46 protein-coding genes and 1 riboswitch (1 of these 47 running past the window's edge) are annotated in these 57,671 nt (G+C 60.9%); of the genes, 25 read left to right on the plus strand and 21 right to left on the minus strand.

The genetic code is table 11. The annotated features are described in order from the left end of the window. The first annotated feature begins 84 nt into the window (after nt 1-84). From EA187_RS17345 to EA187_RS17370, 6 genes are all read left to right on the plus strand, one after another. Nucleotides 85-4,344, plus strand: coding sequence for an RHS repeat domain-containing protein (locus EA187_RS17345; protein WP_127781064.1), 4,260 nt, complete (start codon nt 85-87; stop codon nt 4,342-4,344). 6 nt (nt 4,345-4,350) lie between these two features. Next, nucleotides 4,351-4,761 carry a hypothetical protein gene (locus EA187_RS17350; protein ID WP_127781065.1) on the plus strand — a complete coding sequence of 137 codons (411 nt, stop codon included), beginning with the start codon at nt 4,351-4,353 and terminating at the stop codon, nt 4,759-4,761. A gap of 68 nt (nt 4,762-4,829) precedes the next feature. Next, nucleotides 4,830-5,192, plus strand: coding sequence for a hypothetical protein (locus tag EA187_RS17355; RefSeq protein WP_127781066.1), 363 nt, complete (start codon nt 4,830-4,832; stop codon nt 5,190-5,192). A gap of 653 nt (nt 5,193-5,845) precedes the next feature. Continuing rightward, nucleotides 5,846-6,118, plus strand: a complete 273-nt coding sequence (locus EA187_RS17360) for a hypothetical protein (RefSeq protein WP_127781067.1) — start codon at nt 5,846-5,848, stop codon at nt 6,116-6,118. 56 nt (nt 6,119-6,174) lie between these two features. Beyond that, a complete protein-coding gene (locus EA187_RS17365) occupies nt 6,175-6,663 on the plus strand; it encodes a DUF5063 domain-containing protein (protein WP_164856366.1) in 489 nt (162 codons plus the stop codon). 272 nt (nt 6,664-6,935) lie between these two features. Beyond that, nucleotides 6,936-7,655, plus strand: coding sequence for a hypothetical protein (locus EA187_RS17370; RefSeq protein WP_127781069.1), 720 nt, complete (start codon nt 6,936-6,938; stop codon nt 7,653-7,655). A gap of 1,017 nt (nt 7,656-8,672) precedes the next feature. Here the strand turns inward: EA187_RS17370 and EA187_RS17375 are convergent. From EA187_RS17375 to EA187_RS21175, 3 genes are all read right to left on the minus strand, one after another. Beyond that, nucleotides 8,673-10,085: a hypothetical protein gene (locus tag EA187_RS17375; protein WP_127781070.1), complete on the minus strand. Its 1,413-nt coding sequence runs from the start codon at nt 10,083-10,085 to the stop codon at nt 8,673-8,675. 117 nt (nt 10,086-10,202) lie between these two features. Further along, nucleotides 10,203-11,345 carry an IS66 family transposase gene (gene tnpC / locus EA187_RS17380; RefSeq protein WP_127781071.1) on the minus strand — a complete coding sequence of 381 codons (1,143 nt, stop codon included), beginning with the start codon at nt 11,343-11,345 and terminating at the stop codon, nt 10,203-10,205. Nucleotides 11,346-11,354: 9 nt separating this feature from the next. Further along, nucleotides 11,355-11,627, minus strand: coding sequence for a DUF6444 domain-containing protein (locus EA187_RS21175; RefSeq protein ID WP_430687901.1), 273 nt, complete (start codon nt 11,625-11,627; stop codon nt 11,355-11,357). A gap of 167 nt (nt 11,628-11,794) precedes the next feature. Between EA187_RS21175 and EA187_RS17385 the strand changes: the two genes are divergently transcribed. From EA187_RS17385 to EA187_RS17400, 4 genes are all read left to right on the plus strand, one after another. Next, nucleotides 11,795-12,286 carry a barstar family protein gene (locus EA187_RS17385; RefSeq protein WP_127781072.1) on the plus strand — a complete coding sequence of 164 codons (492 nt, stop codon included), beginning with the start codon at nt 11,795-11,797 and terminating at the stop codon, nt 12,284-12,286. Nucleotides 12,287-12,327: 41 nt separating this feature from the next. Then, a complete protein-coding gene (locus EA187_RS17390) occupies nt 12,328-12,690 on the plus strand; it encodes a hypothetical protein (RefSeq protein WP_127781073.1) in 363 nt (120 codons plus the stop codon). 115 nt (nt 12,691-12,805) lie between these two features. Further along, the gene (locus tag EA187_RS17395) at nt 12,806-13,177 is read left to right on the plus strand and encodes an Imm8 family immunity protein (RefSeq protein WP_127781074.1); all 372 of its coding nucleotides are present in this window, start codon (nt 12,806-12,808) and stop codon (nt 13,175-13,177) included. An 11-nt stretch (nt 13,178-13,188) separates the two neighbouring features. After that, nucleotides 13,189-13,596, plus strand: coding sequence for a hypothetical protein (locus tag EA187_RS17400; RefSeq protein WP_127781075.1), 408 nt, complete (start codon nt 13,189-13,191; stop codon nt 13,594-13,596). Between the two features lie 1,104 nt (nt 13,597-14,700). Here the strand turns inward: EA187_RS17400 and EA187_RS17405 are convergent. The 4 genes from EA187_RS17405 to EA187_RS17420 form a co-directional block, all read right to left on the minus strand. Then, nucleotides 14,701-16,005 (minus strand): hypothetical protein, encoded by a 1,305-nt coding sequence (locus EA187_RS17405; RefSeq protein ID WP_127781076.1) that lies wholly within the window; start codon nt 16,003-16,005, stop codon nt 14,701-14,703. 56 nt (nt 16,006-16,061) lie between these two features. Further along, complete coding sequence (locus tag EA187_RS17410) at nt 16,062-16,367, minus strand: hypothetical protein (protein ID WP_115606370.1); 306 nt, start codon at nt 16,365-16,367, stop codon at nt 16,062-16,064. 581 nt (nt 16,368-16,948) lie between these two features. Continuing rightward, nucleotides 16,949-17,923 (minus strand): hypothetical protein, encoded by a 975-nt coding sequence (locus tag EA187_RS17415; protein ID WP_127781077.1) that lies wholly within the window; start codon nt 17,921-17,923, stop codon nt 16,949-16,951. Next, on the minus strand, nt 17,920-18,972 hold the full coding sequence (locus EA187_RS17420; RefSeq protein ID WP_127781078.1) for a hypothetical protein: 1,053 nt from the start codon (nt 18,970-18,972) through the stop codon (nt 17,920-17,922). Before EA187_RS17420 ends, EA187_RS17415 begins: the two co-directional genes overlap by 4 nt. Nucleotides 18,973-19,371: 399 nt before the next feature. Between EA187_RS17420 and EA187_RS21180 the strand changes: the two genes are divergently transcribed. From EA187_RS21180 to EA187_RS17435, 3 genes are all read left to right on the plus strand, one after another. Beyond that, complete coding sequence (locus EA187_RS21180) at nt 19,372-19,635, plus strand: RHS repeat domain-containing protein (protein ID WP_430687902.1); 264 nt, start codon at nt 19,372-19,374, stop codon at nt 19,633-19,635. After that, nucleotides 19,542-20,111, plus strand: coding sequence for a hypothetical protein (locus EA187_RS17430; protein ID WP_127781079.1), 570 nt, complete (start codon nt 19,542-19,544; stop codon nt 20,109-20,111). The genes EA187_RS21180 and EA187_RS17430 overlap by 94 nt, the downstream gene beginning before the upstream one ends. Nucleotides 20,112-20,334: 223 nt before the next feature. Continuing rightward, complete coding sequence (locus EA187_RS17435) at nt 20,335-20,583, plus strand: hypothetical protein (protein WP_127781080.1); 249 nt, start codon at nt 20,335-20,337, stop codon at nt 20,581-20,583. Between the two features lie 35 nt (nt 20,584-20,618). Here the strand turns inward: EA187_RS17435 and EA187_RS17440 are convergent, their stop codons facing one another. The 3 genes from EA187_RS17440 to EA187_RS17450 form a co-directional block, all read right to left on the minus strand. Further along, nucleotides 20,619-21,692 carry an IS3 family transposase gene (locus EA187_RS17440; RefSeq protein ID WP_164856368.1) on the minus strand — a complete coding sequence of 358 codons (1,074 nt, stop codon included), beginning with the start codon at nt 21,690-21,692 and terminating at the stop codon, nt 20,619-20,621. Then, on the minus strand, nt 21,628-21,897 hold the full coding sequence (locus EA187_RS21185) for an integrase core domain-containing protein (RefSeq protein ID WP_127781138.1): 270 nt from the start codon (nt 21,895-21,897) through the stop codon (nt 21,628-21,630). Before EA187_RS21185 ends, EA187_RS17440 begins: the two co-directional genes overlap by 65 nt. 146 nt (nt 21,898-22,043) lie before the next feature. Continuing rightward, nucleotides 22,044-23,237: an MYXO-CTERM sorting domain-containing protein gene (locus EA187_RS17450; protein WP_127781082.1), complete on the minus strand. Its 1,194-nt coding sequence runs from the start codon at nt 23,235-23,237 to the stop codon at nt 22,044-22,046. A gap of 833 nt (nt 23,238-24,070) precedes the next feature. Between EA187_RS17450 and EA187_RS17455 the strand changes: the two genes are divergently transcribed. The 3 genes from EA187_RS17455 to EA187_RS17465 all read left to right on the plus strand — a co-directional run bounded on the left by EA187_RS17455 (nt 24,071) and on the right by EA187_RS17465 (nt 25,017). Further along, the gene (locus EA187_RS17455) at nt 24,071-24,409 is read left to right on the plus strand and encodes a DUF1153 domain-containing protein (RefSeq protein ID WP_127781083.1); all 339 of its coding nucleotides are present in this window, start codon (nt 24,071-24,073) and stop codon (nt 24,407-24,409) included. Nucleotides 24,410-24,521: 112 nt separating this feature from the next. Beyond that, nucleotides 24,522-24,731, plus strand: a complete 210-nt coding sequence (locus tag EA187_RS17460) for a hypothetical protein (RefSeq protein WP_127781084.1) — start codon at nt 24,522-24,524, stop codon at nt 24,729-24,731. Beyond that, a complete protein-coding gene (locus EA187_RS17465; RefSeq protein WP_115607510.1) occupies nt 24,679-25,017 on the plus strand; it encodes an integrase core domain-containing protein in 339 nt (112 codons plus the stop codon). The genes EA187_RS17460 and EA187_RS17465 overlap by 53 nt, the downstream gene beginning before the upstream one ends. A 126-nt stretch (nt 25,018-25,143) precedes the next feature. Here EA187_RS17465 and EA187_RS17470 read toward each other — a convergent pair whose 3' ends face one another. The 6 genes from EA187_RS17470 to EA187_RS17495 all read right to left on the minus strand — a co-directional run bounded on the left by EA187_RS17470 (nt 25,144) and on the right by EA187_RS17495 (nt 34,346). After that, nucleotides 25,144-25,494, minus strand: coding sequence for a hypothetical protein (locus tag EA187_RS17470; protein WP_127781085.1), 351 nt, complete (start codon nt 25,492-25,494; stop codon nt 25,144-25,146). Nucleotides 25,495-26,121: 627 nt separating this feature from the next. Continuing rightward, nucleotides 26,122-28,422 carry a proprotein convertase P-domain-containing protein gene (locus tag EA187_RS17475; protein WP_127781086.1) on the minus strand — a complete coding sequence of 767 codons (2,301 nt, stop codon included), beginning with the start codon at nt 28,420-28,422 and terminating at the stop codon, nt 26,122-26,124. An 88-nt stretch (nt 28,423-28,510) separates the two neighbouring features. After that, nucleotides 28,511-31,441 carry a proprotein convertase P-domain-containing protein gene (locus tag EA187_RS17480; protein ID WP_127781087.1) on the minus strand — a complete coding sequence of 977 codons (2,931 nt, stop codon included), beginning with the start codon at nt 31,439-31,441 and terminating at the stop codon, nt 28,511-28,513. 191 nt (nt 31,442-31,632) lie between these two features. Beyond that, nucleotides 31,633-32,529, minus strand: coding sequence for a metal ABC transporter permease (locus EA187_RS17485; protein WP_115607495.1), 897 nt, complete (start codon nt 32,527-32,529; stop codon nt 31,633-31,635). 27 nt (nt 32,530-32,556) lie between these two features. Beyond that, nucleotides 32,557-33,345 (minus strand): metal ABC transporter ATP-binding protein, encoded by a 789-nt coding sequence (locus EA187_RS17490; RefSeq protein ID WP_164856369.1) that lies wholly within the window; start codon nt 33,343-33,345, stop codon nt 32,557-32,559. Nucleotides 33,346-33,392: 47 nt separating this feature from the next. Next, complete coding sequence (locus tag EA187_RS17495; RefSeq protein WP_164856370.1) at nt 33,393-34,346, minus strand: metal ABC transporter substrate-binding protein; 954 nt, start codon at nt 34,344-34,346, stop codon at nt 33,393-33,395. A gap of 183 nt (nt 34,347-34,529) precedes the next feature. Next, a riboswitch (cobalamin riboswitch) is annotated at nt 34,530-34,751 on the plus strand. A gap of 13 nt (nt 34,752-34,764) precedes the next feature. Between EA187_RS17495 and EA187_RS17500 the strand changes: the two genes are divergently transcribed. From EA187_RS17500 to EA187_RS17510, 3 genes are all read left to right on the plus strand, one after another. Beyond that, nucleotides 34,765-36,921 (plus strand): TonB-dependent receptor plug domain-containing protein, encoded by a 2,157-nt coding sequence (locus EA187_RS17500; protein WP_164856371.1) that lies wholly within the window; start codon nt 34,765-34,767, stop codon nt 36,919-36,921. Continuing rightward, a complete protein-coding gene (locus EA187_RS17505; protein WP_127781090.1) occupies nt 36,918-38,129 on the plus strand; it encodes an NHL repeat-containing protein in 1,212 nt (403 codons plus the stop codon). Before EA187_RS17500 ends, EA187_RS17505 begins: the two co-directional genes overlap by 4 nt. Before the next feature lie 371 nt (nt 38,130-38,500). Further along, nucleotides 38,501-39,130 (plus strand): cob(I)yrinic acid a,c-diamide adenosyltransferase, encoded by a 630-nt coding sequence (locus tag EA187_RS17510; protein ID WP_115607488.1) that lies wholly within the window; start codon nt 38,501-38,503, stop codon nt 39,128-39,130. Between the two features lie 52 nt (nt 39,131-39,182). On the opposite strand, the gene EA187_RS17515 is transcribed toward EA187_RS17510, so the two are convergent. The 3 genes from EA187_RS17515 to EA187_RS17525 all read right to left on the minus strand — a co-directional run bounded on the left by EA187_RS17515 (nt 39,183) and on the right by EA187_RS17525 (nt 43,310). After that, entirely contained in the window at nt 39,183-39,938 is a 756-nt protein-coding gene (locus tag EA187_RS17515) for a hypothetical protein (protein WP_127781091.1), read from the minus strand. A 210-nt stretch (nt 39,939-40,148) separates the two neighbouring features. After that, nucleotides 40,149-42,296, minus strand: coding sequence for an alpha-glucan family phosphorylase (gene glgP / locus EA187_RS17520; RefSeq protein ID WP_127781092.1), 2,148 nt, complete (start codon nt 42,294-42,296; stop codon nt 40,149-40,151). Between the two features lie 69 nt (nt 42,297-42,365). Further along, complete coding sequence (locus EA187_RS17525; protein WP_164856372.1) at nt 42,366-43,310, minus strand: diacylglycerol/lipid kinase family protein; 945 nt, start codon at nt 43,308-43,310, stop codon at nt 42,366-42,368. A 372-nt stretch (nt 43,311-43,682) separates the two neighbouring features. On the opposite strand from EA187_RS17525, the gene EA187_RS17530 reads away from it, so the two are divergent. The 4 genes from EA187_RS17530 to EA187_RS17545 all read left to right on the plus strand — a co-directional run bounded on the left by EA187_RS17530 (nt 43,683) and on the right by EA187_RS17545 (nt 50,671). Beyond that, entirely contained in the window at nt 43,683-43,931 is a 249-nt protein-coding gene (locus EA187_RS17530; RefSeq protein WP_127781093.1) for a hypothetical protein, read from the plus strand. Between the two features lie 568 nt (nt 43,932-44,499). Then, nucleotides 44,500-46,032 (plus strand): hypothetical protein, encoded by a 1,533-nt coding sequence (locus tag EA187_RS17535; protein ID WP_127781094.1) that lies wholly within the window; start codon nt 44,500-44,502, stop codon nt 46,030-46,032. A 202-nt stretch (nt 46,033-46,234) separates the two neighbouring features. Beyond that, nucleotides 46,235-47,869 carry a hydroxysqualene dehydroxylase gene (locus EA187_RS17540; RefSeq protein WP_127781095.1) on the plus strand — a complete coding sequence of 545 codons (1,635 nt, stop codon included), beginning with the start codon at nt 46,235-46,237 and terminating at the stop codon, nt 47,867-47,869. 246 nt (nt 47,870-48,115) lie between these two features. Next, nucleotides 48,116-50,671, plus strand: a complete 2,556-nt coding sequence (locus tag EA187_RS17545) for a response regulator (protein ID WP_164856373.1) — start codon at nt 48,116-48,118, stop codon at nt 50,669-50,671. 14 nt (nt 50,672-50,685) lie between these two features. Here EA187_RS17545 and EA187_RS17550 read toward each other — a convergent pair whose 3' ends face one another. Both EA187_RS17550 and EA187_RS17555 read right to left on the minus strand, forming a co-directional pair. Further along, nucleotides 50,686-52,119 carry a surface carbohydrate biosynthesis protein gene (locus EA187_RS17550; RefSeq protein ID WP_127781097.1) on the minus strand — a complete coding sequence of 478 codons (1,434 nt, stop codon included), beginning with the start codon at nt 52,117-52,119 and terminating at the stop codon, nt 50,686-50,688. Continuing rightward, complete coding sequence (locus EA187_RS17555) at nt 52,116-54,098, minus strand: ABC transporter ATP-binding protein (protein WP_127781098.1); 1,983 nt, start codon at nt 54,096-54,098, stop codon at nt 52,116-52,118. Before EA187_RS17555 ends, EA187_RS17550 begins: the two co-directional genes overlap by 4 nt. 297 nt (nt 54,099-54,395) lie before the next feature. On the opposite strand from EA187_RS17555, the gene EA187_RS17560 reads away from it, so the two are divergent. Further along, complete coding sequence (locus EA187_RS17560; RefSeq protein WP_127781099.1) at nt 54,396-56,729, plus strand: glycosyltransferase; 2,334 nt, start codon at nt 54,396-54,398, stop codon at nt 56,727-56,729. Between the two features lie 226 nt (nt 56,730-56,955). Beyond that, on the plus strand, nt 56,956-57,671 hold the 5' portion of the coding sequence (gene rfbB / locus EA187_RS17565) for a dTDP-glucose 4,6-dehydratase (RefSeq protein WP_127781100.1). 325 nt of this gene lie beyond the right edge of the window; 716 of the gene's 1,041 nt are visible here — the first part of the coding sequence; its start codon is at nt 56,956-56,958; its stop codon lies off the right edge, out of view.

Consider the following 57,671-nt stretch of genomic DNA (forward strand, 5'->3'; position numbering starts at 1 on the left):
GATGCTTCTTTACGAGGCCATCGATCCAAACCTGATACGGGGGCGTTCGAGCGACATTCTTTGGGATTTGTGAGGTGTTAGAGAATGAGTGTTTATGCGGGTTTGAGGCTTAAGCGAACACGGATGGATAACCGTGCGGCATTCGGAATGGCCGGATGGGCACTGGATGTCCAGACTTTTTATCATGGAAACGACCGCTCATTGATTCTGCCAGACAGACCGGCCCAAGTTGGGGCCGCAAACGTCTCGAATCTCATACGAACTTTCGCAACATGGAGCGGCGAGGAAGGGCAAGTCTTGGACATGTTCGCGCTCTCTGACGGGCGCGTTGCGCTAATCACTGGGTTGGCATTCTCGCTGCGCAAAGTCTACATCATGGACACATCGGGCAATGTGGAGGAGGTCGGTGGAGACGTGGTGGGCGAGGGCGAATTCTTGGACGAGTGTTTTCTCGGGCTAAACGATTGCGGAGTTGGAGACGATTCCAGCCGGTGGAAATTTGTGGGTTCTGCGGATCTGGGGTCGGATGACGCCCTCTACTTTTTCAACAGCGGATGCATTCGAAGGCTCGATATCGATGCAGGGGTGTATGAGAAATTCGCAGGCTGTGTTGAAGATTATGAAAGCTATTTGGACGGCCTCACTATTGCTGCGTGCGACCATGGAATCTATCTGGGGGGTGGAGAGGAGATTTCTCGGGTTAATCTGGACGGCTCAACAACTGTGGTGGCTGGCCGGCCCGAACGCGGAAACGAAGACTACGACCCAGCTAGTGTCCCTGGTGCCGTGGCGACCGAGGTCTACATCAAAGATATCGGACAGATGGCCTGCGGTAGCGAAGGCAATCTCTTCTGGCTCGATGGTGTGGGCTCAATAATTGAGTTGACTCCGCAAGGAAGACTAGAAGTGGAATGGGCCAACGACGGCAATACCATTGGACTACTCCAACTCACGGCCTCCATCGAAGGGGGCCCGCTGGCCGTGGGCAGAGAGCAGGACACAGTTCGGCTCTGGAAGGCGGATGATGGCGCGCTAAACCTCATTGCTGGCAGCAAACTTCTTGATCTGGTTACACTCTCAGAAGAGGAACAAGAGCGTCGCCAACATGGCGATAATGTTCCTGCTGCCGATGCGTTTTTCAACACCCTCTATGCTTCAACACAATTCCAAGACGGCCGGATTCTGATTCAAGATACGTCCAAGAATGCGATACAAGAAGGAGATAGATATCGTGAAATCCTAAGCTCTATGCCGGGCTTGAGCACCTCGGGAATCAGGGTTATTGACCCCGATGGGAGCGTGCTGACGACCTATGACGGATCGGGGCGTCCAGAAAAAATGATTAACGTTAGAACCGGCGAGGAAGTGCTCACATTCGAGTATGACGGTTCGGGTTTTCTTAGCTCTCTGGCCAATTCTCTGGGAGAGAAAGTCACCATCTACCGTGATGATAAGGGCTGGCCAATTGCCATTGAGGGATACTTTGGCCTTAGGACTGAGATCGAGGTGAATCAAGACGGGTTCTTGACCGGTGTGACGTATGCAGATGGTTCAACACGACATTTTGAAACGAACGAAAATGGCTTAGTCACGGCTTACGAAGACGGCCGCGGACAGCGGACCGAATATCAGTTTGCTGCGGATGGGGGACTTGCTCGGGTGGATCACCCGGACGGTTCATGGAAAACACTTGAGGCCGATAGAACTTCAGTGACTATGGAAACCTCAGACGGACGAACCATGGTCTATGCTCGGGGAGATACGGGGCTTGCGGTGCGCCACACGGTGGATGGGGCAGGTCGGACATGGCAGCGAACTCGAACCATAGACGGCCTCACCACGACGCTTCGACCCGATGGTGTCGTGACCCGAACTTCCCGCTCAGACGACCCGCGATTTGGCAGGCAAGCGCGTTACACCTCAAGCAGGGAGGTCGAGCAGCCAAATGGACTTATCAATGAGATGCTCGTGGAGAGGCAGGCCGACTACAATCCGGAAGATCTTCTCGACGTGCAGCAGGCTCGCGATATCCTCACGGTGAACGACAAGACCTGGAAGAACGTCTACGAGACGTCATCGCGAACCCTAACAAAGACGAGTCCCGAAGGGCGCACTCAGACCGTAGTTTTTGATGAGTTCGGACGTGCAATTCGGACTCAGTTCGGCAATTTTGAGCCGACAACTTACGAGTATGACGGCAGTCTCAAGACCTCCGTTAAGTGGGGAGATTTCGAGACCAGCGCTACTTATAATCGACTTGGTTTCCTGACTCGACTGCAACGCCAAGACGGCGAAGGGGTGGACCTACGTCGGGATGGCATTGGACGTGTGTCGAGCTCTTCAACCGGAAACTCGAGACTTGATTTTGAGTTTGATGGGCAGGGAAATATAAGCTCGGTTGGGACGCCGAGTGCGTGGATACACAGTGAGTTTGACCCCATGAACAGAGTTTCGGTTCTAGGTTGGGCGGATGGAACCGAATTCACGTTCGATTGGGGGATGGAGTCCAGGGTCGTGGCTAGCGCGGCACCAGGACTCACACCTATCACCACAACCTATGATGAAGCCGGCCGCATTAAACAAGCAGCGAGTGGTATTAGCCGGATTGGATTTGTTTACGACCAAGAAACCGGACAAATCCTAAGCGCTACCACGAACGATGTGGCGCAAACGTTTGGCTATGTGGGTTCATTACGGACGAGTTTCACAACTGACATTGGGGTGTTGAGTGCGAGCATTGAGCGTACTTTTGATGCGGACTTCCGAGTTCGCAGCCGCAGCCTTGGAGGACACGTTGTGAACTACGAATTTGACGATGACGGTCTCCTTGTATCAGCCGGTGAATTACAACTGACGTGGGCCTCGGACGCGGCATTGCTAGAATCTACGGAGGTGGCGGGCATCACGAAGACCCTCACTCTTCAATCCAACGGGCTGCCGGAAGCGATTACCTGGCAAAGAGGGGGAACCGTGCTCTTTAAAGAAACCTTAGAATTCGACAGCGCCCTCAGAATCCGGGCCCGCAACGTGCTCGCGGGGCCCGGTGCGGGCAATTATGAGTTCGATTATGGCAATGCCGGACGCCTCGTCTCATGGTCTGAGGGAGCCGCCGTACAAGGAAGTTACACGTACGATGAACGTGGAAATCGTCTGAGCGCGGATGAAGTTCTGCAAACCTATGACGAAGCTGGTCGCATTGAGAGTGTGGGGGCAGTGAACTACAGCATGGACGCGGCGGGTCGGCTTCAGGCACGTAATGGTGGCGGTATCAATCAGATCTTTGAGTTTGATGCGTTTAACCGAATGACTCGAGTATCTGATTCCGGCGTGGATTACCACTACGCCTACGATTCGTTGGGACGATTGGTCTCCAAAACAACGAATAATATGGTCGACTTCGTATTCCTTTACGATGACTCGAACCGGCCACGGGCCCAACTCAACGCAAGTGGGGATGTAGAGACCATTTTTGTCTACGGAGAGCGCGAGTCGACCCCTGCGTATATGGTGCGAAACGACCAGACATACGTCTTTGTGACAGACTATCTGGGGAGTGTGCGGCAGGTGGTGGATGCCTCGGGGAACGTGGTTCAGGAGTTAAGCTACGACCCATGGGGGCGTGTGCAGAGCGATACAAATCCAGGCTTCCAACCTTTTGGGTTTGCCTCGGGCATTGCGGATCCAAATACCAGTCTTGTGACGTTTGGCGTGCGCCACTACGATCCGCTCTCCGGCCGTTGGATCTCTCCAGATCCGTTGGGGCCTGGGGGTAGCGTCAACCCATGGGTTTATGCTGAAAATGCACCAATCTCATTTGTTGACCCAGATGGGGAATCTCCTTTTGTTGTTATCGGATTGCTTGGGGTTACTGCAGCAATAGCCGCTCCCATTTTTATTGTTAGCGTCGGGTTGACAGCATACTCATCGGCTCCGGACGCAATCAATATTGGGAGGGAAGCTGGCGGGCGTAATGGCCCTGTGGATGCATTGAGGCACTGTACCATGAATTGCCGTATGACAAGGGCGCATGGAAACTCGGTTGCAAGGCTAGCATCATGGTATCATGAGTCACCATTGGATGTGGGCCGTGGAAACATTGGGACGCCTGACAACATTATGGACGAGGTGAATAATCAGTGTGGCCGTGATATCGCGGAGAGAATACCACCAGATCAGGCATGCCTGAATGCCTGTGAAGAGGCCCTATTGAATGGCGAACTTGACGTGCTCCCACCGGATAAGTGGAGTCACAACGGAGAAGAGAACTACGAGGAAATGAATGAAGCATGGAGCCAATGGAAAAAGGATGGCGTGCGCTCGAAGTACTATGGGCCCTGGTGGTGAGTTTTTATGAATTACGGTCTCGAACTTATTTGGGGAGGGGTGAAGACCGGGGTGAAGGCCCTCTTCCTTGGCCTTATGGTCGGCGCCGTCGTGATCGTGCTGGTGCTTTTGTCTCCGCTAGCCTGGCGCCTTGCCACGAACACAGATTTTGCTGCTGAGAGTTGGCATAGCAATGAAGGTTTGAAGTTTGATCGACGCCCACGCGAGCGCATGGCGTCAGATGTGGTGGATTGGCTCATGGAGGAGCGTCCGACGCGAGAGGAGGTATTAGAGCGACTGGGTGAACCGGAGAGGCGTTTTGAGAACGAGGAGTGGTACGGTGATTTTTCCTATTATCTAGGGGGCATCGACACCCATATGCTTACCCTTGAAATCTGGTTTAAAGATGGAAGGGTGTCACGGGCAAGAGTCCAATAGTCCCAGGAAAAACGGTATGTTGAGTGTTAAAGTTTTTCGCGATTCGTGACATTTTTCACCATATTTACTTGAACGAGCACGAGGACGTGAACTGCGTCGAGTTCCCTAACCTGCGCGTGGTGACCGGTGTCATCAACATCATTGGCGCCGGTACCGCCGTGGAGACCGTGAACTTTCCCGTGCTTCAAAAAGCGGGCGGAGTTTCTATCGATGAGGTCGATGTGGCCTCGGAGGTCTCGGTGCTGCGCGACGTTCATATGGAGAATCTACTGATCACGGAGATGCCCATGGCCGGCGGCCCCCGGATTGGCGACATTCGCATCAGCACCACCACCAGCCTGGAGACCTTCTCGGCGCCGCTGCTCGAAACCACCGGTGACGTCTACGTCGGGGCCAACGACGCGTTGCAGCCCTGGACCTGGCGAGCCTGAACGAGGCGTCTCGCCTCGCGTTCTTCCAAAACCCCGAACTTTGCCTCAGCGCAATCAATGCGCTCGTAACCCAGGTCCAGGAGGAGACGCCCTCGGTGAGCGTCGACGTCGACGCCAATAGCGGCAACGAGGGTTGCTGAGGTCATGACTGAATCCTCGCCGCCGTGTCGTGACATCGGCGGCGAGGATGGTGGTGGCAGGCGCGCGCGGCGACGCGTGTACCGACGATACGTGGATTCAGCCCGGGGGTCTTGCTAAGCATGGGGCTTGTTTCACAGCGCTCGGAACCTGCGGACGGAGGCACGTCCTGATCCGCGGTGAGTATACCCCTGGTGGCAAGACGACCGATGAGATTCACATGCTCAAACATCGCGAAGCGCCGGAGGTTGCTCGTCTTGGTTCAGGCTCTCGTCTTGCTCGGGATGGCGTCGTGCTACGACGGCCTACCGGACGACTACACCGCGACGGGGGAGGTGGAGTTCTATCCGAATGGCTCTGTGGTTACGTAGGAACTCTCCCAATATAATGTACGCTACCAGGGCGTCTTCTTCACTTACGAAGAACCCTACGATCACTATGAGTTTCACGTCTCCTGCTTCGACACGGGCTCGGTGGGATGGCGGCCGCCGGCAACACAAAGCGAGCTCGACGCGATGATTCGCGAGGGCGAAACAATCGCCCTGGATGAAGCCTATGGCACGATCATCGAGTGCAAGGACGGCATCAGCCCCTGCGCCACCGCGTACCGGGAGTGCGCCTACGACAGCGCCGTCGACACCGAGGGCTACAGCCGCCTGACCCGCTATTTTGTTGAGCGGGAGAAGATCATCGACCTCGACGCCGCATGGACCTTTCACGCCTCGCACGAGTTCCATATTCCGGGGTGCATGAAAGGGTATGTGGAGTTTAAGGTGAATGTTAAGTAGTGGCGGGTTGACCGTCGTATAAGAAGAACGAAGGTACAGATATGCATGCAGGACTTATGTCTGCCGGAATCTTCTATTATCGTGCCCGTGCCTTCTGTAACCTGATCGAAAATACAAGTCATTACGGACATAAGGAGCTGCAACACCTCGTGTCCGCGTTAGCCCTTTTGTACTCCGAAGCGAACCGGCTTATTCTCTGCGACGTCGACGAAGTGGACGACGAACAACAACCACCGTCAGTAAAACAGACAGAGCGGGAAGTGATCGTCAACCGCATCACGGCGGCGTTACATCAAGACTACTATCGAGTTGTCGATCCCCTCAATATTTATGAAAGCCCGGCACCTACCATGAGCCAGATTTCTGATGATTTGACGGACATCTGGCAAGAGTTAACGATTGGATTAAGGTTGTGGGAGCGGGGCAATGCCAAAGATCGGAGGCTGGCCCAATGGCACTGGGTATTCTCATTTTCGTCTTACTGGGGTCTACATGCCGTAAACGCGATAACCTACATGCATTACACGTTGGCGAGACTGCATTAATGAGTCAAAAAAACGATGGTAAAATCGCAATGGATATAAATAGACAGTAGGCCTATCCGCCCGGCGCTGAAGGGCTAGTGTGGGTAGTAAGTATCAGAATGTATCAGTTTTATATCAACAAATGACAAACACTATCTGTATTCCGGCGAGGATTGTTTTGGGTACAGGGAAATGAATTTGAGCGGTGGGATACGTGATCGTTTCAAACAAAGAGGAAGTCTCACTACGCTGACGATATGACGTTATGATGACTTTCGAGATTGAGGCTTTATATGGATTCTAGGCGCATCATTTCAGTCGGGCCGGTGGTATCTCTTCAAGAGGCGCAAGCGCTCTTGAATCAGGGTGCAAAAGAGCTTTTTGTGCTTACCCATCCCCATTCAAGGTACGGTGCTGAAGACACAATATCGTCGGACGAACTTGAAGCAATCCGCCGATCATGTAGCGCCCCAATAGGCGTTATAATAGCGCCCGGAGAATGTCTTAAATGTTCTGTTGGCCTGGCGTTAGAATTCGACGCTTCTTTCGTTTATGTGGACTGCCGATTGTTCTCTGAGGTGGAAGTTAAGTGGATTCAAGACATGGTGAGCTGCCCGGTGCGGCTGTACGGATTCTGGATTCATCACGATGAGGACCCCGAGTGGCTCAAGCAGGATCTAAGTGATTATGATGCACTGAAGCCATTCAGCCCGATTGTCACGCTCATTCAAGGTCTTTATGAGCCTTTCGAGTACTTGTTTTGCTCTGCTGGAGAGTTTGACGATGATGTTCTGTTGAGCGACATAGTCGAACTGTGTGATCGAGAAAAAGAAAGATTGTCGATTAACAGTGTATGGACCGCATCTAAGTTTCTGCCCGAGTTCCTGGCGCTTATTCCCAGCAACATTCCATTGGTAGTATTTATGTCTGTCAATTTTGCCACTCAGTCAGAGCCTGTCTGTGTCGAAAGAGGACGAGCTTTAAGTGTGGTGAAGGCGCTCGCTTCAATCTAGGCAATGTTGACCCATAGAGTAAGCGGGATGGAGATCGCACGACTGAAAGTGAGGACGCAAAAGCAGCGTCGAGGCAGCAATCGAAGGCATTCGTGCGATGATGAGCGACTTCGATGATTATGAGAATTTGGGAAGATGATACGACCTCACCGACTTTACTTTGCCAATCCTCGGTTTCCAGCGTTTTGCGCTGCGTGGCTCGTGGCAATCATGTTCGTGTTCGCACCAGGCGCGGCGTGGTCGTTTAAGCCCCAACCGCAACCAGGCTTCAAGACCGAGCGCCGGTTAAATTTGGGGCTCTTGGCGAACTCTTCCCCGTCCTTCTCCACCTATGCTCGGCAGGACGCGGCAAGCACCGAATTCAGCGACGCAAATCAATGTGTCGCGGGTGACGATTCGAACGCACCAGGGTGCGGATTTAGTACCGGTGCAGTTGAGGGGCTTCTCGGGTGCGCGGGGGCAGGCACGATCGCGTTTTACGGCATTCCTGGCGCAATCATCGCGATCCCGGAGTGGGGGCGCTTTATCAATGCCGGAGTGTTTTCGCTCTGGTCGCTCGCTCCAATTGGGAGTTTCGCTACTGCCATGATCGCGCCCGGGAGTCTCAGTCGCTTTAAGGTGCTCGCTGTGCACACTCCCGTTCTCTTGGGGAGCGCCGGGATGATCTATTACAACCTCGGCGTCGCTCAGAAGCATCCGGTCTGGGCACGGTCTTTGGTTCAGCTGGGTGGCGCACTTGGGATTGGAGTTGCATATATGTATGCGTGGTCCTCGGTCGTAGATCGTTGGGGAGGCACTCACGTAGAGGACTCGGGATTGAAGATTCACGCCAGTCCGGTGAGGGTGGATGTGATGTACCGTTGGTGAATGGTTGTTTTGATAGGTGATGCGGGTTTTGTCGCGTTCATGTTTTCAAATGAAAGTCGTTTTAGCACTGCGATCGATGGAGGCCCGCTGGCTCGAATCGTATTTAAAGTTCGTCTGGCTAAAAATTCTGATCCACTTTCGACATCACCATCATCGAACTCGTGGGTATGAATCACCCAACCATGCCCTCGCTGCGTTTCGAGCGTCTGCGTACTCGCACGGGTCAAGCGACATTTCACGAATGCGCGCAGCGACGACCGGGGCGCGTTTCACGAGTGTCATGGCGAGTTCACGGACTTCGTCGTTGCTGTCCCATAAGGATTCTCGTCCGAGGTCTACGCCGGCCTCGCTGCCGCTTGCTTTAAGGGCTTTAAATACTCGGGGGCGGGCCTGGCAGTAGGGGAGTTGGTAGAAGGCGCGCTCTAAAAGATCTGTGGAGCGTGGGTCGGCAATGGAGGCCAGCGCATCGATCATGCTGCAGGCTCTGTAGACCCCAAAATAATCCGCTTCGCCTTCGAGGGCTGCCGACAACGTGTCCTCTACCATCGCGCGCTCGGCAGGTGTCGCGTGGCACTCCAGGATGCGGTGTGCCGCCATGCGACGTGCGCCCGGGGAGTTCAACCACTCTCTGGCGAGTGGGAGGGTGACAAAGGCGGGAAGTCCTTCGAGGTAGCGAAAGTAGAAAGGGCGGAATGCCGTACTTTTGGACGTTGGGCCTCCGGGGTCGCGCTCCAAGGCGCGACACACCTTGTCAAGAAGCGTGGTGTTGTGTTGTCGGCCGAGTACACGAAACGCGGCTCCCGTGACGAAGCGATTAGAACTACGCGTCGCGGCGATGAGGAGCTCCACACTCCCGGGATCCCTGCGGCTATCAAGCAGAGGAATGGTGTTGAGGTAGGTTTGCCAGCTGATCTGCCGAAGGAGCGCTTCCGTGCTCATCGAAGCGTCTGGCATGGTGTTGGCGTGTTCTTGCATTCGTTCATCGTGCCTGCGACGCACCGACGCTGCGATGCGATGATGACGAGCGCTTAGATCTGCCCACCGCTCTAAACGTTCCTCATCGTATGGGTCGATCAGATCTTCGAGCTCGTGGTCGTCCAGATTCTGGCTAACGTACAGGAGGTCGGCATCGGTCAGAATGAACAGCTCATACTCGGATTCAATCTCGGCCACGGCACTGAAGATGTTTTGCCAGTGTGGGCTGTGGAGCAGCATCGAGATCTGTTCCCGTGCCTCAGCGCTACCGCGAGCAACGAGTTCGGCGAGCACCCATGCAGCAAGGGAGGGTACATCTGTTTCGTACGAAGGATTCGCACGGTAGATTGCTGCGACCGATGATGGGCAAACGTTGAGCTCGATGGCCAATCGAGCGTAGTAGCGTTGGCGGTCTTCGAGCTGCGGATCCCATCGTGGGTCGTGTTCGATGCATTGAAGTAAGAGGTCGGATGAACCGGGAGTGTTCAGCGCGTTCAGATACCCTCGACCGAGCCCACGCTGCATCTGGCCCAGGAGGGTGTCGTGATGAGCGATGGGGGCGTCTGTGAAGCTCATATAGTCAGGCACGGGCATCTCAGGCGAAGGTTCTTTTTAAACAAAAAAGGTTAACTTTGGTCAGTAGAAACGTCGAGTTGTGCAGTTAGTTGGAAGTAAGCGTTCAGCCCCCCCTACTTTCCTAGCCGTTTAAGCCAACACAAGCACCGGCGCCGCCCTTCCACCACGCAACGCTTCCATAGAAGCGGTGATGTAGTCGAGCAAGCTTCGTCCCTGGCGTCGGCAGGTTTCGGCAGCGGTCCAGAGTCGCTCCATCAGCCGCAAACCTGCTTCGCTCTTTGAGCCCCACGAGAGCTTGCGCTGAATCACCGGGCCGCGCAGGGCACGTTCGGCGCGGTTGTTTGTGGGCTCTACATCCTCGTGATCGAGGAAGGCCCAGAGCATCACGTGTTTTGCATCTTTGAGCAGCCAGATGACAAACCCGGGGGCTTTTTCATCGAGCGTTTTTGCCTCTTTGAGAAGCGTCAGCCACCTGCGCACGACCTCGTCTTTCATCCAGGACACAAACTCACCACGAGATGTTTTGCCGGATTTCACCTCGATCCAGGCCTTTTGAAACGCCTCGCTTGATGCATGCAATTTGATGCCAATGTCGCCCATTGGCCCTTCTCGTACGGCCATGGCGGTAAATTCTCGCTTTATATGAGCATGGCAAATTTGACGTTGTTCGCGGGGCAAAATGCCATATGCGTTGTAGCGATCCGTAACGAGAATTCGCTCTTTAGACTCCCCGATGGGCTCCCGGGCAAACTCTTTTCGACGACCTTCGCGAACGATGTAAACCGCCTGATTTTCGGTCTCCGTGACCCAGATCCAATAAGGGAGATTGCCCAGCCGCCAGCCCGTTTCATCAAGCCCCACAACGTTCTTTGGGTGTTGTAGAGCAACGTGAACCTGCTCAAACCCCGGCTCAAGCGCCGCCGAGACTTCTTCGAGATGTTTTTGGACCGTGCCAAGCGAACTCGGCGCGCCGATCACTTCGCTGATGAACCAATCGACCTGCCGGCGGCTGTCCCGACAGACCACCGAGAGCGCGCCGCTTAAACTTGAAAGTCTTGATCCCCAGCCACTTCCAGTAATCTCGGCGGGCAATCTTCCGCGCGTGATCTCGCCGCAGGCCGGACACTGGCAGGAAACGAGCTGGTGTTCGGTGCACTCGACCAACTTTGGCACAAGCTCAAAGACCTGATGTCGTGCCGGATGACCGGTGGCATGCTGCGCCGACAACTCCTGGCCGCAACCGCGGCAGCTGGGCGGAATGTGCTTTTTAATATGGTCGACCTAGTCTTCAGGCAACAACTCTCGGCAATGACCTTGATGCCCCGGCTGTCCTCCCGGCACCCGCCCCGAGGGCTTTTTACGCCGTCGCCTTTTTCTCGCGCGCTCATTGTCCGTGGAGGGAGGTTTTGAAGAATTCTGGGAGTTTAAGCCGAGCATCCGCTCCAACTCTGCGATGCGTTGCAGTGCTTCGCGCAGCATTTGTTTCAGCTGCGCATTCTCCGCCTCCAGCTCCGCGATGCGATCATCCCGCCAGTCTCGTGGTGTCTCGCCCATAGTTTGATAGGATCGACACCATCGCCGGCTCACCAAACAAGGCAGGGGCGTTTGGGCGCGGAAGTGGGTCAGGTGGCTGAACGCTTACTTGTGAACTTTAAGAACTACTTTACATAGCCCAACGTGTTAATGGTCGCTCTCTTTTACAATATCATCAGGTACGTTCGATGCACTCACCCCCCACGTGGCGTCTTGGCCCTCCTTTCATCTACATCTCCTCAAACGAGCGGGATCTCATCGTCTCGGCGGAGTATGGCAACGAGGGTTTCGAAGTCCGCAAGATGCGCGGGCCTCGGTGCAGAACCATCATCGAGCTCATGCACGAGTTCGGCGCCGCCCTGCAGTTCTTCGATGGCTTTGGGAACAACGGCAACGCCCTTCGGGAATGCCTCATCTACCTGGACGAATGGATGCCCGCGAAGGGCTACGTTTTGGTCTTCACCGATGCAGAACAGGTTCTAGCGGACGAGATTGTAGATCGCGACTGGTTGTTGGACGTGCTCGTGGGGGCGGGACAATGGTGGAGTGAGGCTGTGACGGGCCAGCGTCGCTTTGACAGGCCACCGGTGTTATTTAAAGCTGTGTTTGAATGCTCGCCGGGAGACCGTTCGTGGGTGGAAGTATGCGAGGAAGCGGGCTGCGGCTTCGATTATCTATAGTTCAATATTTTGAAGTGATCGGAAACTTCTGAGGTTCGATAATGACTGTGGAGCTTCGGGTTCATCGCGAGAATATTTTAAATACACTCGAACTCATTGCCGATGGCGCGGGCCAACGCGAGTATCAACGTCAAGTGCCCTTTGTGAGTGTGCCAGCCGAGTTGTTCAACCAGTGGGATGACTTTTACTATCCTGACGATGACCTTTTCCGTGAGGCGTTTTCTGACCTTGAGCTGATTGTGCTTTCGACGTTTGATAGAGTTTTCAACGATGTAGCTGATGCGATCGCGCAAGAGCTTCTTCCAATCGACGAGTTTATGAAGACGGAAGCGTGGAAGACGCTTTCTTTTGCGGCGAGGGAGGCGTTGAGTCGCATTGAAAAGGTTGGGGATGTCCAGGCGTAGGTGGAAGAGCGAAATGGCTGAGATAAAACTGATTTTTTAAATATGTAGGCTGAACACGTGGACATCGGTAAGTGAATATTTGAAAGTGTTTGACGTTAAATGAAAAGAGGGTTAAATGAAAGCAGCCTTGATTCATTATCATAGCCCTGATGCGGATGATCTTGACTCCTGGGAGCCAGAACAAAGCGATTGCTTTGGGTTTCTTCTCGAAGTGAAGATTGGGATAAGCTTTGAAAAAGGAGCAGATGTTTTCCAGTTCATGGTGTGTACGCCTCGATGGTTGGAGGAAAACTATAAGAAGGAGAAGGTGGTTTCCTTAAGGGGGTATATAATCGTGTTTCGCTACGACTTACATGAGATTATTAGCTGGATAGATAACTTGATCGATAAGGCGACCGGAGATGACTGGGAGTCGATTGCGAAGTGGATCGGGCGGTATGGACTCTGGGAGTTTGAAGACTTTAATAAGCATTCAGTTCTACCTTAAGGAGGTGTATTTTGAGGATGGTAGGAAGAAACTTTTCAACGGGAGTTGAGATTCCCGATAATATCGCTTTCATCAGCTGGAAGGTTGGAAATAGTGATGCAACTCTTGTGATTGCAGATTTTTATTCTCGGGCTAACGGAGCTATTGAGGTTGTTTTTAAGCCACGTCCGTTGGCATATCGGTCGATGGATGAAGGTTCATGGCTGTCGATGTATTGGCCTCCAGATGAAAATGATTTTCCGTTGAAACCAGTGATACTTATTGAGAAAGGTTCCGACTTTTTGACGTGGCTTCCGGGCTATTGTGAAGAGGAGTTTGCTGATCGCGACCTGCTTCATTTGATGTTTATCACGATGGATGACGTGTTGGAGGTATTGTGTGATGAAATGCCGACTTTTCGAAAAGTGCCTTTAAAGTGATGAGCTGTTAGGATTCCTTTTGGTAGCTTGTTTTTTAGAGTTTTGGTTTAGTGTGAGGTAAGAGTCATGTATTCGTTCACCTGGGGAGAGTGCCTGATGAACACGACTCAAGCGGAATAGTAAATTTCTGATAGGGGCTTTAATAAAAGGGTTGGGTTTTCTTTCTGGCGCAATAGTGGCGTTGAGGGTTTTATGGAAAGATATGTTGATTTTCCAGGGCTAGGTGCTCTTCCATCAGTGTTTTTCTTTAAATCTTGGAGCACCGGTTATAAAAATGATGTTCTTCGAATAGAAGATAGGGGGTCGCTTCTGTTCAGGGATGTAAGTGTTTCATTTCGCCGATATCCTTTGGCTGTCCGGCATCTTTCTCATTTGTCGCAAACAACAAGTGAAGTTCACTCTTACCGGCATTTGCCCGAATCCGGAATTTCGCTGGTGGAGAATTCGAAGTATGTTGAATGGTTTCAGGAACAGAGTAGGGGTGTGTATGCGCCCGATTATATTTATCATGTGGTAGTGTTGCTCTCGGACGGGCTCTTTGAGTTTTTGTGTTTAGAGCTTCCAGAGGTGGCTTGGTTTTAGGGGTGTTTTTTTTGTGTGTTGTGTGTACATGTAATGTTTTTGCAGTCAGGGGGGCAGAGCAGGAGCGAGTTCAAGAGGAGCCTTGCTGGCCCACATGGAAAACGATCGTCGCCGGCGGCCTCCTGGGCGGCCAGGGGCAGGGCGCCCAGGAGCAGAAAAGCCAGGGTGAGCAGGGGCGAGAGCAGGGTGATGCAGGGGCGATGGCGAGGTATTCGCGTATGCTGGGAGAAGGTCGTGTCCATTCGCATAACGCAGCCTGCATCGGGAGGCGCGCCGGATGTCGCTGGAACGCGCGTGGGTGGCGGGGGCTCCCCAGAGGTAGCGGGGGGCGGGGAAGTGGCAAGCCTGATGGAGTTGGGTGCGATGCGCATCTCGCGGTCGGTGTTCTCGGTCAGTTGCCTGATCGGCATCGCCTTTTGGTGGCCTACGCAAATGGAAAAAGCCGGCGCTCTGTGAAGAGGGCCGGCTCTTTGGTTTATGGCGTGGGGCCGCGCTAGAGGCGCGGTGCGCTAGAGTGAGTCTTTACTGGGATTCGATGAGGGTTCCGGCACGCCAGTAATATGAGCCAGCTACAGAGCGTTCACGGCCGCCGCTGACGGTGGCGTGTTGGCCGGAGGCGGTGTTTTGATATCCGCCACTGACCGAGGAGTACCAGCCATTGGCGTTGTTTTGATGCCCGCCGCTGACGGTGGCGTGATAGCCGGAGGCGTCGTTGTTATACCCGCCGCTGATCGAGGAGTATTCGCCTGAGGCTCTGCTGGCGCGCCCGCCGCTGATCGCCGCATAGCTACCTGAAACCGTGTTTCGAAAACCGGCGACCAGCCCCCCATAGCTCTCGTAATTGTGTTCGGATCCCACCACGAGATTATGAGACCCGCTCTTGTTGCGACCCAACGCACGGGATTCGTCATAGCCGACGATCAAGTTACCGAGGCCGTTGACCTGGGCTCCGCTACCGGTGTCGCCGTCGGTGCTGCCCAGGCCATTTCGCACATGCACGTTAACGCCGGTGAACGTCACTGCGGGTTGCCCATTCACCATGGTGCGATTCATGTCCTGGGTCACGCGCTCCAGAGCAGCGATTTCGGTCCGATGGGTGTTGAGCATTATGGCGTTCGACGAAACATCGGCGGCGTTGGTGGCGATGTCGCCTTCGTTGACGGCGATCGCCGTAGCATTCGACGAGATATTGGCGGTGTTGGTCAAAATCTCGCTGGTGTTTGCGGAAATCGCAGTGGTGTTCGTTGAAATTGCCGCCGTGTTGGTCGCGATACTCGCCTCATTCTGACCGATTCGCGATTCCAGGCTGGCGACGTCGATCGGGGTGCCGCCGGTGCCCTGGAGGTTGGACTCCAGGGATTCGACGCGGGAGCGAAGCGAGGCTAACTCGCTAAGAGCGGCCTGCACGTCGGCGGCGCTCAAACCCTGGAGGGAGTCGGCCTCATTGGCCCTATTCGAGCGCAGGGCATAAGGCACCGACTCGACGGGATTGCGGGGGCTCAGCGTTTCTCCATCGATAGACACTTCGAGCCAGTAGGCGCTGCCGTCAAAGACGTCGACGAGCGACTCCGTTTGGCCGAGCTGGGCGGAAAAACTGCCGTTGACGACGTCGATGGTGGAGAAGGTTTCGCTCCAGACCTCGGAGCCGCCGTTTGCGGCGTCATAGAGTCGAAAGCTCGCTTCCACGGTGGTGTCCACGGGCGCACCGCTGCCATCGGTGAGGTTGCCCTTATACGTCATCGTCTCCGGCACTTCAGCGGCGGCGGAGAGCGAGAATCCCAGACAGAAAAGCATGACAAGAGAAGCGACGCTCGTTTTCAAATTCATGGATAAATCCTTAAGAAATCGTGGGACATGCCCGATCATTTTGGTCGTCGAAAAGATTACTGCCCTGTCGTGGAGGAGGCCGGTGTGAGCTCGAGGCGGTAGTTCGCGCTCTCGCTTTTTAGCCTTGGCGCCGCCGGATTGAGCTGCCCGGAGAGGGTGTAGCTGGAGCTCATCGAAACACCTCCGCTGGGGACGAGCTCGCCCTGCAGGCTCAAGCCTTCTGGGGAGGTGGTGTCGGACTCCCCCGTGTCGGGAGTGTTGTCGGTCGCGTCTCCGGTGGGATCACCGGAGCAGGCCGCAGTGATGAGCAATGCACAGATCGTGAGTGCTGCCGAGCAGAGCCGTCGTCGTTTGGGTGCCATAGGGTCTCCTGGTTGAGTCGGTGCGGCTTTTCCCCCGTGTCCGTTCGTTGAATGTGTGGGGGGAGAGTAGAGAGGTTGCGAGGGGGTGTCAAAGCGGTGGGGTGAGCGGGTGAACCCTCGCGTCGCCGGCCCGAAAGGAGCCGGCCTCGGAGCGCAGTTTTTCCGGTAAAAGGCGGAGAGAGCCGGGCAGGGAGGGAAAAATTTATCGGCATGAACGGAAGGATCCGCCCCGTGAGGGAAAAATCTCTCGGTATAGGCGGAAGCTTCCGTTCTTTTTTAGTCGTCGACCGACGGAGAAGCGGAGCCTTCCGGCCGGTGAGTGAACATCTTGCCGAGGGTGGCGGAACTTTCCGTTCATTTTTGATTAGAGAGCATGAAAAGGCCGGAAGCTTCCGTTGTTTTTTAATCGTCGACCACCGGAAAGGCGGAAGCTTCCGCATGGTGAGTGAAAATTTTGTCGGGGAGGGCGGAGCGTTCCGTTGTTTCGCGCGAACGCGGATCGCTTTTGGGCGGCGCGACCGGCGTTTGAGAGACATTTTGGTCGTTGAGGGCCGAGACATCCGGTATGCGAGCGAAACGACTCAGTCCGACCCGTCGCCCGGCAGACTCAAACGAACTCCCACGCCCACGCCCCACCGCAGCGACCCGCCAGACTCAACCATCCCCGGCCCTTCCTGAAACGTGGCGTCCAGAAAGAGACTCAACAAACGGTCGTTGATGGCCAGGACAGTATGCTCGGCCTGAAGCCTCATGTCGCAGAGGCGCTGCCAGCGCATGTCGCGATCGATAAGCAGCGCTGTGGCTGCGCATTGCAGGCGCGCGTCGAGGGCGGTGCGGCCGGAGAGGTTTTCCCACCGATAGATAACGCGGCCACCGCTGGCGGGGACGATGGTGTGGGCGAACGGGGCTTCTGGGTCGAGGCCGTCGATGCGATCGATGCCGTAGGCTAGGAGGGGGCCGATGGCGAGTCGGTGTCGGTAGGTGGGGTCGCGCAGCACATCGAGCAAGAAGGCGAACTCGGCGACGTCGACGGAGGTCAGCCGGCGAGTGCGGGCATCGACGTTGAGGTCGATGAGGTCGTACTCGAAGGCGATATCAAAGGGTGCGGGCAGCCGGGCGTTGTTGGCGCTGGGGATGACGATGTGGTTGTTGCGGGCGTGGCGCATGTAGGAGGCGGAGATGAGCGTCATGCCCAGCTGGAGTTCGTCGTGAGTTTTGATGGCTCGGGCGGCGAGCCAGCGATGGCGAAAGCGCCACCAGATCTCCTCGTCCGGGAAAGCCGCCTCAAAGCTATGGCGGATGGCGAAGCGGAAACCGGTAGCGAGCTCAACGTGCCGAAGTTCCTCGCTGCGGCGGGTGGTGCCATAGACGTCGAAGGTGGTGCGATCGTGGAGGGGGAAGACCACGCGCAGGCGACGGCCGTGCTCGTCGATGACGTAGCGCGCGTCGTCGGGGGCTGGCGAGTCCTGGGCCCAGGTGGGGACGGCGAAGAGGGTGAGGGTCGTCAGGACGGCCAGGGCCAGAGCGGCTCGGAGCTGTGCTGGAAGATATCTCATTGCCGGGCTTCCAGTTCGGCCTGGCGGGGAGGCACGAAGAGGTTGAGGCGAAGCCCGAGAAGTCCGCGTACTTCAACGCCTTGAAGCTCGGCGATGGGGATCTGGCTGTAGCGAAGCTCCGGCGCCAGAAAGAGCGTGATGGGCTGGTCGTTGATGGCCAGGGGCGACCATTCGACAGCGGCCTGCATCGAGCCCATCTGCCAGTGCTCACCGGTCTGGGCGTTCCAGGCCCATTGCATCCGGCCCTGCATGGCGAGCTGGGTGAGGCCATCGTCGGTGAGAGTCCAGGCGGCGCGCAGGCCGACTTCGGGCGCCCCGTACACGTCGATGCGGCCGGCTCCCTCGCGGTGGATCACGCCGACACCAACGCCCGTGGTCAGAACCACGTAATCCTCAATGCGTTCCCCCTGATAGAACTCCCAGCCGATATGTCCCTCGGCCAGGTCGAGGACCATCAGGTCGCCGAGGTCGGTGCTTCGGTAATGAAGTCGCCCCACCGATCCCCCACCCCCAACGGCGATCGGCACATCAAACCTGCGTGGTTCGCCGATAAAGGTCGTGATCCACAGGGGCGCCTCGTCGATGGAGCGGCTGAAGTCATAGCCGTAGAGCAAGGCGTCGATCTCAAAGGGCGCAAGCAGGAGGCGTCCCTGAACGAAGCGGTGGCGATGCCGACGAGACGTGTGAGGGTTAAAGACCTCGTGCTGGCCCCCGGCCTCGATCATCAGCGCGTGGCGGTTGCCGCGCAGCGTCTGGTCCTCGTAGATCCGCAACATGTCGTAGACGCCCAGGTGGTATCGGCGGCGCAGATCGAAGCTGGTCTGAAAGAGGCGGCCCCGCTCGTCTCGGGCGTAGCCAGGCGGAGGGTCGAGCGACTCAGAGGGCTCTGTTTCCGACGCGTCGTCTACTGTTGGAAGAGGGAAGACGGTGGCGTCAGCATGGGCCGCCGCGGGGTCCTGGGCGGTGGCGGTGGCGCTGTAGGCCCATCCACTCATGGCAAGCAGGTAGCTCAGTATCTGGGGGCGGTAGGTATGTATTCGGGCACGCATATCATCTCCGTTGTCTCGAAAATCACGCCGATATCAGGTGGCGGATTCTGGAGTTCGCAACGGTCGTGCCAGGCGTGCTGTGTTTTCTAAATGCGTAATACTATCAGGGGTTTAGATGGTCGAGGGCCCTCGATGTGATGGGAGGGCGTGGAAGGCGTGTGTACATATTTTGTTGAGAAGGCGCACAAAAAATGTATGGGTTGAGTTCGGCTCGAGAAGAATAGCCAGGGGAAAACTGGAGGAGAGGGGGGACCACTAAACATCTGTCGCTCGAGGTGCGGAATCTCCCCCGAATACGCCGAATACGATCTCGAGGGGCGTATCAGCGCCCGCGCCCCCGATGACACGGAGAATTGCTCGGAGCGCAACCTGGCCGAGACGCCCTGCCATATCGGCAGTCTGCCGCACTTCGGGTTCACCGGCGCCTTCCGCTCCACCACCACCGGCCTCTACCGCTTCGGCGCCCGCTGGTACTCGCCGCGTTTCGGCCAGTTTATGAGCCCGGACCCGCTGTGGTATGTGGATTCGTTTGATGTGTACGGGTATGCGGCGTTTGATCCGGTGAATCGGTGGGATCCGAGTGGGATGGCGTCGAAGGGGATGGGGATGTTGGAAAGCCTAGTAAAAAGGATTTCTATTATAAAAATGACGGAGAAAAAATAGATGAATTCACCCCGCCGAATCCTATTCGACCGGTTGGGAATCCTGGCAAGAAACTGCTGGAAATTGTTGACGACGTTAGGGATTGGAATGGCGAGAACACAGATAATCAAGCTATGGAGGCCGCCGATGAATTACTAAATGCGGAAAGTGAGGCCGAAAGGTTACGGTGGGCAGCGGAACTCGCTTTTTGGTCGTCTGTTGCTGTGAGTACCCCGCAGAGTGCCCAAGAGGCTAGGGTCGAGGCCGCTATGATTCCCGTGGGTATGGGTCCTGGTGCATTACTCCCTAGATTTGGATCTGCTTTGTGGCGAAACAGTAGGAGGCTCCATGCGGATGAAGCGGGTACTGTTCCTCGGTTAACGCCAAGAGCGACTGCGAGAGAGATGATAAACGAGTCGGTCGAGAATCTTCAACGGATGAGAGAGGGGGGAGCTAGCGTTTCTCAAATGGCAGATGCGTTTGAAGATATGGCTTAGCAGATTGCTGACAATGTTAGTGGATGGTCTTCAACGCGCGGAAGAGGCAGCGACGGCTCCATAATTTTTTCTGGGCGGGCCGGTGAGGCCCTTGTGATTTCGCCGGAAGGTAGATTGTTTCGCGGAAGTATGACAAATCATGATCAGATCATGCCAGGTGTTCCGCCTACGCCGAATTATGATGGTTTGAGGAGTTTGGACTGAACTCATATAGGAGATAAAAATGTTATTGCGTTGGGAAGAGTCGGCCAGTCGTATGCAGGAAATTGAGGATCCAGATGTTGTTTTTTTGATTAAAGTTGTTTTGACTATACTTTCGACCCACGAGTCGGGCTTTTACAACCGACCTGAACCGATTGATGTAGTTGCGTTGATCGATGCGTTGGAAGTGCTTTTTTCCAAAAAAGGTGTATTTGAGGCGTATGTGGATGGTAGGTTGGATGAATTGCGATGGTGGAGTGATGACGACTGAAGTTGCCCCGCTTTCCTGGACAGTACTCTCCTAGTTTATGCCGCCTGACCTAGCGCGGCGCGGGCCATCTTCTCTTCGTAGCGATTGGGAGACTCAAATCCAATGGCGGAATGTAGCTTTCTGGCGTTGTACCAGCGAATGTAGTCGAGCACCGCGAGGCTCGCCTCATCTTGCGTGGTAAAGGTCGTTTGATAGACAAACTCTTTTTTGAGCGATGCGAAAAAGCTCTCGGCGACCGCGTTGTCCCAGCAGTCGCCTTTGTTGCTCATGCTGATTTGGCCGCCCCAATTCTCGACCATCTTGCGGTAATCGTCGGCAGCATATTGGGAGCCCTGGTCGGTGTGGTGAAGCCATCCGGACTCGGGACGACGCCGGTGCACCGCCATCTGAAGACAGGCCTGAATGAACTCCTGACGCATATGCGTGGCCATCGCCCAGCCGACCACGCGCCGCGAGGCAAGGTCGATGAGCACGGCCAGATAGAGCCAGCCGCGGATCGTCCACACATACGTGATATCGCCCACCCAGGCACGGTTTGGCTCGCTTATATTGAAGCTGCGATTGAGCGTGTTTGGTGCAAACTTGTAGTCGTGATTGGAGCCGGTGGTGCACCTGTATTTACGACGCGAAACCGACCTCAAGCCTTGTTTATGCATCAACCGTGCGACGCGTTTTCGCCCGATGCTCACATCGTGATGGCGCAGTTCCCGGTGGATGCGCGGAGAGCCATAGCGCTTACAACTTTTCAGAAAAATGCGGCGAATGAGCGGCTTGAGGCGAGCAATTTGTTGCGCTCGGGCGCTGGGTTTGCGGCTTCGCCACGCATAAAAAGTAGAGCGCGGCACCCGCATTACCCGACATAACATGCTCACGCTGTGGTTCGCCCTCTCTGCCTGGATGAAGTGGCACCTCACTTCGGCTCCTTCGCAAAGAAGGCTGCGGCCTTTTTTAGAATGTGGCGTTTTTTTTTTGAGGATACGATATTTTTGACGCAGGCGCTGCAACTCCTCCTGCTCGGACTCGCTCACATCGCCGCCGCGTTCCTCACGGTGCTTTTTCAACCAGTTGTGGAGCGAATTGACGTTTTGTAGTGCCCCCCATAAATCCATCCACCAACTCGCCAAAATGAGCACCATACTCAGCCGGCGATTTGTACCCGAGCGCCTGGTGGGGCCGCTCGGTGATGTAGAACTCGACCCAGGTCTCAACCGCCTCCCGAGCCTGCGCAAAGGTCTTAAAGTCGGTTATCCAGATGCACCTTCCTTCAGAGAGCGAAAGACGCGCTCCATCAGCCCGTTCCGCTGCGGCGTCCAGGGTGAGTTACGCTTCCGGGTCAGGCCGTACTGGTTGGAATGCCCGGTGAGCCCCTTCGACGGAACGCCGCGCGGTTGTCGGCGTGCAGTACCTGCCGCGACTCATTATGAGCGCAGAGGTTTCGTTGTCCCCGCGAAGACGCATCTTCAGCGCTTCCGCCTCATACGAATCACTCCCAACATCATCAACAAAAGCGCGGCAAGCGAACCACCGGGGTGCCCGGCCGGCACGCTGGCGCATCCGCCTGCGTGGCCGTCGTTCGATGGGCTGGCGCCTGCATCGTTGTCTCCCGCATCGTTGCCCTCGCCAGTGTCGGGGCTGCTGACATCCGGAGCGCCGACGTCCGGCGAGCCTGCATCCGGTGTGCCCACATCCGGGCTGCCTGCGTCTGGCGAACCCGTGTCCGGAGTGCCTGTCTCAGTGGAGCAGCGGGTGGTGACGTGTTCACTGCCTGCCAGCGGGCTGCTCTCGCAGCTCGCATCGCCCGGGCAATCCGCGTCGTGGGTGCACTCCAGATCCGCGGCATTTCCGAAGTCGCCGTGGACGCTGTTGGCGCGAATCCGAAAGTCCGCCACGCAGAAGGTTGTTTCTTCGGCAAACCCGCCGTTGGCCCAGCCCAGCAGGTAGCCCTGATCGATGAAGTTGCCGCGTTCCGCAAAGGAGATTTGTTCGTGGAGGGGGACGTCGGCGTAGGAGACGACCTCTTCATCGAGGTTGCCGGTGATGCGCTGACCATCCTTGAAGATCTCAAAAACTCCGAAGTCGCCCTCTTCGCGGGCCAGATCCAGGAAGATGTGGATGTCGATCCAGTCGCCCAGGCCGTCTTCGAGTAAGAGGGGCATGGTGCTCTCGTTCATGGCGTGGCCGTAGTTGGCGCCGTCTACGCCGATGTAAACCGAGGGGGAGGCGCCGCCCTCGGCCGGCCAGCTCTCGCTGGAGACGGAGATGTTGGCGTTGACCTTGCCGTAGTCTCCTGACCACAAAACGAAGTTTTTGTGGTTCCCGGAGGTGTGCACGTAGTTCGCGGGCACAAAGAGCTTGTAGGAGATCTCCAGCTGCACGGCGTCGATGGGCAGCGTGAAGCGCCGCTCGGCCCAGCCGTGGCCCGGCTCGGGATCGTCGGGGTGGTAGTCGAAGACCAGAGTGTTGCCGAAGGCGTCCGAGCCCGGGCAGGCGGCGCCGTAGGTGGTTCCGGCCCCGCTCGACGCCCAGAACCCCTCCTCAAAGGGGCTTTCGAAGTCGTCGTAAAACTCCCAGTCGGGGTTGACCAGGGTGGTTTCAGCCCGGGCAGCAGCCGGGAGGAGGAGCAGCGCGGCGGCCGCGAACACCTTCGTCTTCATAACGTTCTCTCCTACGCTCACGAACTCGCCGAAACGGGAGCAGGTCAGGGGGGGCAGGCGTCGGTGATGACGCCGGGGATAGTCTTCGATGGGAGAGGAGCGTAGTGCGCGCGTGGAAAGGAAGACAAGGGGCAAGTTGCTGTCTCCCCCTCGTCGAAGCGTGTGGGCCGGATGCCCTCCGTGGTGGTCCGGCGCGCCCACGTAGAGCGAGGAGTGCGGGGATAGGGTTAGCGCCTGATAACGCTCGAAGTGCACAGGCACGTCGGTGATGATTTCCGCCTGCCATCCCGCCGCGTCGATGGAACACTCCGGCCCGTCGATGGGCGCTCTTCCCAGGCGTTCTGAGACCTTCTCGGAGTGTGCCGGGATGCCCACAGAGGTTCGGAGGCCCTCGCAAGTCAGGTTTCGACGCGGAATCCCCTCCGGAGTCTCCCGGGGTGGGGCGACGTGGGGACGATGCCGACCGACGACTCCGGGAGACCTGTTGAATCTCCCCCGATGCCATCGGAAGCCTCCAGAGGTCACTTGCCGCGGATTCGCCGGGTCAGGACCCTCCCGAGCGTTCTTCGCGCCCCCCGGGAGCGATCGGGGCACTTCAGCTCGTTTCCGCGCCCGCTGGCCACAGCGTCGGGAGGCTTCCGAACGCGTTTTTCAAAATGTGAAACCCGATCGGAAGCGCATAAATACGGGCAGATCGCCTCGTTGGCCGATGTTAGGCCCTGCTCTTCTGCCCCCTGACAATCGAGCCACCCTTACGACAATGGTGCCTGGCCAGGCCAAACCTGTCAGAATCGGGTTGGGTGTTGGCCAGGACGTCAGTTTAAGAGGGTGAGATGAGCGAAGAGTTATCGGAAGATATCAAGCGTTGGACCTCGGAGCGTCGTACCGCGTTGGTGCTGCAGATTATCCGCGGGGAGACCACGGTGAACGAGGCTGCGCGCCAGTACGACCTCAAACCCGGCGAGATCGAGCAGTGGTACGAGACCTTCCTGGATGCGGGTGAGAATGGGTTGAAGAGCCGCCCGAAGGAAGAGATTGAGCGCAAAGATGCTCAAATCGCGAAGCTCCAGCAGAAGATCGGCGAGCTGGTGATGGACATCGACATCATCAAGGAGGTTCATCATATGGCCAGGCTCGACCCTTCTGGCTCCGGGTGGCGCTCTGAGGATTGATGGAACGTCACCCGGCGATGAGTGAGCGGAGATTATGCGCGCTTTTGGCGCTGAACCGCTCCACGGTCTGGCGTCAGAGGAAGGGTGTGAGCCGCCTGACGAGCGTCGGACTATGGACGCCACGAGTTTGTACTGCGAGCAGGACGGCTGGATTGGCGTGATGGCGGTGATTGACTGCTGCACCAGCGAGATTGTTGGCATCGACGTCGTTCGTCGTGGCCGCGCTGTGGAGGCGCAGCGAGCCCTGGAGAGCGCCTGTTTAAAGCGTTTTGGCCTTATTTACCCTAACGGCGAGTCGCGGCCCGTGCTGCGTAGCGATTAAGGCAAGGTGTTTACATCGAAGTCCTTCACCGGGAGTTGCAAGCCAGTACGGGCTGATTCAGGAGTTCATCAGGCCCTATACGCCGCAGCAGAACGGGCTGATTGAGTGTTTCTTCCGCTCGCTGAAAGAGGAGTGCATCTGGATGACCAATTTCAAGACCTTTGCGCAGGCGCGGGAGGTGATTGAAACCTGGGTCGAGTTCTACAACACCGAGAGGCCCCACCAGGCGCTCGGGTATACATCACCGGCTGAGTATGGTGCTCAGTTTGGCGAGTTGGTTGCTTGATGTATGGGGGGCACTACATAAAGTTCAAAAGATCGACGTTTACAAATGTTCTGAATGTGTACGTTGGTCGCCAGGTGCCACGGTAAATGTAAACACATGAAGCTCAAAGACGCCATGCTTTTATGGTCAGAGGTATGCGTTCTCCACTTCCGTGATGTTATAAATGTCAACGTACTGCTCGCCGTCATGGATGTAGGTCACGTGAACTTTTTCATCGTCCGTCACGTGAACCGAAACAACGTCGAAGAGCTCGGCAGCGTTCTGGAAATCTTCGGAGGTCGTGTTTATAAATGGGTCATCGGTGGGAATGAGGGGAGTATTGTAGATGCTGGTGATCGTGGGAGGCGGGTTTTCAGGACCACAATCATCAAACATATCGGTGCAGGCCGAGGTTGCGAGGCTGGCGACCAATACAACGACGCCAGTAAAGAGGGAGAGAAGAGCATGTTGTTTAAACGCGTGGTTTTGCCGGGTCATTGGTTTTCTCCTGTTTGCGTAAGCGCCGGTTGACGCAACGAAAACGTCGATACTTCCTCGTCTTCCCGGGGGCGCAGGTGATAGGCCAGACTAACCTGAGAGGAACCTAATGATAGGTTCCATGTGTTGAATGATCGCGTCAATCCGCCAGAAGTTAGAGCGAGTTCCTGAGCCATAAGGCCGTCACTTTCGGGCTCGTGAGAAAACTCAAGTTTGACCATGTCTACGCGAACGGAACACGTTGTGTCGGCATGCGCGTGATTATTGCCTGACAGCGCGGCAGTGAAAGCCAGGGTGGCGAGGCCGAAGAAGAAGGGGGCGGCGAGTGTGTCGAGACGCAAAAGGGGCATTGGGAGTGCTCCGAGAGGGGGAAGTGTATGAGGGATGAAGTGTGAGGAAAGGAGAAACGTGTTTCAAGGCGGTTCATGACGAGTGTTGGATTGATAGAGATACAGGGGAAAGGGGGGATATCAGCGTCGGGAGTCGGGAGATGTGAAGGGATATGCGGTGAAGTGCGAGGGGTGAACGGTGATCACAATACATTTTGAGTGAACCTGGCGTGATGCTCAGGCAACAAAAAAGCCGCCCCGGAGGGGCGGCTTTTTTGTTGGGGTGTGAAGTAATTAATTACTCAACACAATCAATGGTCAGACGCCATTCTGGCAAGGTCCGTCCGCTGTTGCTCCAGGTGTACTCAACCTCAAGCGTCCAGTCTCCCGGGGCGTTTTGGCCAACGAAGACGTCCATCGAGTCGACCGGGGTATGAAGAGTCGGGAAGGTGCGATCAAGTGGCGAGCTGGTTGTCGAGCTCGGGGTAAAGAGGCGCACGGTCTGAGAGGCGGGAGAGGTCAGCTTCAGGGTCAGCTCATCCTGCCAGGTGCCCTGGTTTGTGGTGACATAGACTTCGATACTTCCAACCCGCTGGCAGGATTGGGGAACAGTGATGGTTGAGGTTGTGGTGGCGACGATATTATTTTCGCTGGGAGAGTTCACCGCGACGTCGAATAGAGACTGCTCGAAGACGGTGGAGACTTCAAACTGGACGGCAGTGTTAGCCGGCACGGTGTCTGCGGGGGTCACTTTCAGCAGGAAGCGTCCCACGGCGAGCTCGCCAGCACGGAAGAGCGCGGTGTTAACGGCCTCTGTGATGAGAGAGCCATCAGTAGCGATGAGCTCGAAGTCTGCGACGATGTTGCCCTGCAACGCGATGGTCCAGTTGATCAGCTCGGTGGTTTCGAAGGTGAGGTATGATTGCGTCTCTGCCGGCAGCGCTCGGCTCAGGGTCGGTGCGGCACCGGGAGCGACCTCGCCAAGGTCAATCGCCGATGCGACTGCGATACCCACGACAACGCCTTCAAGCGCGTCTTCCGACGTGTTTTCAAAGGTGACGGTGACTTCCGTCTCCTCGAAGGCGAACCATTGCAGTGCGCGCGTTCCGGAGGTTGCGGTGCGGGGGCGCAGCGCGGAGCTTTCGACCAGGGCTTCGCCGCCAGCCGAAATGCTGGCGGAGAGGTTGGCTTCAGCACCGTTCCACTGGCTGATGGTGATGTATTCACCCGCAGCAAGCGTGATGGTTTCCGTGATGGAGGCTTCGCCGTCGATGGTCTGGCTGGAGTTGGGCTGCGCGTTGTAGGCCGTGGCCGGACCATCGGAGTAGACGCGATCGACGAGGAGGAAGAAGCTCTCGGCGGGGGCGTTCATGATGAAGACGCCGCCGTCGATGGTGATGGTTTCAGCCAGGGTCGTGGCGTCCGTCCAAATTTGGACTTCTGCCTGCGCGTCAGACGGAACCTGATTGAGGAAGAAAACAAACTGATCGCCCTCAGCCACGCCGCTGACCTCGTAGAAGTTCTCGGTCAGATGGCGGACATCACCGCTGATGGCGTCCTGAGGGAACTCCACAGCGGTCGGCGTCGGCGCATCGATGAGCTCGATGCTGCCGACGTAGCCCCAGTCTTCGCCGCCAGCGGGACCGGCAAGCTCGAGGAGCTGGGCGATGGGACCCACGTTGAGGGCGTAGACGCCTTCGTTGGGGATGACGATCTCGCGGCTGAAGTCCAGGCCGGCGCCGGCGTCGCTGGTGCGGCTGAAGGGAGCGGGGGGCTCTTCGGCTTCCGGGTTGGCGGGTTCGGCGACTTCTTCCATGAAGACGAAGCCGGGCTCGGGCATACCGTTGGCGTGAATGGCCACACGGATCCACTGGCCGGGGGTGCCGTTGATGAGCAGGGTGTCCAGGTCCTGGACGTACTCACCTTCGCTCAGCTCGGGGGCGTCGATGTTGCCTGTGAAGACGAGGGCTTCGCCGGAGACGAGGTCGATCGGAGTCTCGCCAGCTTCGTCGAGGTTGAGGGTGGCGGTGGCGGCCAGGTCGGCGACGACGCCTGCGCGAAGGCGACAGGTACCATCGATCTGGATGGTGCCCGCGCCGCAGCTCAGCAGGGAGGTCGGTACGCAGGTGCGTGTGGCGACATCGAAGCTGGTGCCCTCACCGCAGACCTCGTCGGTGGGGCGGCAGCGATCCTGGTTGTCGGGCTCGGTGCCATCGCCGCAGATATCGTCGGCGGGGACGCACTGGTTGTTGGCGACGACGGTGCCCTCGGCGCACTCGACGGCGTCTTCGGGCACGCACTCCCCGTCGACTTCGATGGTGCCTTCGGCGCACTGGATGCCGATGTTCGGCACGCAGCGGCCTTGACCGGCGTCGTAGGTGGTGTTTTCGCCGCAGATCTCGCCGGTGGGCTCGCATTGGCCTTCATCGTTGAGGATGGAGCCTGCGCCGCAGTTGGATTCGTCGACTTCGCACTGGCCGTCAACAAGGTACGTGCCGGGGCCGCATTCACGCTGCTCGACCTCGCCACCATCACCACCGCAGGCGATGGCGCTGGCAGCCAGGATGGCGAGCGCGGAGAGTTTTGTCAGGGTACGCATGTATCGAATCTCCCGTGATGATTGGGTCTTTCGTAAGGTTCAGGTGCGCCGCGCCCGGAGGGGGCGCGGCGTCAGGAGCTGACGTCGATCAGGTGCCGCAGGTCAGGTTGATGCCCCAGCTGTTGAGGGTACCGGCAATTCCGCCGGAGACATCCGCAACGTACAGGGTCCAGTCGCCCTGACCACTTTCTCCGATAAAGGCGTCCAGAGACTCATTCGGGGTGATATCACCGGGGTAGTTGCCGACGATATCGTCGGAGCTGCCACCCGAGCGGCTGTGAAGACGCACGGTCGTCCCGGAGGGGGACGTGAGTTCCATCACGACATCACCAATCCAGTTGTGCGAGATATCGACGTCCACCGTGATTTCTGAGACGACAACGCATCCAAGTGTAGTGAGGTTTCGCACCGTTCCCGAAGGAGTGTTGTCGACGATCGGGGCATCCGCGGTCTCGGAGACATTGACGGACGGAACGCCGGTCACTTCGTCGAAGTCGAGATCGAAGGAGTAACCGTCGGCGAGCACGCTGTTAGCGACGACTTCGACAATAATGAGGTCGTTGCTGGCGTAGAGGTCTTCGAAGTTGATGAGGTTACCGACCTGCTCGCGCAGCGTGTTGCGGCTGGCGCGGGAGAAGACCTTGGTGCTGATGGCCTCGCCCTGAGCGACGGAGAAGGTCATTGAGATGAGCATCGCGTCGCGTACCCGGAAGAGGTAGTAGTTGCGATCGCCTGCGGCGTAGGCGCCGGTGGTGCCCAGATCGAGGCTTCCCAGGGAGGCTTCGAAGAAGTCGGCGTCGGTCACACCTTCAAACTCGTAGGTGGGGCGCAGGATGGCGTCTTCGGTTTCGTTGACGAGCTCCACGCGGTACTCGCCGGGGCCGGGGGCAAGCTCAAGGAACTCGTACTCTCCGCTGGCCTCTGCTTCGAAGATGACGACATCGTCAGGGTTGTAGATGCGGATGGTGGCGCTTTCGCCTTCGGCGAACTCGGCGCTGCCGCGGATGAGGTCGTAGGTTTCCAGGGTGAAGGGCTCGGAGATGATCTCTTCGGGGACCAGTGCCTGACGTTCGGTGGCGTTGAGTTCCAGGGTGTAGCCCTGGGTGAGTGCCTCATAGGCGCTGATGGCGAAGATGTAGGAGCCCGGGGTCAGTAGCGTGAACTCGAGGAGTTCGAAGGTGCCGGTGCCGAAGAACTGATGCGAGACCAGGTTGTCGGAGCCCAGGATGGCGCCGTTGGGGTTTCCGTCGCCGGGATTGTTGTCGTCCTCGATCCACTCTTCTTCAACCTCATCGTAGATGATGCCGCCGGTGCGCAAGACGCCTTCGAAGCCGACCGGAGCTGCGACATCGATGCGGTAGAACTCAAGGTCGCCCGAGTCGAGCCGTTCTTCGCGGGAGAAAGAGAAGTTTCCGCCACCGGTGACGTTGATCGGGGTTGGGTCAATGAAGATATTGACGGGCACGAAATCATAAATCGTCGCCGCCCAGTTATCGTTGGTCATGGCGATGGTGTAGGTACCACCTTCGGCGGCAAAGAAGTACATCTCGGTGTCGTAATAGGTCGTGGGATGATCGACCGGGTAGACGTCTTCATAATAGGCGAGCTCTTCGCCGTTTTTGGAGATCGTGAAGATGGTGGAGAAGGAGCTTGGGTTGGACGAGGTGTAGCCCAGGCGCAGCATCTGGCCAGGCTGAGCGACGACTTCGTATTCGTAGGTGTCATCGACATCGACATCGACCGCGCGCTGGGTGCTGATCGCAAAGGCGGTGGAGGGGCCGGTCTGGCGCTCCGTATCGAAGAGCAGGAAGATCGGCTGACCGGAGGCGGGGCGCTCGGGCACGAAGGTGTCGCCCTCTTCAAGATCGAAGGACTCGGTGAACTCGGAGAGGCTGGCCCACTGGTCGACGACGGCCTGCGCGTCGGCGCCGAGCATGTCGATGCTCATGGCCAGGTTGAAGTCCGCGGGGAATTCGACCTGGTAGAGGTTCTCGGTGAGCTCGGAGAGGTCGCCGCTGGCGACGGCTTCGATGCCAGGCCAGGGCCTGGGTGCGGGGGCCTCAATGCGGTTGATCTGCGCGACGTAGGCCCAGGTGCCGTCACCGCTGTTGGCGGTGCCGTTGAGCTCGTTGAGCGCGTTGGCGATCGTCACGGTGTAGTCGCCGTCGGCGGGGAGCGCGAAGGTGCGCTGCGCGACGTTGGAAATGCCGGAGCTGGTGGCGCGATCGTAGCCGTCATCGTTGGTGATGATGGCCATCGGCGAGGGCAGGCCGCGGGTGAAGACGGTCAGCTCGAACCAGTCGCCGACTTCGGCGGTGAGGGTGAACTCGTGCTGACCGGCGTCGTCGGCCTCGATGGTGCCGGCGAAGACCAGGCTGGATTCCAGCGCGGGAATGGTCAGGGCGTTATCGCCGCCTTCGGCGTAGACGACGTCGGCGCTGGACGCGAGGTTGTCGGCGACGGTGTCGACTGAGATGCAGCGGTTTTCCACCTCGAAGGTGTCGTCGCTGCAGACGACGTTGCCCAGGTCAACGCATTTGCCGAGCGCGACGTCGAAGACGGTGCGGTCGGCGCAGACGGTCTCACCGATGAGGGCGCAGCCAGCGTCGGCAAACTCGGTGCCTTCGCCGCAGACCTCTTCGGTGAGCTCGCACTGGCCGTTGGCGAGCACGGTGTCTTCGCCGCAGGTCAGCGGGTTGTCGACCAGGCAGCGGCCATCGATTTCGATGGTGCCCTCACCGCAGACGATCTCCTCGGGGCCCACGCAGGTGCCCGACTCGGTGTCGTAGACGGTCTCGTCACCGCAGAGCTCGTCGGTGGGGACGCACTGATCGTTATCGTTGAGGGTGAGGCCTGCGCCGCAGGTGTTCTCGGCGAGGACGCAGGCGCCTCCGCTGAGTTCCGTGCCGGGGCCACACTCTAAGAGGTCAGGGGTTTCGGCGTTGTCGCCGCCGCAAGCGGCCAGGGCGAGTACCAAAATCCCGCTGAGGGGAAGGTTCCAGGGGGTGAGTCGCTTCATCCGATTCATCTCCGACTTTCTGACAAGTCCGATCGTGGGTTCTCGTCGATGGGTTAGCGCGGTCGGCTCAACGTGTGATGCGCGACCGGCTGGCCTGCAGGCGTTCGGGCACGACAGAGCCAGGGTCTATGGGGACCGTGGGCTAGACGATAGTCAGCAACCCCCTGTTGATGCAACCAAATTCTGGATCTTCAGGCGGGCGGTGCTTTTTCGGGGGGCGGTGTGGCGGGGGGGCGTGGCGCGCGACGGTTGAGGATGAGTCCGAGGGCGCGCAGCGCTAATGCGAGCAGGGCGGCGACCAGGGTCTGGCTTGCGCCCACCGACCAGTCGGTGGCCAGCGCGAGCATGTAGCCGAGCAGGCCGGAGGCGGCGCCGGAGGTTGCGGCGATGATGAAGACCCATTTCAGCCCGACATTTAGCCCGAGCGCGCCGATGGCCGGGAGCACAGTGAGACCGAAGGTGGGGAGCGCGCCCAGTGCGCGGGTGGAGAGGCCGGTGAGGAGCGCGATGGCGCCGAAGAGGATGGCGTCGAGCCTGCGCACGGGCACGCCCTGGGTGCGGGCGACCAGGGGATCGAGGCTGGCGAAGACAAAGGCGCGAAAGGCAACGAGCTGGGTGAAGACCACGAGCAGCGTGGCGCCGAGGATGGCGTAGAGATCGCTTTCGCGCACGAGCACCGCCGAGCCGTGAAGCACCGCTTCGACTTCGTGGAGTTCGTGGGCGATCAGCGGACCCAGCAGCAGGACCAGCGCCGTCGGTACGATGAAGGCCACGCCCAATAGCGCATCCCGTCCCAGCGTGGGGCGCTCGCCAAGCCAGACCAGGCCAAAGACAACGAGGGTGGAGAGGAGAATCGCCAGCGCCGGGGCCAGGAGTTCGGCGAGGAGGCCGGTCAGGCCCAGCTGCGCGCTCAGGTAGAAGGCGATGGTGACGCCCAGGGCCGAGGTCTGGCTGAGTGCGGCGCTGACGAAGACGATGCGGCGGCTGACCACGTAGACGCCCAGCAGACCCAGGCCAAGGCCTGCGATCATGGCCGTGAGAATGGGGTCGCGGTAGAGGTCGCCGTAGAGCGCCAGGAATTCAAACATAGGGGTGCCGGCGAAGATCGGAGAGGATCAGTGGGTGTGGTGCGGATCATCGAGACAGTCTTTCAGGCATTCCTCGATGGCGATGTGGCCGCGGCGGTCGATGCGCATGATGCGGCTTGAGGCGCTGCGCGCAAGGGCGGAGCCGTGGGCGATCATCATGACCGTGACGTCGAGCTGCTGCTGGATGCCGTGGAGAAGTTCGATGGTGGTTGCTTCGCGCTCCGGATCCATGGATGCGGAGGGCTCGTCGAGGAGCAGAAGTCGGGGCTTTCCGAGCAGGGCGCGGGCCAGGAGGATGAGCTGTTTCTGACCCTCGGAGAGCTCGCGGAAGAGGTGATCGCAGAGGTGGGCCATGCCCACGACCTCCAGGGCGTCGAGGAGCTCGTTGCGGCGGGGGCGGATGCGCAGCGCGCTTAAGCCCCGGCCGCGGTGCAGGCCCGTGGCGAGGACGTCGAAGACGGTGGCGGGCAGCATCGGGTCGAGGGTGCGGGTCTGGGGCACAAAGCGCAGGGCGTCGGCCGGCAGACTCCAGTCGATGCGCCCGCTTACCGGTGGGATCAGCCCGATGAGGGTTTTGAGCAGGGTGGATTTTCCCACGCCGTTGGGCCCCTCAATGAGCATGAAGGTGCCCTGGTGGAGGTGAAAATCCAGGGGACCGAGCAGGCCCTTGCCGCCGTAGCCGCAGACCAGCCCCTGCACCTGCAAGAGCGTGGGCTGCCGGGAGATATGATCCTCAGGCAGGCAGGGGGGGATGGGCTCGTGGGGGAGCTCTGAGGGCTGGTCGAAGTTGGGGCGGAGATCGGTATCGGCGCTCATGCAACGCTCCCGAGCAGAGGTTCGGGGAAGGGGCTCAGGCCGCCACATCAGGGGGCCAGGGCTGGCTTCAGAGTCTCATAGATGCGCTCGGCCAGCGCTTCGAGGTGCTCGACGTAGCGCTGCCCCTCGGAGGTCTGGGCGGGCAGTCGCAGCAGCGTGGCGTCGGTGCGCTCGCTGAGCTGCTCGGCGGTGCGCGTGGGATAGTAGTTAAGCTGGAGGATGGCCGGGACATTGCGCTCCTGGATCGTCTCCACCAGGCGCGCGACGTGGCGGGGGTTGGGCGGGACGCCCGGCTTGGGTTCGATCTGCATCACGTCGGTGAGGCTGAGCCAGCCGGCCACGTAGGTCCAGGATTTGTGGTAGGTCACGACCTGGCGGCGCTCAGCGGGGAGCTCGCGAAATTGCAGCTCGAAGCGCTGGGCAAGGCGGATGAGGTCGCGGGCCAGATCGCGGCTGCGCTTTACGTAGGCTTCGGCGTGGGGTGGGTCGAGCTCGGCCAGGTGGCGGCCGAGCGCCAGCGCCACGCGCGCACCCTGGCGCGGATCGGTGGTGTAGTGGGGGTTACCGCCCGGGTGCACATCGCCCATCGTGCGGTCGACCGGACCGCGCGGAACATCGGCGGCGACGATATGCGCGGAGGCGTCAAAATAACCGGGCTGGCCGGCCTGAATCTTCGGGTTGCGTGCGCCGGTGATCAGCGTGGGGAGCCAGCCTACCTCCAGGTCCATGCCCACCAGCACGAGCAGGTCGGCGCGGTGGAGCAGGGGAACGAAGCTGGGGCGAGGATCGACGAAGTGGGGATCGTCGCCGGGACGCACGAGCACCTCGACGGTGCCCTGGTCGCCGAGCACTTCGGTGGCGATGGCGCCGAGATCGGGAGTGGTGGCAACCACACGAAGTTCTGCGGAGGCCGGGGAGGCCGCCATGATCAGGAGGGTGGCGATGAGGCCGAAGAGGGCGGTGATGATGGCTGGCTTTCGGCGTTTAAGCGGGTGTGACATCGGAGCTCCATCCCGGTGGAGAGGCATCTGGTTAAGCGCGATAGCTCTGGGCGCGGTGCGTCGGGCGCGGACCCTAACGTTGAACAGCCGTGAATGCAAATGTATTGCAACAACACTCGGAGCGATGCGCCAGGGGCGCGATTGACTTCTGTGGGAGGGCGCTGCGATAGTCCGGCTGAGCGCCTTCTCTTGAGAGATGCGCTTCGTATCAGGGAACCCGGTGCAAATCCGGGACGGTCGCGCCACTGTGTGCAGCGAGCTGAAGGCCAGGAGCCACTGTTTTTTCGGAGAAGCGTGCTTCTCCGGCGAGATGGGAAGGCGGTCGGAGGCGATGAGGGTCGAGATGTTGACGTCGACGCTCGGGAGCTGTGAGTCAGGATACCTGAGCACCATGTCTCTTCGCGACAAAGAGCAGCTCATGACCTTGGATCGGATGACAGCCCCCGGGGGGCTTAAGCGCGTGGTGTGCGCGCTGGCGTGGTGCGCCGGGGTGGGCGTGTGCGTCGACCTTGTGCCGGAGGCTGCGGCCGGGGAGGCGGAGCGCGCGTCTGGCGAGGTTGTGTCCGTGTCTGGTGTGGAAGGTGTTGAAATTATTGAGGTATTGGCGTCGTTGGCGCAGGCGTCTTCCGAGGATGAGGGAGAAAGCGATGACGACGAGGGCGGAGAAGATACCCTGCGGGGGCGCACGGTGGTGGGGGATCGGAGTGCGCGCGAGGACGCGCGCCACCCTTCGGGCTTTGTAACGCGGGTGCGGCTCGGGGAGAGCGTGGCGGCTTCGGAGACGCTGGGGGCGTCGCTGGAACAGGTGGAGGGGGTGCAGCTCTCACGGGCGTCGAGCCCGGGGCAGCCGGCCTACGTATCGGTGCGGGGCGGCAGCCCCCGCCAGCTCGTCGTCTACCTCGACGGCCTGCGCCTGAGCTCGCCGGCGGGCCTGGGGTTTGATGTGGGGCAGCTCGGGGTGGGCGGGCTGGCCTCGGCCGATGTGTTTCGCGGGGGGGCGGCGGTGGTGCACGGGGCCGGGGCGCTGACGGGCTCGGTGCAGTTAAACCCGCGGATGCCCACCCCCGGGGTTCGCGCCAGCGCGCGGCTGAGCGCCGGGAGTTTCGGGAGCGCGGGCGCGCAGGCCGCGTTCGGTGTGGGCGGGCGGCGTGCGGGGCTGCGCCTGCATCTCGGGGTGCGCCGAAGCGAAGGCGATTTTGGTTTTGTCGATAACCAGGGAATCGTGCAGGCCCGGCGTAATAACGACCACCGACGCTTCGGCGGCGGGGCCACCGGCGTGCTGAAGGTGGGCGATGGCGGCGAACTTCGCCTGACCACCCTGGTGGAGGAGGGCGCCGGGGGGAGCGCTGGCCCCTCGGAGTTTCAGCGCTCGTTTGAGCTGGCTCGGGTCGATGATCATCGCCGTCTGGCCAGCCTGCGCTACACCTTTGAGGGGGAGCGCTGGCAGGCCCACGCCGACCTCGGCGCCCAGGACCGCGCCTACCGCTACGAGAACGCGCGCGGCCATATGACGCTGGAGCATGTGGAGGCCCACTCGCGCCAGCAGACGGTGGCGGCTACCGGCGGGGCGCGGCTCTTTGCCGGGGCGCATCTCCTCAACTTCAGCGGGGAGCTTCGCGCGGAGCGTTATGAGGCGGCGGACGGCGCGGCGACCCTGGGAGCGGAGCGTCTCAATGCGGCGCTGGCGCTCTCGGAGGAGTGGCTGCTGGCGGGCGATACGCTCAGCCTGGTGGGGGCGCTGCGCGGCGAAGTTCTGCGTGAGCAGGGGTCGGATTCTTCCATGGATTCAAGGGTTTATGCGCCTGTCGTTCCGGCCATCGGTGCGATCTGGCGGGCGCATCCGCGGCTGGAGGCGCGCGCCAACCTGGCCAAAACCTTTCGCGCGCCGCATTTCGATGAGCTCTACCTCTCGACCGAAGCGGTGCGCGGCAACCCCGATCTTTTGCCCGAAGAAGCCGTGGTGGTCGATGCGGGCCTGCGCCTTCGGCTGGGCCCCGGGGCCAACTCGAAGGCGCTGGAGCTGGGGGCGGCCTATTTTCATAACGCGATCGGGCAGATGATCCTCTTTTTGCCCATCTCGGCCTACGTCTACCAGGCCCAGAACCTCTCCGGGGCGCGTGCGCACGGCGTGGAGGCCACCCTGGGGTGGGCACCTTTTGGGCGCGTGCGTCTGGACGGAAGTTATACGCTGACACGCGCCTACCTCACGATCGACCAGGGAGGTATCCCCGCGCAGCTTCCGCATCAGCCGCGCCACCGCGCCTTTTTGCGCGCGACCCTGGATCTGGGAGGGCTGGTTTCGACCGAGACGTTCCGAACCTTTTTGAGCGACGCGCGCCTTCAGGCCACCGCGCGGTATCGGAGTCGGGTGCAGCTCGATAATTTTGGCAGCTTGCAGAGCCCCGGCGCGCTGCGCCTGGACCTGGGCGGCCGCGCGAGCCTGGGAGGCGGGCTGAGCCTGGGCGTCGAGGTGCAGAATGTGCTCAACGACCGGCGCGCGCAGGACTTTTTGCAGCGTCCGCTTCCGGGGCGCGCGTTTTTTATATCTCTGGCAGTGCTGGCGGAGGGTGAATGATGGCGTTCAAATATGTCAATACGATCAACGGGTTGCGGGTTGCTGTGCTGCTGGCGAGTTTCGTTGCGGCCTGTGGCGAGCCTGTGGATGAGGCGCAGCCGGCAGGTGAGCTTTCGGAGGTCTGTGAGGAGGGAGGCGCAAGCTATGAGCTTTTTGTGGACCCGCGCCTGAGCACGACCGGCCCGCTTGCCAACGACCTGGCGGTGGGGCCGAGCGGGCTGTGGGTGGTGGAGAGCGGCGCCAACACGTTGAGTCTTTTTGAGGCGGAGCGGGAGCGTTATGTGGCGGGGGCGGCGGCGTTGGGCAGCGATCGCAACCCTTATACGGTGGCGGTGGAGGAGGGGGCGGCGCCCTCGGGGGCGGAGCGTCTCTGGGTGGCTAATTATGCCTCGCATAGCGTGAGCGTGGTCGACGGGCAGACGGGCGATGTGCTCGCTGAGATCGAAGACCAGGCGCTCAAAAATCCCTCGGCGGTGGCGGTGGGGGAGCGCTACGTGTACGTGGGCAACGTCAACTACCTGAGCGTGGCCGAGGGTTTCGGGGAGGGGAGCGTGGCGGTGATCGGGCGAGACTCGCTGGAGGTGGTCGCGAGCCTGCCGACGGCGTTTAAGAACCCGCATTCGCTCCGGGTGGAAGATGTGGATGGGGACGAGGTGCTGGTGGTCAGCTCCGCCGGAGAGGTGGTCTTTGGGGGGCAGGGCGTGACGCTTCGGGGGGAGGCGGGCGTGGAGCTCTGGCGAGTGGGGGCGGATCCGACCTCAGCGGAGGTCGCTTCCTACGCCCTGGGTCAGCGCGAGGGCTCGGTGGTGGGGGCGCCCGGGCGGCCGGTGCGTGTGCCGGGCACCGACACACTTTATTTTAGCAGCGCGACCGCCCCGGTGCTCTTTGCCTTTGATCTTGGGGAGACCCGCTGGCTGCACGATGCCTCAAATCCTGTGGAGGTCTATGCTTCGAGCGGTGATGCCACGCACAGCCTGGCGGTCGATAGCGCCGGGCGTCTGTGGCTGACAGCGTTTAATCAGGACGCCCTCTATGTGTGGGATACCCGCTGCGATAGGCTGGCGGCCGGACCGATTCCCCTGGGACAGGTGGACGATCTGGTGGAAGGTCCGCAGTCGGTGACGATCGTCGAGGACGCCGAGGGTATTGACGCCTATTACCTGCTCTCCAACGCCAACTCGCTTGGGCGAGTGCGGGTGCATTGGTGATCGGGTGCCAGGCGTTCGTACACGAGCCTGATCGGGTGCCAGGCGTTCGTACACGAGCCTGATCGGGTGCCAGGCGTTCGTACACGAGCCTGATCGGGTGCCAGGCGTTCGTACATGATTGTGCAGAAGATCGGGTGCCAGGCGTTCGTACATGATTGTGCAGAAGATCGGGTGCCAGGCGTTCGTACATGATTGTGCAGAAGCTCGGGTGCCAGGCGTTCGTACATGATTGTGCAGAAGCTCGGGTGCCAGGCGTTCGTACATGATTGTGCAGAAGCTCGGGTGCCAGGCGTTCGTACAAGGATGTGCAGAGAGATGGTGGTGGTAGTGGTCTAAGTCGTTGATAACGTGTTGAAACATGTGAGGTCTAAATGAGCAGCGAGCAGAAGAAGGACGACAAAAAATTTCAGGACCCGAACATCGCGATTAACCGCGTCTATACGCGTAAAGGCGACGCCGGTACCACGCGGCTGGTGGGCGGTCAGAAGGTGAAGAAGAGCCACGATCGCATCGAGACGTACGGTACGGTCGATGAGCTCAACGCGGTGGTGGGGGCGGCGCGCCAGACCATAGCCGAGGTCTATGCGGGTCATGAGGGCTTTGAAGATCTGTCCAAAGTCCTCTTTAAGGTGCAGCACCAGCTCTTCAACCTGGGGAGTGTGCTGGCGACCCTGCCCGAAGATGTGGGCCCGAAGATGCCGCGGGTCGATGCCGAGGATGTGGCGGAGTTGGAGGCGCTGATCGACCGCTACAACGAGGATCTTCCGCCCCTGCGCTCCTTTGTTCTGCCGGGGGGCACGCGGCTGAACGTGGAGCTGCACCTGGCGCGCACGGTGTGCCGGCGCGCCGAGCGCCTGGCGGTGAAACTTGGCGAGAGCGAGGAGGTCGATGTGCAGGCGGTGGCGTATTTGAACCGGCTGAGCGACGCGTTTTTTGTGTTCAGCCGCTGGGCCTCGGTGGCCGCCGGGAGCGATGAGGTGCTCTGGGATCCCAACGTCTGAGTCGGCTTTTTTTGGGGGGGGAGCGCGGATGGGGCGGCCTGGCCGGGGCGGATTAAAAGCTGATGTTGAGGCCGGTGGCGAAGGCAGCGCTGATGTTGAGCGCCGGGTCCAGGTCGGTGAGGTAGGCGTGCACGCGGGGGCGCAGGTAGATGCCGGTGCCGTAGCCAACTTGAATAAGAAGATCGAGATCGAGCGCGGCGGTGAGCACGGATCGGTCCGGGTTGGCCTCTTCGCCGCGCACGGCGGTGCCCAGGGCCAGGGCCACGTCGAATTGCACCCTTTCGGTGCTGCGCCCGGCTGAGGCGAAGAAGCCGCCGACGATCATAACCGGGTCGTCGTAGCCCAGCTCGCGCATCCGCTCCTGGTTGACGTCCTTGCGCACCTCAAAAAAGACCATCTCCACGCCCCCGTAGAGACCGATGGCGAGGTCGACGGGCAGCGGTATGCGCTCGTTGCGGACGGGGGGCTGCACCTGAAAGCGATAGCCCATGCGGGCGTGCAGGATCTCCCAGGCCTGAAAGATGTCGGGGTTCTCCTCGTTGATCGATTCCAGAAAAGGGGTCTCAAATTGGCCGGTAAACTGCTCGCGGGTCATCATGGCGAGGAAGTCAGGAAGCACCATCAGCCCGGGCACGCGCACATCGATGTGGTATTCGCCCCCTTTATAACGAAAGCCCATATCGGCGTAGCGGAAGAGGTGGGTGTCTTCGGCGCCGAAGAGCATCTGGCTGTAGAGCCCCACACGTAGGCCGAAGCGCTCGTGGATAGGGCCGACCAGGCGCACGTTGTCGGGGAGCTTCTCGCTCAAGGAGGGGGCGTTGGGCGGGGGAGTCTGGGCTATAGCCGAACCGGCGAACGTTATGGCGATGAGCCACGTGGAACAGAGCAGCGCCGCCCTCCATACACTCGGACGGGCGGCGCGACGTCGCGTTGCGCTGTGATGTGACAGAAACATCAGGGTGCCAGGCGTTCGGGCGATGGAGGGGCGACGTTGGCGAGCAACGTGCGCCCGTGAGCATTAAAGCGACCGGTATGGCGCGGTGGCTGAGGTGGCTCCCAACGCCGGAAGGTAGGCCAGGCGCAGGTAATCGAGCACCATGCGCCGGGCGTTGTAGCGCCAGCCCAGACTGAGCATGGCCCACTTCATGCGCGCGATCCAGCCCGCGCGCAGGCCGCGGTGGTCGAGCTCGTAGTAGAGGGGGAGCACGTCGTCTTCGAGCACCCGGTAGAGCTCCTTTGCGTCGAGGGCGTCTTGCTCCTCGGGGTTGAGGAGCTCGGCACCCTGGCCGATAGCGAAGCCGTTTTCTCCATCAAAGCCCTCGGCCCACCAGCCGTCAAGGATCGAGCAGTTGAGCGCGCCGTTGAAGACCGCCTTCTGACCGCTGGTGCCGCAGGCTTCCTGGGGTCGGCGAGGGTTGTTGAGCCAGAGGTCAACGCCCTGGACGAGGTGGCGGGCGATGTTCATGTCGTAGTCGGCCAGAAAGACCACCCGGCCGCCGAGGGTGGGGTCGGTGGTCAGGCCGACGATCTTCTCAATCAGCGCCTTGCCAAATCGGTCGGCGGGGTGGGCCTTGCCGGCGTAGATGATCTGGAGGGGACGCTCGCTGCTGTGGATCATCGCCTTAAAGCGTTCCAGATCGCTTAAGATCAGGTCGGCGCGTTTGTAGGTGGCAAAGCGGCGCGCAAACCCGATGGTGAGGACGTCCTGATCGAGGCCGCTTCCCGGGCGCACCTGGCCGGGGCCATCGCCGCGGGGGCCGGGCTGGGAGGCCAGGCGCGCCTGCACAAAGTCCAACAACTTCGCCTTGAGGATCTGGTGCGTCTCCCACAACTCGCCGTCATCCATCGCGGCGATCTCCTGCCAGGTCTCGGGGCGCTCCATGCGCGTATGCCAGTGGGGGCCGAGGTGGCGATCGAAGAGGGCGCGCATCTGCGGGGCCAGAAAGGAGGCCACGTGAATGCCGTTGGTGATATGCCCGATGGGCACCTGGTGGGTGGGGCGTTCTGGCCAGAGGTTCTGCCACATCTGACGGCTGACGTGGCCGTGGAGGTTGCTCACCCCGTTGGTGAACTGGCTCATTTTCATGGCCAGTACGGTCATGCAGAAGGGCTCGTTGGGGTCGTCGAGATCGAGGCGTCCCAGGCCGTGGAAGGCGCGCAGGTCGAGCTGAAGGCGCTCACGAAGATCGCCCAGGGCCTCGTCGATCATCTCCGGGGCGAAGCGGTCGTGGCCGGCCGGCACCGGGGTGTGGGTGGTAAACACCGTCTGGCGGGCGACGCGCTCGTGAGCCTCCTCCCAGTCGATGCCCTCCTCGGCCATGCGGCGCGCGCAGAGCTCCAGGGTGGCAAAGGCGCTGTGGCCCTCATTGAGGTGGTAGACCCCCGGGCGGATGCCGAGCATGGCCAGCGCGCGCACCCCGCCCACACCGAGCAGGACCTCCTGGCGGATGCGCGTGCGCTGATCGCCGCCGTAGAGCTGGGTGGTCAGACGGCGATCGTCTGGCGAGTTGAGGTCGATGTCGCAGTCGAGCAGCAAGAGGCGCGTGCGGCCGACGTGGGCCTCCCAGATATGCAGGCGGATGGGGCGGCCGGCCACCTCCACCTGCACCACCCGGGGCTGGCCGTCGGCATCCAAAAGTTTGCGGATGGGCAGCGTGTCGACGCGGGTGCGTCCGTAGAGCTCACTCTGGCGGCCCTCCTCATCGAGGGCCTGCTGGAAGTAGCCCTCGGCGTAGAAGAGCCCCAGACCGACAATCGGTACGCCCAGGTCGCTTGCGGCCTTGAGGTGGTCGCCAGCCAGCACGCCCAGCCCCCCCGAATAGATCGGCAGGGACTCGTGCAGGCCGAACTCCGCGCAGAAATACGCCACCGGCCGCCGGTGCAGAGGGGCGGCCTCCAGCAGGGTGGAGGGCCCGCGTTGACGCAACTCGTCGGCCTGGCGGCGCGCGGCCTGCTGAATACGGCTTGCCAGCGCCCCGCGGCCGGCGCGCACCTCGAGCTCCCCGGGCTCAAAGCTCTCGATAAAGGCGATGGGGTTGTGGTGGAGGCGCGCCCAGCGCTCGGCGTCGAGCGTCTCAAAGATCTCCCAGGTCTCGGGATGCCAGCTCCACCAGAGGTTCGCGCTCAAGTTCTTTAGATGTCCGACCAGCTCAAAGGAATCGCTCATGAAATCATGGCTCCAAAAAGTGGCGCGGTCAGGACGGCGAGAGCGCGCGGGTAGGTTGTGATGCCTCTACTATTTGATGATCAGCTCCACGCAGGGGCCCGTGGAGAGGGTGACTTCGCCGGACTGGGCCACGTGCATGTCCCCGTCGATGGTGTAGTTGATGGGCTCCGAGGAGCGGAAGATCGCCCGTGAGCTGACCTCGCTGCGAATCTTACGCTCGTCGACGGGCAGGCCAAGGCGAATTCTCGGCAGCGAGAGCGCGATGTCCACCGGACCGCCGGTCACGCCGAGCAGATGGAAGGTGTTATCGCGCTCCTGGCAGCGGATAAAGGGCCGAAACCCAAGGCCGATCTGGTCGACGGTGCTGGCAAGCACCGAGGCGTAGTCGCGCTCCTCCCAGGTGGTCTCATCAAACTCGATGCTGGCGTGAAAGGGGCGAAAGAGCCGCCTGGGGAGCTCTCCGCCCACCGGCATCGTGGCCAGGGCCTTGCTCAAGAGCACCCCGGCGGTGGTGGGGCTGGGGTTGCCGGTGGCGTAATACTCTTCGAGAAAGTTGGAGACGATGCCGTTGCCAAAAATAAACCCGTAGCGCTCTCCGGACTCATCTTCGACCTTGAGGATATCGCGGCGCGTCGTCTCGAAGGGCTGGCCGGTGTAGTACTTCTCGACCAGGTTCGCCAACAATTTGGGGGGCGCCCCGCTGATGCCCACGGCGTTGGAGACGGTGTTCATCGTGCCCCCGCGCAAGAGCGCGACTTTCGGCAGCGGCTCGTCGCCGTAGACCTTGATAAAGGTGGTCAGCGTGACGTGGTTGGTGCCGTCGCCGCCGTTGAGCGCGAGGATCTCGATGCCGCTCTCTTTGAACTTACGGGCGACCTCCTCGACGTCTTCAACGCGGTTGGTCAGCTCGTAGGTGTCGTGCTGGCCGAGCATGTAGCCCAGCCGGCGCATCCGCTCGGGGTAGCGGCGGTTACGGCGGCTGTGGGGGTTGGTGATAATTCCGATGCCAGGCATAGGCTGTCCGCGAAAACGGTGAGTGAAGTAGGGGCGCGGCGCGGCCTGCATGGCGAGGCGATCGGAGCGCGGCGCTCAGGAGTCAAACGGCGCGTAAGATAACGATCCGTGCGGGGGGTGGCAACGGTGGTGAGCGGGCGCCAACTTTTCGTGATGTTGGGAGTTGGTGTGGGTTTGGGAGTTGGCGTGGGACGTTGGGGTTCGCGTTTTGTGGTTAGGTGGTTGTGTGGTTGTGTGGTTGAGGGGCGCCGGGGTTTGCGGGTGTTGGTCGATTCGTGCGGGCGTCTGGTGGGATGCGTTTTGTGGTTAGGTGGTTGTGTGGTTGTGTGGTTGTGTGGTTGAGGGGTTGAGGGGCGCCGGGGTTTGCGGGGGTTGGTCGATTCATGCGGGCGTCTGGTGGGGTGCGGGTTCGAGATCGAGCCCGAGCACGAGTACGAGTACCAGTACGAGCCCGAGTACGAGTACCAGTACGAGCCCGAGTACCAGTACGAGTACCAGTACGAGCCCGAGTACCAGTACGAGATTCGGGAGGGGGGAGGTGACCCGGGTCGGAAGGCGTTGCGGGAGCGCGCCGTGGGGGAGGTGACCCGGGTCGGAAGGCGCACATGGAGCGGGTTTTGAGGCTTAGCAGCGCTCCGAAGGCGTTGCGGGAGCGCGCCGTGGGGGCGGCGGCCCGGAGCCTCGGCGGTAGGCCGGGCGGCATTTTCGCCCTGGCGAAGCTCAAAAAAGGCGCGTGGGGTGGCTCGAGAGGCCTGGCGAGGCTCGGGAGGCCAGACGGGCTCCGGGGCGAGGGGGTGCTCTTCACCCTAACGTGGTAGAAGTGCTCCGGGGCCAGAGGGTGTTGAGCCTCGAAGGGGGAAGAAGGTTTCTGGCCCGGGAGGCGTATTAAGGCTCCGAGCTCAGAGGGCCTCTGGTCTGGGAGGCTTAGCGGCGCTCGGAGACAAGACCGGGTCTGGTTTCGGGGGGAGTCGGTCACCCCAAATGGGTAGGCGATGGTCGGGAGGACCCGGATGTGGGGGGGAGGGGTCAATGCATGAGCATGAAGTCGTGGTGAGGCGGCAGGCCGTCGGGCGTGCTGTGCGTGGTTATGGGAAGTCGGCCAGTTATTCTTTGCACAAAAAATCCCCCCCCGTTCGACCTATGAGGTGCGGTCATACGAGATGAGTTTAATCTGAAAACGGGAGGCGTTTTGAAGCAGACTACAAAAAACAGATTGGGGACGACGCTCGGGATGTTGGGGGCGGTGGTGGTGCTGGGGGCGTGCGCCGCGGAGGAGCGTTTTGGCTACGAGTGTCGGGAGGGGGATTGCCCGCAGATGCGCGAGATCACCGACGATCTGATGGATCAGGTCGAGGTGCAGGGCAGCGACGCGGAGCGCCAGGAGATCGTGCTGCCAGAGCAGGGGGAGCGTGCGATCTTTGCGGGCACCTACAAGCGCAACAGCGAGAGCGCGAACTTCGAGTTCGAGGGGCGCGCGGGCCAGTGGGTGGCGATCACGGTGTATTCACGAGGCGTGGTCGATCCCACGTTTAGGGTGCGTGACTTTCACGGATACATCCGCTGGAACCTGACGTATGAGGGGGAGCAGGGCATGGCGCGGCGCGTGATGATGCTGCCGCGAGACGGAGTCTATCGTCTCGATGTGCTCAGCAATGTTCGCGGCGAGGAGTCCATGAATGTGGATTATGGAGGGTATGGGGAGGACTCGCATTTTGTGGGGGTGGTCAAAACTCTGGCCCCTCCGCCAGCGCGCCCTCTGGAGGTGGATGGGCGCGCGATGGAGGAGCGTTTTCTCCATGTCGATAGCGGGCTCTTCGATATCCGAGGCGCGGGCGATGGTCCGGTGGGCGTGTGGGTGGAGTCCTTTCACGATGACGGCCATCCGGTGTACGGGCTGCGTCTGGTCAAGGGGGACTTGCGGGCCGATGGGCCTGAGCTTGAGGTCGCCGAGACGCCGATTCGCCACGCGCCCGTGCTCTGGGGGCTTGTCGATCCGGCGCTCGGCACGCAGGTGCATGTGGACACGGCCACGCATACCAACACCCATGGTTGGTACCGCATCGGGGCGCGCTCGCTAAACGGGTTCGAGCCCGGCGAGGAGCAGCGCGCGCAGATCACTGGTGAGGCCGGGCAGATCGTGGTGGCGTTTCATCGGAACTGGTCCGGGGAGAAGGCCAGCCTGGAGCTGTCGCGGGAGGGGGAGGTCGTGGTCGCCGATGCGGATCGCCCCGGCATCGGGGAGCAGTCTCTGTGGATCGGCCCCTCCGATATGGCGGTCTATCTGGAGGAGGCGGCCACCTTTGAGGCGGTGCTCACCAACCCGCAGGAGACGCCGCTCTACAACGCCAAACTTAAAGTCGAAGTCAAAGAGCCGCTGGCCGTCTGGGAGGTTCGGCCGACCACCGAGTACACCACTCTGGAGTACAGAGAGCGGATGGATGCGCGTCGCAGCGAGTTTGTTTTTCTGGATGTGAAAGAGCCCACCGAGATCACGTTCCATCTCAGCGGGGGATATGTGGCGCGAGGCCCCTCGTCGAGCCGTGATATGGATCTCTATATCTATGCGGTGGACTCGCCGGATGAGCCGATCGTCGCGTCGAGCGGTCCGGAGGGGGAGCGCGGGGTCAGAACCCTCGACGAGGGGCGTTATCTGCTTCATGCGCACCCTTATGCGCCTCAGATCGCCGGGTTTCAGCTCAGCGCGTCGTTTTCGGCGCCGTAGTGAGCGCGATGCGCATCGTCCCACACCGCAAAGCGGGGCGCATTGCCCCCCCGGGAAAAAACCTTTATTGCCCCACCTGGATGAGGGGGCTAAGGTTTGCGGCCATGTGAAGAAGCAGTAAACGCGTGGCGCTACTCTTCGGCTTGAAACGCATGCCGGGCGCGCGTGGTGGTCAACCCTGGTAGTTGCAGACGGGCAGACGATGTCGAAGAAAGTCGTGATCCTCGGTGGTGGTGTCGGTGGGATGAGCGCGGCTCAGGAGCTCGCTGAGCGTGGTTTTGATGTGGAGGTTTACGAGCGTCTGGAGGTGCTCGGCGGCAAGGCGCGCAGCATTCCGGTTCCGGACTCCGCCAGCGGGGGGCGAAAGCCCCTGCCCGGGGAGCATGGCTTTCGCTTCTTTCCGAGCTTCTACAAACACACCTTCGACACGATGAAGCGCATTCCCTACGGCACCAACCGCCGCGGGGTCTACGACAACCTCATTGAGACCACGCACGTGATGGCGGCGCGCGAGGGAATGACCGAGATTTCGTTTCCGCTCTATCTGCCCGAGCGCCTCGATGACTGGGAGATGCTCTACCGCCTTATTGTGAAGAATGAGGCGAATATCCCGCGCAGCGAAATGCTCTTTTTTGCGCGTAAGGTGCTGCAGTTTCTCACCGCCTGCACCGAGCGGCGCAACACCGAGTACGACGACATCACCTGGTGGGATTTTGTGGAGGCCGACGGCAAGTCCAAGGAGTACGTGGACTTTCTGGCCGTGGGGCTCACCCGCGATCTGGTGGCGATGCAGGCCGAGATCTCAAGCTCGCGTACCGTGGCACGCATCTACGTGCAGCTGATGCTGGGGATTCTGCAGCCCTGGCTGCACGTCGACAGCATCCTCAACGGTCCGACCAGCCGGGTGTGGATCGACCCCTGGGAGGCGTACCTCACCCAGCTCGGTGTGAACTTCCATACGGGGGCCAGCGTGGACTCCTTTGAGTTCGACGCGAGCAGCGGGCGCATCAGCGGGGTGAATATCACCCAGGGGAGCGAGACCTTTAAGGTGGAGGCCGACTACTATGTCAGCGCGCTGCCGGTGGAGGTGATGGCCCAGAAGGTCACATCGCAGATGGGACAAAAAGATCCGATGCTGGCCACGCTCGACCAGCTGCAGACGGGCTGGATGAACGGGATTTTGTTCTTCTTGAACAAAAATATCTCGCTCAACCACGGGCATATCCTCTATGTGGACAGTCCCTGGGCGCTGACCTCGATCTTCTCGCAGAGTTTCTGGGAGGACATCGATCTTGATGAGTACGGCAACGGGGAGCTCGAGGGGATTCTGTCGATCTGCATCTCCGACTGGAATACCCCGGGGGTGCTCTACGGCAAGGCCGCGCGCGATTGCAGCGCCGAGGAGATCAAGGAGGAGGTCTGGGCGCAGATCACACGGCGCCTGAACGACACCGGCACCATCTACCTGGAGCCGGGTGACGTCATCACGTGGTTCCTCTCGCCAACGATCGATATTCAGCCGGGAGAGCCGACGAAGAACACCGAGCCGCTCCTGCTGAACACGGCGGGCTCGCTGCGCTACCGGCCGGAGGCCGCCTCGCAGATCGAGAACCTCTTTCTGGCGAGCGATTACGTGCGTACGAACACGGACCTTGCGACGATGGAGTCGGCCAATGAGGCGGCCCGGCGCGCGGTCAACGGGATCCTGGGCCGGGAAGGCTGGATGCTGGGGTTATGCCGGCTCTACGAGCTGGAGGAGCCGCTGATCTTTAAGCCGGCACGCGCCATCGACCGCCTGCGCTTTAAAATGGGTCTTCCCCAGCTCGATTATCTTTGAGCCCCGGAGGGCACGCGCAGCACGGGCTGGCGAGGCGGAAAATCCTTTCCTTCGGCAGCTTGCGGGCGTATGCTCGCCGCACCTGATAAGCACGCAATATGTTCGCCTCACCGCCTCCCTCCCCTCGCGGAGATCGGGCGAGGCAAAGCTTGCCCGAGACTTCGGAGCCCGGGCGCGCCACATGAGGTTGGATCAATGTTGGACGTAGAGTCGAAAGGATGGATGGAGCAACGCGTGCGGAGCTTCATGCCCGAAGGTGCTCTGAAGGATTCCAATAAACTCTTTCGAGCCCGGGTGGTGGTGGCGCTCTCGTTTGCGCTGGCGGTTTTTGGGCCGATTTATGCGGCGATCCTCTTTTTGGTCACCGGCACGCGAGCCGAGCCTATTGCGACGGTGCTGGCAACTCTCGGGGTGGTGGCCGGGCCATTTTTGATGAAGGCGCGGGTGCCGCTGGTGGTGGTGGGCAACTGGCTGACCTTCTGCGGGTATGCGCTCTTTGCCTTTGTGGCCTCGCGGGAGCTGGGGTTGGCGGTGCTGATCTGGCAGGTGGTCTTTGCGATGTTTGCCGCGCTGATCGCCGGCAAGCGCTCCGCGCTGGGCTGGCTTGTGATCATGTCGGCGACGACGGCGTATTTTTACGTCAGTCTTATCCGCGGGGCACCGCCGGAGGGGGTGCTGCTTAATACCACGCAGCTGATCTGGGAGATGAGCCTTGTCATCGGCATGTTTGCCGCGGTCATGGTGCTCACGCTGACCTATGAGACGATCAAGGAGTGGGCGATCGCCGAGGTCCGTCGCAGTGAGGCGCAAACCCGGGCGATCTTTGATGCGGCACCCGACGGGATCCTGATGCTGAGCAGCCGCGGGGAGGTCGGGCGAGCGAACGCCGCGGCGATGGCGCTGCTGGGCTATGAGCATCAGGAGCTTCTGAAAACCCCTTTCGTCACCATGGTCCCCCAGATCGCGCAGTCTTCACCCACCTCGCCGCACGCGAGTGAGGGGGCGTCGCAGGATGGCGAGGAGGAGGTCTTCAGCAAGGTGCGCCCCAACCGCGAGGGCATCAGCGCCTGGCTCGGACACGGCCATGAGACCGAGGCCCACAGGCGAGATGGGCACGCGTTTCCGGCCGAGCTCAGCCTGACGCGGATCGATGAGGAAGAGCGTTTCGTGGCGATTCTGCGCGATATCACCGAGCGTCGCGAGTTTCAGGAGAGCCTCAAAATTGCGCGCGATCAGGCCGTGGAAGCCAACCACGCCAAGAGCCGTTTTCTGGCCAATATCAGCCACGAGCTGCGCACGCCGCTCAACGCGATTATCGGCTACAGCGAGCTGATCCTCGATGATTTGCAGGAGCTTGAGACGGTCGACACGGCCGAACTTCGCCCCGATGTGACCAAGATCGGAAAGGCGGGGCGTCACCTGCTCGGGCTGATCAACCAGGTGCTGGATCTGGCCAAGGTCGAGGCGGGCAAGATGGACGTGTACGTCGAGACGATCGATGTGCATGAGCTTCTCGAGGAGGTCTCGGACACCATCATGCCGGTGATCTCCAAGAACAAAAATGTGCTGGAGGTTAGCCTTGCGCACGCGCCGCGCACGCTGCGATCGGACCGCATGAAGTTGCGCCAGGTGCTGCTCAACCTGCTCTCCAACGCCTCGAAGTTCACCGAAGAGGGTTCGATCGAGGTGCGCGTGGTGCAGATCAACGCGGCGCAATGCTGCTTCGAGGTGATCGACTCCGGTATCGGGATTGCGCCCGAAAAGCTGGAGGCGCTCTTTGAGGCCTTTCGGCAGGCGGATGACTCGACCACCCGCGAGTACGGGGGCACGGGGCTGGGGCTGACGATCAGCCGACATTTCGCCGAGTTGATGGGCGGCACCCTCGGGGTGGAGAGCGAGATGGGCAGGGGCTCGACCTTTCGCGTGACGATCCCGATGTGCCTGGATGAGGTGGGGGTCGAGGAGGGCGAGGCCAGCAGCGACGAGCGCGTGCTGGTGGGGCTGGAGGAGGATTCCAGCCTTGAAGATGAGCTCGCTGCGCTTCCCGAGGACGCCCCTCGGGTGCTGGTGATCGACGATGACACCACGGTGCACCAGCTGATGACCCGCTACCTGGTCAAGCAGGGCTTTCGGGTGCATACGACCACCGGCGGTGAAGAGGCGCTGGCGATGGCCAGGCGCGTGCGCCCGGATGTGATCACGCTCGATGTGCTCATGCCCGAGATCGACGGCTGGGATATGCTCAAGCGGCTTAAGGCAGATGAGGTGCTCAAAGCCATCCCGGTGGTGATGGTGACGATTATCAGTGAGAAGAACCTGGGGATCTCCCTGGGAGCATCGGATTACCTGACCAAGCCGGTGGATCGTCAGGAGCTCTCGCGGGTGCTGCACACCCACGTGAAGACGCCCGGGGTGGGGCCGGTGCTGGTGGTCGAGGATGATGCGGCGACCCGTGAACTTCTGATGCGCACGATTCGCAGCGGGGGCTGGTCGGTGCTGGGTGCGCGCGACGGTTTGGAGGCGCTCGATGTGATCGACGGCGGCATGATGCCCAGCGCCATTTTGCTCGATCTGATGATGCCTCGCCTCGACGGGTTTGGCCTGCTGGAGCGTCTGCGGCGTCGTCCGGAGGCCGCTCAGATCCCGGTGATTGTGTTCTCTGCGGCCGACCTCGATGCGCGCCAGCGTGAGCGGCTCAGCCAGGATGTGACGCGCATCTTAAAAAAGGGCGGCTTTGTGAAGCAGCAGCTGCTCAACGATCTTCGCCAGGCCATCGAGTCGAGCAGCGGGGCTTCGCTCTAAGCCGAGCGCGTCGTTCAGCGGGTTTCCAGGATGATGAGGCCCGGGCTGAATACGCGGTGGGTGACGGAGCGACCGACCAGAGCCTGAATGCGGGCCAGTCGGCGCGCGATGTCTCGGGGCTCGAAGCCGGGGAACTTGCCGCGGGCGTACGCGTTGGCCACGCGGTGGCGAGGTGAGAGGGGGCGGGCCAGCGATTTGGTGGCTTCGACGGCGCGGCTGGCGAGCTCTTCGGCCAGGATCAGCGCGTCGGAGGGCGGGCGGTCCGGGTGCAGGCCCCGCTGGGCGTTGTGGAGGATCTCCAAAGTGAGGGGCATCGCCTCGGCGCGGAAGTTATGCAAAAGCGCCAGCGCGCGGGGATCGTCGGGCGCGGCAACCGGCGATGCGTCACGGTGCAAGGCGGGGTGAACGGCGGCCTTGCGAGGCTCGGGAGGGCGGCGAGTCAGCGAGGCGACCGCGTCGAGGACCTCGTCGATGTTGGCGCAGCGCTGTCCGAAGAGGTTGGGCAAGAAGAGGGGCTCGGTGCCGGCGAGCTCTCCGGGGTTGAAGTTGATGACGGGGCGACCGGCCAGGTGGGCTTCCAGGCCGGTGGTGCAGCCGTCGTGGATCACGCAGCGAGCGGCCAGCAGCCAGGGGGCCACCGAACCTTCGTGGAGCACATGTACATGGGGCAGCCCGGCGAAGATGCGCTCGTAGAGCGCCGGATCTTCGGAGGGGTGGGGACGCAGCACGATGGGCTGGTGGCGAAAACGAAGGCTGAGCTCGTGAACCAGGCGCACAAAACGGCTGAGCTGCTCGGTCTGGCGCGCCCAGCTCTCGATGGTGCGCCGGCGGCTGGCCGAGTTTTCGGGATCAAAGCCGTTGTAGGCGCTAAATACGAAGTCGCGGCCCATGCGGTTGTTGGTGCGCGCCAGGTTGGTGTTGATCAGGATGAAGTCGCCGTAGCGGTGGCGCTGGCGTGCGGTGTCGGCCTCAAAATAGGGGCGCCAGCGCGGCAGGTAGAGGTCAAAGCCGGGATGACCGGTGGTCTGGATATGCTCGGCCAGGTGGGGAGCGCGTGCGCGGTAGGTGTCGCGCTGGAAGTCGCCCCAGGTCAAAAGAAAGTCGTCGGCGGCCAGGTGGCGCGGATCGATGCGGCTGTGCAGGACCTCCCGCCAGCGCTCTTCGGTGCCCGGGTAGACCGCCCCCTCGGTGTCGAGGTGGATGAAGCGAAAGTTTCGTGATTTCAAAAGGTTATAGTCGTCAAGCCGGTCGGGGAAATGGGGGCGGATGGCGTTTTTGCCAAAATAGACGCCGTGGTCGAGCAGGCGGCACAGGCGCATCAGGGTCTCGTGCTGGCCGATGTAGATGCGGTTATGGGCGCGGGCGGCCTGCACCGCCATCGCCAGGCGAAAGTCGAGCTCGCGGTTGATGGTCTCGACCGGAAAAAGAACAGGAATGGGCGCGCTCATTTTAACCTCAGCTGGCGTGCTCCGGGCAGGCTGGAGGGCGGCATCTCGGCGGCCTGAACCATCTGCTGGAAGGTGGGGCAGCGGGCTGCCAGCTCGTCGTAGGTGCCCTGGTCGATGAGCCGGCCCTGATCGAGAACAAAGAGGCGATCGCAGTGGCGAACGGTGCTCAGGCGGTGGGCGATGATGATCAATGTGATGCGCCCGGAGAGGCGCTCAATGGCGCGGGTGATCTCGCGCTCGGTGGTGTTATCCAGGGCGCTGGTGGCCTCATCGAGCACCAGGAGGTCGGGGCGGCGGTAGAGGGCGCGGGCGATGCCTAAGCGTTGGCGTTGGCCTCCGGAGAGTCGCACCCCGCCTTCGCCGATCTCGGTGTCCAGGCCCCGGGGAAGCGCGGCGATGGTGCTGGCCAGGCGCGCGTCTTCAAGGGCGCGCCAGACCTCCTCGTCGTTGACGGTGTCGTCGGGCAGGCCGAAGGCGATGTTGCGGCGGATGGTGTCATCCATCAGGTAGACGGGCTGGGCGATGTAGCCAAGGCTGGCCTGCCAGCTGGCGAGCTCGGCGTGGATGTTCTGGCCGTCGACGAGGATCTGGCCCAGATCCGGGGGCAGCAGCCCCAGGATCAGGTCCACGCAGGTGGTCTTGCCGGCGCCGGAGGGGCCGACAAAGGCCACGGACTGGCCGCGCTCAATGCGCAGGTCGAGCTCGTGGAGCGAGGGAGTGGCGCTTTCGGGGTAGGTGTAGCTGACGTGGTGCAGACGAAGCTCGTGCTCCAGGGGACGCGGGTGCTGGCGAGCGTCGGCCAGCGCCCGGCGGTGGGTCTCGGCGTCGCCGGCTGCGGCGAGTTTTAGCGGGCTTTGCTCGACGGTGTTTTTGTTGGGAATGTCCGTGAAATCAACATCTTGCGCATGGGTTGTCGAGGGGGTGTGAGATTCGGAGCGGCGCACGCTCTCGGCCAACTCGCCGCTGCGAAGGGCTTCGAGGTCGGCGGCGATCACCTCCACGCTGGGGCGGAAGTGACGGATGCTGGTCAGCGCGGCGATGATGCGGGTCAAGGAGGGCATCATGCGCACGGCGGCCATGGCGAAGAGGCCCAGCACCGGCAGAATCTGGGTCAGCGGCTGACCGCGAGCGATGAGCAGGAGCACCACCAGGATCATGCCCCCCAGGCCCATGGTCTCGATGACGTGGCGGGGAATCTCTTTGATGAAGGAGTGAAAGCGCATCGCGCGGGCGTAGCGGGTGCTGTGCTCGGTGTAGGTGTCCAGGAAGAAGTCCTGCACGCCCAAAAGCTGGGCTTCTTTGACGCCGCCCAGGCCCTGGTTGACCCACTGGATCATCTGCCCGGCGTGGTGCTGCTGGGCTTTGCCGAGCACCGCCGACTTCTGGCGCACCCCGCGGTAGAAGCCGTAGCTCACCAGGCCAAAGCTGAGCATGGCCACCGGGGCAATGAAGGGCTCGACGGCGGCCAGCAGCAGCGCGATGACGCCGACGACCATCAGCTCCACGGCCAGGGTGAGCAGGGGGATGACCACGTGCACAAAGCTTAAGCGGACCTCTTCATTGACGTTGCGCAGAAGCTGGGCGCTGTTGCGATGCAAGTGGAAGGCGTAGGGGCTGTAGAGGTAGGCGCCAAAGAGACGGCGAGAGAGGCGGACCTGGTTGTCGAAGACGAAGCGAAATTTGAGGTGGTACATCAGACCCAGGACGAGGTTTTTGAGGGAAAAGGTCACTAAAAGGGCCAGGCCTGCGGCCATGACCACGCCGTTGGCGGTGCTGACGCCCAGGGTGTTGAGCAGCTCGGCGGCCAGCGGAATGTCATAGGCAGCGCTCGGGTCGTTGATCAGCGAGATAAAGGGCATGACGATGCCCACGCCCAGGGCCTCAAAGCCGGCACCGATGAGCATGAGCGCAAAGAGGCCGAGGAGCTCTCGGCGTTGACGAGGGTCGAAGAGCGACCAGATCTGTCGAAGCAGTGGCATGCGTCCCCCCACAGGGCCAGTTCGGGCAATGCAAAAGAAGTTAGGCACCGCCCGGGGGGGCGGGAAGAGAGGTGGGCGAGTTGGAAGGAGGAGGGATTTTTTGAGGGAGGGAGGCTTGCCGGGGAGCGTGGAAGTGCGCACTTTCAGGTGTGTCGCGGAGAGAGGTTTCTGATGGAATTGTCTTTGTAAAACAAGGGCTTATCTTCTCTGGGTGTGAGTCTTCGGGGTGTTCTGGCGAGCGGGGTGCCGGAAGCTAAGGGGCGATGACCTGAGGAGCCAAGCGTGGGGGGTGAAGGGGTGAGTCAACGCAGCCATATTGTGTATGTAAGCAGCGACGGGATGTTGGAGCCTCTGGGGACCTCTCAGGTGTTGCGCTATGTACGGGCGCTGGCCGGGCGCGGGGGGATGCGCTTTACGGTGGTGAGTCTGGAGAAGGGGGCCGACCGGGCGGAGCGTGACGGGGAGCGCGAGGAGGAGCTGGCGCGACTGCTGGCTGCCGAGGGCATTGGCTGGGAGCGGGGCGATTATGAAGCCGGTGGCGGACCGGCGGCGGCAGCCCGCAATGTGGCGCGGCTGCGGGGGTTGGTGCGCGAGGTCTGTGCGCGGGGCCCCATCGATCTGGTGCACGCCCGGAGTTACGTGGCCGCGGCGGTGGCTCGCAGCCTGGGGCTGACATACCTCTTTGATATACGCGGCTACTGGGTGGATGAGCGCCTGGAGCAGGGGCGCTGGTTTGATGGCGCGCTGCGCCTGAAACTGGCGCGGATCTGGGAGCGGGACCTCTACCAGAAGAGCGCGGCGGTGGTGAGCCTGACTGTGCAGGCCGCCGAGGAGATCAAGCGGGGAAGATTTGGGCCATGGCCTGAGGATCGGGAGGTGGAGGTGATCCCGACCTGTGTGGACTATGGCGAGTTTGGCCTGGGGGGGCCAGGCGACGCCGGGGTGGTGCCGGCGCCGGTGCGTGAGCGATTGCGCGGGGCGCTGGTCGTGGGCATGGTCGGGGCGATCAGTCAGGCGTACTGCGTGGAGGCCAGTGTGCGGCTCTTTGAGCAGGTGCTGGCGCGTCGCCCCGAGGCTCATCTGCTGTGTCTGACACGGCAGGCCCCGGCGTTGCTGGCAATTCTGGAGAAGGCGCGGCTGGATCCGTCGCGCTACACGATCACCAGTGCGCGCCATGATGAGATGGCCAGCTGGCTTTCGTTGATGGACTGGGGGTTGTTGTTGCGCAAGGAGGAGCCCTCGCACCGGGCGGCGATGCCCACCAAGCTGGCGGAGTTTTTCGCCAGCGGGGTGCGCCCGGTCCAGTGGGGGTGCAACCGGGAGGTGCGTCGCTGGGTGGAGCGGGCCCAGAGCGGGGTGGTGCTTGAGGATCTGAGCGAGGCGGAGCTGCGCCGGGCCGCCGACGTGATCGCCGCCTCGGAGCGCTGCATGCACACCGCGCTTAAGGCGCGCTGGATGACCCAGGCGCATTTCGACTTAAACGAGGGTGTCAGGCGTTACGCCAGGCTCTACGAGCGGCTTGTGGGGGAGCGTGAGCAGCTCCGGGTGCTTTTTTTGACCGAGGGCAAGACCGTGCCGGCCTCGCGCTACCGGGTCGAGCAGCTGATCCCGCATCTGGAGGCGCGGGGCATCCGCTGTGAGGTACGTGCGGCGTACGGGGAGGGGTATAACCGGCTGGGCGACGGCGGGGCGGCGCGGGTGATCAAGCTGGCGCAGAGTTTAAAGCGGGTGCCCTGGGCGCTCTCGGCGGCGGAGTATGATGTGGTGTTTTTGCAGCGTCTGGCGTTGCCATTCAGCGGGGCGCCGGAGGCGCTGGCCGCGGCGCGCAATCCGAGGGCGATCTTTGATGTGGATGACGCGATCTTTCGGGGACCGGACGGGGGCGAAGATCCGCGGGGAGCGCGGGCCTTTGAGCAGGCCTGTCGCTCGGTGGCGCATGTGATCTGCGGCAATGAGTATATCGGGGCCCATGTGCCGGCCGGAGTGCCCACGTCGGTGATTCCCACGGTGGTCGATACGCAGCGTTTTCGACCGCCGGCGCATCGTCCCCGCGGTCCGGTGGTGGTGGGTTGGATGGGGACGCGCTCGAATTTTAAGAGCCTGGAGTTGGCCGCGCCTCTCTTAAAGCGGCTGGTCGAGGAGCGCGAGGATGTGGTGGTGCGCCTGATCTCCAACGGGGAGTTTTTGCCACTCAAGGGGGTTGAGCGGGTGGAGCAACGGCCCTGGTCGGCACAGCGGGAGGTGGCCGAGCTTCAGGGGTTTGATGTGGGCATTATGCCGCTTCCGGAAAACGCGGTCACACGGGGCAAATGCGGCTTTAAGCTCTTGCTCTATATGGCCTGCGGAGTGCCGGTGGTGGCCTCGGCGGTGGGGGCGAATCGCACGATCCTGGAGGGAAGCCGCGCCGGGGTGCTGGCCGAGACGATGCGAGATTTTGAGACGGGATTGCGCGAACTGATCGACTCCTCTCAGCTGCGCGTGCGCATGGGGAGGCGAGGGCGCCGCCGAGTCGAAGAGCAGTATTCGGTGGAGGCGGTCATTGAGCGTTATGTGGCGATTTTTCAGGAGGTGGCCGGTCTGGAGGTATCGAGTGAGGCGGCCGGCGCATGGCTGCGGGCCGCCGGCGGGTGAGCCTGAGCACAGGCGAAGGCGCGGCGTTTGCCGGGGGGCGAAGTCAGCGACGCGTCGTGGCGTTGTAGGGGGTGCCGAGCATAGGGGGCGGGGGGATGGGAGTGGCCTGGTGATGTATGGCGCGATGGCAGGGATGGATGATGGGCGTAGTCAGGTGCCGCCGTCGGCGGTGCCTTCTGAGCGCGACGCGATCGGGCGTCGCGGTGGGTCTTGAGAGGAGGGGAGCATGAATGCGAACCACCTGTTGGTGACGGGAGGGGCGGGCTTTATCGGCGCGAACCTGGTGCGCTATCTGCGCCGGGAGCATCCGCAGACGCGGGTGAGCGTAGTCGATAAGCTGACCTACGCCGGCAACCGGCGCTACCTTGAGGAGCTCATTGCTCGACACGAGGTGCCGCTGATCGTCGCCGACATCGCCGACCGGGAGGCCATGGAGGGTCTCTTTGCCCGGTCGGACTTTGACGGGGTGATTCATCTGGCGGCGGAGTCGCACGTGGATCGCTCGATTCGGGGGCCGGCTGATTTTGTGCAGACCAATGTGGTGGGCTCCTTTGTGCTCCTGGAGAGCGCCCGGCGGGCCTGGGAGGAGCGAGGCATCAGGGGGCGCTTTCTGCATGTATCGACCGACGAGGTGTACGGAAGCCTCGGGCCCAGGGGGGCATTCAGCGAGCGCACTCCCTACGATCCCAGCAGTCCCTATTCGGCCACCAAGGCGTCGAGCGATCATCTGGCGCGAGCCTACCATCGCACCTACGGGATGGATGTCGTGATCACCAACTGCTCCAACAACTTCGGGCCTTTCCAGTACCCGGAGAAGTTGATCCCGGTGATCATTCGTCGGCTGCGCGATGGCCAGGAGGTGCCGGTTTACGGCGATGGACGTCATGTGCGGGACTGGCTTTTTGTCGAAGATCATTGCCGGGCGTTGAGCATGGCATTTGC

The organism is Lujinxingia sediminis (assembly GCF_004005565.1).
In the GTDB taxonomy this organism is placed as follows: domain Bacteria; phylum Myxococcota_A; class Bradymonadia; order Bradymonadales; family Bradymonadaceae; genus Lujinxingia; species Lujinxingia sediminis.

Excerpts from the sequence above, each read along its gene's own strand:
- glgP (WP_127781092.1), bottom strand. The coding sequence starts at position 42,296 with ATGAGCGATTCCTTTGAGCTGGTCGGACATCTAAAGAACTTGAGCGCG.
- EA187_RS17345 (WP_127781064.1), top strand. The coding sequence starts at position 85 with ATGAGTGTTTATGCGGGTTTGAGGCTTAAGCGAACACGGATGGATAAC.
- EA187_RS17540 (WP_127781095.1), top strand. The coding sequence starts at position 46,235 with ATGTCGAAGAAAGTCGTGATCCTCGGTGGTGGTGTCGGTGGGATGAGC.
- EA187_RS17350 (WP_127781065.1), top strand. The coding sequence starts at position 4,351 with ATGAATTACGGTCTCGAACTTATTTGGGGAGGGGTGAAGACCGGGGTG.
- EA187_RS17480 (WP_127781087.1), bottom strand. The coding sequence starts at position 31,441 with ATGAAGCGACTCACCCCCTGGAACCTTCCCCTCAGCGGGATTTTGGTA.
- EA187_RS17360 (WP_127781067.1), top strand. The coding sequence starts at position 5,846 with ATGATTCGCGAGGGCGAAACAATCGCCCTGGATGAAGCCTATGGCACG.
- EA187_RS17510 (WP_115607488.1), top strand. The coding sequence starts at position 38,501 with ATGAGCAGCGAGCAGAAGAAGGACGACAAAAAATTTCAGGACCCGAAC.
- EA187_RS17500 (WP_164856371.1), top strand. The coding sequence starts at position 34,765 with ATGACCTTGGATCGGATGACAGCCCCCGGGGGGCTTAAGCGCGTGGTG.
- EA187_RS17495 (WP_164856370.1), bottom strand. The coding sequence starts at position 34,346 with ATGTCACACCCGCTTAAACGCCGAAAGCCAGCCATCATCACCGCCCTC.
- EA187_RS17405 (WP_127781076.1), bottom strand. The coding sequence starts at position 16,005 with ATGAATTTGAAAACGAGCGTCGCTTCTCTTGTCATGCTTTTCTGTCTG.
- EA187_RS17485 (WP_115607495.1), bottom strand. The coding sequence starts at position 32,529 with ATGTTTGAATTCCTGGCGCTCTACGGCGACCTCTACCGCGACCCCATT.
- EA187_RS17440 (WP_164856368.1), bottom strand. The coding sequence starts at position 21,692 with ATGGATTTATGGGGGGCACTACAAAACGTCAATTCGCTCCACAACTGG.
- EA187_RS17490 (WP_164856369.1), bottom strand. The coding sequence starts at position 33,345 with ATGAGCGCCGATACCGATCTCCGCCCCAACTTCGACCAGCCCTCAGAG.
- EA187_RS17385 (WP_127781072.1), top strand. The coding sequence starts at position 11,795 with ATGCACTCACCCCCCACGTGGCGTCTTGGCCCTCCTTTCATCTACATC.
- EA187_RS17395 (WP_127781074.1), top strand. The coding sequence starts at position 12,806 with ATGAAAGCAGCCTTGATTCATTATCATAGCCCTGATGCGGATGATCTT.
- EA187_RS17370 (WP_127781069.1), top strand. The coding sequence starts at position 6,936 with ATGGATTCTAGGCGCATCATTTCAGTCGGGCCGGTGGTATCTCTTCAA.
- EA187_RS17435 (WP_127781080.1), top strand. The coding sequence starts at position 20,335 with ATGTTATTGCGTTGGGAAGAGTCGGCCAGTCGTATGCAGGAAATTGAG.
- EA187_RS21175 (WP_430687901.1), bottom strand. The coding sequence starts at position 11,627 with ATGGGCGAGACACCACGAGACTGGCGGGATGATCGCATCGCGGAGCTG.
- EA187_RS17550 (WP_127781097.1), bottom strand. The coding sequence starts at position 52,119 with ATGAGCGCGCCCATTCCTGTTCTTTTTCCGGTCGAGACCATCAACCGC.
- EA187_RS17415 (WP_127781077.1), bottom strand. The coding sequence starts at position 17,923 with ATGAGATATCTTCCAGCACAGCTCCGAGCCGCTCTGGCCCTGGCCGTC.
- EA187_RS17460 (WP_127781084.1), top strand. The coding sequence starts at position 24,522 with ATGGACGCCACGAGTTTGTACTGCGAGCAGGACGGCTGGATTGGCGTG.
- EA187_RS17455 (WP_127781083.1), top strand. The coding sequence starts at position 24,071 with ATGAGCGAAGAGTTATCGGAAGATATCAAGCGTTGGACCTCGGAGCGT.
- EA187_RS17470 (WP_127781085.1), bottom strand. The coding sequence starts at position 25,494 with ATGACCCGGCAAAACCACGCGTTTAAACAACATGCTCTTCTCTCCCTC.
- EA187_RS17420 (WP_127781078.1), bottom strand. The coding sequence starts at position 18,972 with ATGCGTGCCCGAATACATACCTACCGCCCCCAGATACTGAGCTACCTG.
- EA187_RS17390 (WP_127781073.1), top strand. The coding sequence starts at position 12,328 with ATGACTGTGGAGCTTCGGGTTCATCGCGAGAATATTTTAAATACACTC.
- EA187_RS17475 (WP_127781086.1), bottom strand. The coding sequence starts at position 28,422 with ATGCGTACCCTGACAAAACTCTCCGCGCTCGCCATCCTGGCTGCCAGC.
- EA187_RS17410 (WP_115606370.1), bottom strand. The coding sequence starts at position 16,367 with ATGGCACCCAAACGACGACGGCTCTGCTCGGCAGCACTCACGATCTGT.
- EA187_RS17525 (WP_164856372.1), bottom strand. The coding sequence starts at position 43,310 with ATGCCTGGCATCGGAATTATCACCAACCCCCACAGCCGCCGTAACCGC.
- EA187_RS17505 (WP_127781090.1), top strand. The coding sequence starts at position 36,918 with ATGATGGCGTTCAAATATGTCAATACGATCAACGGGTTGCGGGTTGCT.
- EA187_RS17365 (WP_164856366.1), top strand. The coding sequence starts at position 6,175 with ATGTCTGCCGGAATCTTCTATTATCGTGCCCGTGCCTTCTGTAACCTG.
- EA187_RS17555 (WP_127781098.1), bottom strand. The coding sequence starts at position 54,098 with ATGCCACTGCTTCGACAGATCTGGTCGCTCTTCGACCCTCGTCAACGC.
- EA187_RS17450 (WP_127781082.1), bottom strand. The coding sequence starts at position 23,237 with ATGAAGACGAAGGTGTTCGCGGCCGCCGCGCTGCTCCTCCTCCCGGCT.
- EA187_RS17545 (WP_164856373.1), top strand. The coding sequence starts at position 48,116 with ATGCCCGAAGGTGCTCTGAAGGATTCCAATAAACTCTTTCGAGCCCGG.